This is a genomic window from Methylobacterium sp. NMS14P, assembly GCF_028583545.1.
GTDB lineage: Bacteria > Pseudomonadota > Alphaproteobacteria > Rhizobiales > Beijerinckiaceae > Methylobacterium.
Genome location: NZ_CP087106.1, coordinates 1797559 through 1855229, shown reverse-complemented (window position 1 = coordinate 1855229; position 57671 = coordinate 1797559). Strand labels below are relative to the sequence as shown.

At 73.1% G+C, this 57671-nt stretch carries 38 protein-coding genes (2 of these 38 only partly in view); 14 read left to right on the top strand and 24 right to left on the bottom strand.

Annotation, left to right across the window (positions count from 1 at the left end; genetic code table 11):
* From LOK46_RS08600 to glgB, 4 genes are all read left to right on the top strand, one after another.
* On the top strand, positions 1-4588 hold the 3' portion of the coding sequence (locus tag LOK46_RS08600) for a malto-oligosyltrehalose synthase (protein WP_273563383.1). 314 nt of this gene lie to the left of the window's left edge; only the last 4588 of its 4902 coding nucleotides appear in the window; its start codon lies off the left edge, out of view; the stop codon is at positions 4586-4588.
* 235 nt (positions 4589-4823) lie between these two features.
* Positions 4824-8204, top strand: a complete 3381-nt coding sequence (locus LOK46_RS08595; RefSeq protein WP_273563382.1) for a maltotransferase domain-containing protein — start codon at positions 4824-4826, stop codon at positions 8202-8204.
* 149 nt (positions 8205-8353) lie between these two features.
* Positions 8354-11632 (top strand): maltose alpha-D-glucosyltransferase, encoded by a 3279-nt coding sequence (treS, locus tag LOK46_RS08590; protein ID WP_273563381.1) that lies wholly within the window; start codon positions 8354-8356, stop codon positions 11630-11632.
* The gene (glgB, locus tag LOK46_RS08585) at positions 11629-13911 is read left to right on the top strand and encodes a 1,4-alpha-glucan branching protein GlgB (RefSeq protein ID WP_273563380.1); all 2283 of its coding nucleotides are present in this window, start codon (positions 11629-11631) and stop codon (positions 13909-13911) included. The genes treS and glgB overlap by 4 nt, the downstream gene beginning before the upstream one ends.
* Positions 13912-14180: 269 nt before the next feature.
* On the opposite strand, the gene glgA is transcribed toward glgB, so the two are convergent.
* Positions 14181-15719, bottom strand: coding sequence for a glycogen synthase GlgA (glgA, locus tag LOK46_RS08580; RefSeq protein ID WP_273563379.1), 1539 nt, complete (start codon positions 15717-15719; stop codon positions 14181-14183).
* 344 nt (positions 15720-16063) lie between these two features.
* Positions 16064-17650, bottom strand: a complete 1587-nt coding sequence (locus LOK46_RS08575; RefSeq protein WP_273563378.1) for an alpha-amylase family glycosyl hydrolase — start codon at positions 17648-17650, stop codon at positions 16064-16066.
* 436 nt (positions 17651-18086) lie between these two features.
* Between LOK46_RS08575 and LOK46_RS08570 the strand changes: the two genes are divergently transcribed.
* The gene (locus LOK46_RS08570; protein WP_443192881.1) at positions 18087-20612 is read left to right on the top strand and encodes a glycogen/starch/alpha-glucan phosphorylase; all 2526 of its coding nucleotides are present in this window, start codon (positions 18087-18089) and stop codon (positions 20610-20612) included.
* Between the two features lie 45 nt (positions 20613-20657).
* Here the strand turns inward: LOK46_RS08570 and LOK46_RS08565 are convergent, their stop codons facing one another.
* From LOK46_RS08565 to thrC, 7 genes are all read right to left on the bottom strand, one after another.
* Positions 20658-22355: a methyl-accepting chemotaxis protein gene (locus tag LOK46_RS08565; RefSeq protein WP_273563376.1), complete on the bottom strand. Its 1698-nt coding sequence runs from the start codon at positions 22353-22355 to the stop codon at positions 20658-20660.
* 294 nt (positions 22356-22649) lie between these two features.
* A complete protein-coding gene (locus tag LOK46_RS08560) occupies positions 22650-23714 on the bottom strand; it encodes an SGNH/GDSL hydrolase family protein (RefSeq protein WP_273563375.1) in 1065 nt (354 codons plus the stop codon).
* 88 nt (positions 23715-23802) lie between these two features.
* Positions 23803-24738, bottom strand: a complete 936-nt coding sequence (locus tag LOK46_RS08555; protein WP_273564566.1) for a ferredoxin--NAD(+) reductase — start codon at positions 24736-24738, stop codon at positions 23803-23805.
* Between the two features lie 29 nt (positions 24739-24767).
* Positions 24768-25160 (bottom strand): hypothetical protein, encoded by a 393-nt coding sequence (locus LOK46_RS08550; RefSeq protein ID WP_273563374.1) that lies wholly within the window; start codon positions 25158-25160, stop codon positions 24768-24770.
* A gap of 302 nt (positions 25161-25462) precedes the next feature.
* Positions 25463-28393 carry an EAL domain-containing protein gene (locus LOK46_RS08545; protein ID WP_273563373.1) on the bottom strand — a complete coding sequence of 977 codons (2931 nt, stop codon included), beginning with the start codon at positions 28391-28393 and terminating at the stop codon, positions 25463-25465.
* A gap of 244 nt (positions 28394-28637) precedes the next feature.
* Positions 28638-29933 carry a M16 family metallopeptidase gene (locus LOK46_RS08540; protein WP_273563372.1) on the bottom strand — a complete coding sequence of 432 codons (1296 nt, stop codon included), beginning with the start codon at positions 29931-29933 and terminating at the stop codon, positions 28638-28640.
* Between the two features lie 160 nt (positions 29934-30093).
* Positions 30094-31506, bottom strand: a complete 1413-nt coding sequence (gene thrC / locus LOK46_RS08535) for a threonine synthase (protein ID WP_273563371.1) — start codon at positions 31504-31506, stop codon at positions 30094-30096.
* A 264-nt stretch (positions 31507-31770) separates the two neighbouring features.
* Between thrC and LOK46_RS08530 the strand changes: the two genes are divergently transcribed.
* Complete coding sequence (locus LOK46_RS08530; protein WP_273563370.1) at positions 31771-32109, top strand: hypothetical protein; 339 nt, start codon at positions 31771-31773, stop codon at positions 32107-32109.
* 67 nt (positions 32110-32176) lie between these two features.
* Here LOK46_RS08530 and LOK46_RS08525 read toward each other — a convergent pair whose 3' ends face one another.
* Both LOK46_RS08525 and LOK46_RS08520 read right to left on the bottom strand, forming a co-directional pair.
* Positions 32177-32590, bottom strand: a complete 414-nt coding sequence (locus LOK46_RS08525) for a DUF4864 domain-containing protein (RefSeq protein ID WP_273563369.1) — start codon at positions 32588-32590, stop codon at positions 32177-32179.
* A gap of 40 nt (positions 32591-32630) precedes the next feature.
* Positions 32631-32783 carry a hypothetical protein gene (locus LOK46_RS08520; protein ID WP_273563368.1) on the bottom strand — a complete coding sequence of 51 codons (153 nt, stop codon included), beginning with the start codon at positions 32781-32783 and terminating at the stop codon, positions 32631-32633.
* Positions 32784-32977: 194 nt separating this feature from the next.
* On the opposite strand from LOK46_RS08520, the gene rutA reads away from it, so the two are divergent.
* The 4 genes from rutA to rutD all read left to right on the top strand — a co-directional run bounded on the left by rutA (position 32978) and on the right by rutD (position 36142).
* Positions 32978-34072 (top strand): pyrimidine utilization protein A, encoded by a 1095-nt coding sequence (gene rutA, locus LOK46_RS08515; RefSeq protein ID WP_273564565.1) that lies wholly within the window; start codon positions 32978-32980, stop codon positions 34070-34072.
* Between the two features lie 11 nt (positions 34073-34083).
* Positions 34084-34857 (top strand): pyrimidine utilization protein B, encoded by a 774-nt coding sequence (rutB, locus tag LOK46_RS08510; RefSeq protein WP_443192880.1) that lies wholly within the window; start codon positions 34084-34086, stop codon positions 34855-34857.
* A gap of 119 nt (positions 34858-34976) precedes the next feature.
* The gene (rutC, locus tag LOK46_RS08505; protein WP_273563366.1) at positions 34977-35363 is read left to right on the top strand and encodes a pyrimidine utilization protein C; all 387 of its coding nucleotides are present in this window, start codon (positions 34977-34979) and stop codon (positions 35361-35363) included.
* Positions 35360-36142: a pyrimidine utilization protein D gene (gene rutD / locus LOK46_RS08500; protein WP_273564564.1), complete on the top strand. Its 783-nt coding sequence runs from the start codon at positions 35360-35362 to the stop codon at positions 36140-36142. The genes rutC and rutD overlap by 4 nt, the downstream gene beginning before the upstream one ends.
* 7 nt (positions 36143-36149) lie before the next feature.
* Here the strand turns inward: rutD and LOK46_RS08495 are convergent, their stop codons facing one another.
* The 4 genes from LOK46_RS08495 to LOK46_RS08480 all read right to left on the bottom strand — a co-directional run bounded on the left by LOK46_RS08495 (position 36150) and on the right by LOK46_RS08480 (position 39787).
* Entirely contained in the window at positions 36150-37106 is a 957-nt protein-coding gene (locus tag LOK46_RS08495; RefSeq protein ID WP_273563365.1) for a hypothetical protein, read from the bottom strand.
* A gap of 76 nt (positions 37107-37182) precedes the next feature.
* Complete coding sequence (locus LOK46_RS08490) at positions 37183-38139, bottom strand: glycosyltransferase family 2 protein (RefSeq protein ID WP_273563364.1); 957 nt, start codon at positions 38137-38139, stop codon at positions 37183-37185.
* Positions 38136-39089, bottom strand: coding sequence for a glycosyltransferase family 2 protein (locus LOK46_RS08485; RefSeq protein ID WP_273563363.1), 954 nt, complete (start codon positions 39087-39089; stop codon positions 38136-38138). Before LOK46_RS08485 ends, LOK46_RS08490 begins: the two co-directional genes overlap by 4 nt.
* Positions 39090-39154: 65 nt before the next feature.
* A complete protein-coding gene (locus LOK46_RS08480) occupies positions 39155-39787 on the bottom strand; it encodes a PadR family transcriptional regulator (protein ID WP_273563362.1) in 633 nt (210 codons plus the stop codon).
* A gap of 307 nt (positions 39788-40094) precedes the next feature.
* Between LOK46_RS08480 and LOK46_RS08475 the strand changes: the two genes are divergently transcribed.
* Both LOK46_RS08475 and LOK46_RS08470 read left to right on the top strand, forming a co-directional pair.
* The gene (locus tag LOK46_RS08475) at positions 40095-44042 is read left to right on the top strand and encodes a glycosyltransferase (RefSeq protein WP_273563361.1); all 3948 of its coding nucleotides are present in this window, start codon (positions 40095-40097) and stop codon (positions 44040-44042) included.
* Positions 44039-44758 (top strand): CatB-related O-acetyltransferase, encoded by a 720-nt coding sequence (locus LOK46_RS08470; protein ID WP_273563360.1) that lies wholly within the window; start codon positions 44039-44041, stop codon positions 44756-44758. The genes LOK46_RS08475 and LOK46_RS08470 overlap by 4 nt, the downstream gene beginning before the upstream one ends.
* Positions 44759-44775: 17 nt before the next feature.
* On the opposite strand, the gene LOK46_RS08465 is transcribed toward LOK46_RS08470, so the two are convergent.
* The 7 genes from LOK46_RS08465 to uvrA all read right to left on the bottom strand — a co-directional run bounded on the left by LOK46_RS08465 (position 44776) and on the right by uvrA (position 54385).
* Positions 44776-45978, bottom strand: coding sequence for a Zn-dependent hydrolase (locus LOK46_RS08465; RefSeq protein ID WP_273563359.1), 1203 nt, complete (start codon positions 45976-45978; stop codon positions 44776-44778).
* 76 nt (positions 45979-46054) lie between these two features.
* Positions 46055-47494, bottom strand: coding sequence for a methylenetetrahydrofolate--tRNA-(uracil(54)-C(5))-methyltransferase (FADH(2)-oxidizing) TrmFO (trmFO, locus tag LOK46_RS08460; RefSeq protein WP_273563358.1), 1440 nt, complete (start codon positions 47492-47494; stop codon positions 46055-46057).
* Between the two features lie 89 nt (positions 47495-47583).
* Positions 47584-47730: a DUF1127 domain-containing protein gene (locus LOK46_RS08455; protein WP_020095497.1), complete on the bottom strand. Its 147-nt coding sequence runs from the start codon at positions 47728-47730 to the stop codon at positions 47584-47586.
* A gap of 285 nt (positions 47731-48015) precedes the next feature.
* Positions 48016-48276 (bottom strand): GCG_CRPN prefix-to-repeats domain-containing protein, encoded by a 261-nt coding sequence (locus tag LOK46_RS08450; protein WP_273563357.1) that lies wholly within the window; start codon positions 48274-48276, stop codon positions 48016-48018.
* Between the two features lie 166 nt (positions 48277-48442).
* Positions 48443-49417 (bottom strand): S1C family serine protease, encoded by a 975-nt coding sequence (locus tag LOK46_RS08445; protein ID WP_273563356.1) that lies wholly within the window; start codon positions 49415-49417, stop codon positions 48443-48445.
* A gap of 256 nt (positions 49418-49673) precedes the next feature.
* Entirely contained in the window at positions 49674-50654 is a 981-nt protein-coding gene (locus LOK46_RS08440) for a transporter (protein WP_273563355.1), read from the bottom strand.
* A 602-nt stretch (positions 50655-51256) separates the two neighbouring features.
* Positions 51257-54385, bottom strand: coding sequence for an excinuclease ABC subunit UvrA (uvrA, locus tag LOK46_RS08435; protein ID WP_273563354.1), 3129 nt, complete (start codon positions 54383-54385; stop codon positions 51257-51259).
* A 422-nt stretch (positions 54386-54807) separates the two neighbouring features.
* Between uvrA and LOK46_RS08430 the strand changes: the two genes are divergently transcribed.
* Positions 54808-55971, top strand: a complete 1164-nt coding sequence (locus tag LOK46_RS08430) for an MFS transporter (RefSeq protein ID WP_273563353.1) — start codon at positions 54808-54810, stop codon at positions 55969-55971.
* 3 nt (positions 55972-55974) lie between these two features.
* On the opposite strand, the gene LOK46_RS08425 is transcribed toward LOK46_RS08430, so the two are convergent.
* Both LOK46_RS08425 and LOK46_RS08420 read right to left on the bottom strand, forming a co-directional pair.
* Entirely contained in the window at positions 55975-56400 is a 426-nt protein-coding gene (locus LOK46_RS08425; RefSeq protein ID WP_273563352.1) for a cupin domain-containing protein, read from the bottom strand.
* Between the two features lie 10 nt (positions 56401-56410).
* Positions 56411-57430 (bottom strand): zinc-binding alcohol dehydrogenase family protein, encoded by a 1020-nt coding sequence (locus LOK46_RS08420; RefSeq protein ID WP_273563351.1) that lies wholly within the window; start codon positions 57428-57430, stop codon positions 56411-56413.
* A 110-nt stretch (positions 57431-57540) separates the two neighbouring features.
* Here LOK46_RS08420 and LOK46_RS08415 point away from each other — a divergent pair, with 110 nt between their 5' ends.
* A protein-coding gene (locus tag LOK46_RS08415) for a winged helix-turn-helix transcriptional regulator (protein WP_273563350.1) crosses the window boundary here: on the top strand, positions 57541-57671 show its 5' end (the start). Its footprint extends 229 nt past the window's final position; only the first 131 of its 360 coding nucleotides appear in the window; its start codon is at positions 57541-57543; the stop codon falls past the right edge of the window.

Genomic DNA, 57671 nt, shown 5'->3' with positions numbered 1-57671 from the left:
GGCGAACCCGCACGGGTCCGAGCCCGGCTTCGAGCTGCCGCCGCTGACGCCGGGCTACCACCGCCTGACCGTCCAGGCCGGGCAGACCCGCACCGAGGCCTGGGTGATCGCCGCGCCCCAGCGCTGCTGGCGCCCGCGCCCCTACACGGAGGAGGGGGCCTCCGACTGGGGCATGGCCGCCCAGCTCTACGGCCTGCGCTCGGCCACCAATATCGGCATCGGCACCTACGCGGATGCCGGCGAGGCCGCCCGCGAGGCGGCCCTGCGCGGGGCGGCGTTCCTGGGCTTGAGCCCGGTCCACGCCCTGTTCGGCTCCGACCGGACCAAGATCTCGCCCTACTCGCCCTCCTCGCGCCTGTTCCTGGAGACCCTGTTCATCGCCCCGCGCAGCCTGCCGGGGCTCGCCGGATCCCGGGCCGAGGCGCTGCTCGCCGAGCGGGAAGACGCGATCACGGCGCTGCGCGAGGCGGCCCTCGTCGACCACCAGGGCGTCCACGACGTGCTCGACCCGGTGCTCCGGGCGCTCTGGGCGGACTCGCCGGCCCGGGCCGGCACCGACGCGGGCTTCGAGCAGTTCCGCCAGGAGGGCGGCGAGGATCTCGAAGCGCACGCCCTGTTCGAGGCGCTGTCCGAGCATTTCCGGGGGCAGGGGGCCCACTGGCTGGGCGACTGGCCGGAGGCGTATCGCCGGGCCGGCACGGACGCGGTGCGGGCCTTCGCGGCGGAGAACGCCGAGCGCGTCGGCTACCACGCGTGGCTGCAGTACCTCGCCGACCGGCAGCTCGCCGAGGCCTCCGCGGCGGCGCTCGGGGCGGGCATGCGGGTCGGCCTCTACCGCGACCTCGCGGTCGGCGCCGACCGGGGCGGGTCCGAGATCTGGTCGCATCCCGAGCGCTTCGCCGACAGGGTGTCGATCGGCGCGCCGCCGGACCTGCTGGCCCCGAAGGGCCAGAACTGGGGCCTGCCGGCCTTCGACCCGCTGGCGATGGAGCGCGACGGGCTCGCGGCCTTCCGGGCCCTGGTCCAGGCCAACATGCGCCACGCCGGCGCGATCCGGATCGACCACGCCTTCCAGCTCGCCCGCCTGTTCCTGATCCCGCTCGGCGCCGGCGCCCAGGCCGGCGCCTACGTGGCCATGCCGTTCGAGCCGATGCTGGCGGTGCTGCGGCTGGAGAGCCACCGCAACAAGTGCCTCGTCATCGCGGAAGACCTCGGCACCGCGCCCGAGGGCTTCTCCGACGCGCTGATGCGGGCCGGGGTGCTCAGCTACCGGATCCTCGCCTTCGAGCGCGAGGCCGACGGACGGTTCAAGCCGCCCTCCGCCTACCCGCGCGACGCGCTCACCGCCATCACGACCCACGACCTGCCGACCTTCGTCGGCTGGTGGCGCGGGGTCGACACCGACACCCGCCAGTCGCTCGGCCTCTACGACCAGGAGCGGGCCGAGGCCGAGCGGGGCGAGCGGGTGGTGGAGCGCCGCCGCCTCGCCGAGGCGCTGGCGGCCGAGCAGCTGCTGCCCTCCGCCGAGCCCCCGGACGCCGCGCCCTTCGAGGCCGCCGCCCGCTACCTCGCCCGCGCGCCCTCGATGCTCACCGCCGTCCAGTACGAGGACGTGGTCTCGGAACTCGCCCAGGCCAACGTGCCGGGCTCGACCGAGGGCTACCCCAACTGGCGGCGCAAGCTCGACCGGGACCTCGTGGACATCGCCGCCCCCGGCGGGCCACTGGCGAAGCTCGCCGCGTCCCTCTCGGCCGAGGCGCGGGGCCCGCGCTCGGGCGCCGCGCGGCTCGCCGCGCCGCCGCCGCGCGCGACCTACCGGCTGCAGTTCCACAAGGACTTCACCTTCGCGGATGCGGGCCGGATCATCCCGTACCTGCACCGGCTCGGGATCAGCCACGTCTACGCCTCGCCGCTCCAGAAGGCGCGGCCCGGCTCGACCCACGGCTACGACATCGTCGACCACGGCGCGATCAACCCGGAGCTCGGCGGCGAGGCGGGCTTCATCGCGCTCTCCGAGACGCTCCACGCCCACGGGATGAAGCTGCTGCTCGACATCGTCCCGAACCACATGGGCGTCGGCGGCGCCGACAATCCGTGGTGGCTGTCGGTGCTCGAGTGGGGCTCCCTGTCGCCCTTCGCCGACGCCTTCGACATCGACTGGCAGCGGCTCGGGGCCGGGCGCAACCTCGTGATCCCGTTCCTCGGCGACCGCTACGGCGAGGCCCTGGAGAAGGGCACGCTGGAGCTGAAATTCGACCCCGAGAAGGGCGCCTTCAGCGTCTGGCACTACGAGCACCAGCTGCCGATCCGCCCCTTGAGCTACCCGACCATCCTCAACCGGGTGATCGCCGCGATCGGGGCGGTGGACGACGACACCACCGCGGAGCTGCTCGCCATCTCCGAGCGGCTGCGGGCCATGGCGATCGACACCGACGAGACCCGCAGGAAGAGCTTCCCCGAGGAGGCCGAGGGCCTGAAGCGCCGGCTCGCCGAGATCTACGGCGTGTCGCCGCTGATCCAGGAGGCGACCGCCAGCACGCTGGCGCTGCTCAACGGCTTCAAGGGCCGCCCGGACAGCTTCGGGCCGCTGCACCGGCTGCTGGAGGCCCAGGCCTACCGGCTGGCCCACTGGCGGGTGGCGTCGAGCGACATCAACTACCGCCGCTTCTTCGACGTGAACTCGCTCGCCGGCCTGCGGGTCGAGCTGTCGGACATCTTCCACCGCTCGCACGAGACCGTGTTCCGGCACGTCCGCGAGGGCCGGATCGACGGGCTGCGCATCGACCACATCGACGGCCTCGCCGACCCGCTGGGCTACGCGCGGGCGCTCCAGGCGGCCGTCGGCCCCGGCTTCTACGTGGTGGTCGAGAAGATCCTGGAGCCGGGCGAGCGGCTGCGGCCCTGGCCGGTGGCCGGGACCACGGGCTACGACGTGCTCAACCAGCTCGACGGCATTCTCGTCGACAAGGGTCGGCGCGGGAAGGTCGAGCGGCTCTACACCTGGGCCACGGGCTTCGACGAGCCCTACGGCTTCCAGCTCCGCGCCGCCAAGGCCGAGATCCTGGAGATCAGCTTCGCGAGCGAGCTGGAGGTGCTGACCACCGACCTGAAGGAGGTCGCCGACGCCGACCGGCGCACCCGCGACTTCACCGTCAACGCCCTGCGCCGGGCGCTGATCGAGATCATCGCACGCTTCCCGACCTACCGGAGCTACCTGCCGTCGGATCTGGAGGAGGGCGAGGTCGAGCCCGAGGATGTCCGCCTGATCGAGGGCGCCGTCGCCAAGGCCAAGCGCTGGTCGAGCCTGCCGGACCGCTCGGTCCACGACTTCGCCGCCGACGTCCTGCTCGGGCGGGTCGAGACGGCGGGGCCGGGCCGGCCGGACCCGCGGGTGGTCCTGCGCTTCCGCCGCCGGTTCCAGCAGCTCACCGGCCCGGTCATGGCCAAGAGCCTGGAGGACACGCTGTTCTACCGCTACGCGTGCCTGCTGGGCCTCAACGAGGTCGGCGGCGATCCGGGCGAGTACGGGATCGACGCGGAGCACTTCCACGACCTGCAGACCGCCCGCGCCCGCGACTGGCCGAGCGCCATGATCACCACCGCGACCCACGACACCAAGCGCGGGGAGGACGCCCGCACCCGGCTGCTCGCCCTCTCGGAGATCCCCGAGGAATGGGCCAAGGCCTGGGACCTGTGGCAGCGGAAAGCCGGCCCGCACCTCGCCCGGATCGACGGCGAGCCGGCCCCCGACGCCAACGACCAGTGGATGTTCTTCCAGGCGATCCTGGGCGCCTGGCCCCTGGAGCTGCTGGAGCGGGACGAGGCCGGGGCGATCGCGGATTTCCGCGACCGGCTGATCGCCTACGGCGAGAAGGCCATGCGCGAGGGCAAGCGCCGGTCGAGCTGGGTCAACGTCGACGAGGTCTACGAGGGCGCGGTCAAGCGGCTGTTCACGGCGCTGATCGCCCCGGGCTCGGAGTTCCTGGACGCGCTCCGGCCCTTCGCCCGGCGGCTCGCCCATCTCGGCATACTGGCGAGCCTCGGCCGGACGGTCCTGAAATGCACGCTGCCGGGCCTGCCCGACACCTACCAGGGCACGGAGATCTGGGACTTCTCCTTCGTCGATCCCGACAACCGCCGCCCGGTGGACTACCCGGCCCTGGAGCGGATGCTGGGGGAGGGCGGGGCGCCGGCGGAGCTGCTGGGCCACTGGCCGGACGGGCGGGTCAAGCAGGCGACGCTCACGCGGCTGCTCGCCGAGCGGGCCGAGCGCCCGGACTTCTACGCCATCGCCGCCTACGAGCCCGTCGCGGCCACCGGCGCCCGGGCCGACCACGTGATCGCCTACCGGCGGACCGATCCCGTCCAGGAGGGCGGCGACCTGTTCGTGGCGGTGCCGCGCCTCTTCGCGGGCCTGGTCGGCGAGGCGGGATGGTCGGGCGAGGCCTTCGCGGGCACCCGGGTCGACCTCGGCGCCGGCACCCGCTGGCGGGACCTCGCCTCGGGGCGGGTGGTCGAGGGGGAGGGGGCCGATCTCGGGACCCTCCTGCGCGACCTGCCCTACGCGGTGCTGCGGCGGGACTCGTGACTGCGCCGTCGTCGCGAGCGGCGAGGGGCGACCCAGGGCAGCGCGACCTGGATCAGCGTGGCGCTGCTGGGTCGCTTCGCTCCGCTCGCTATGCCGGCGGCGGTCCGGGCGCGTCTTCCGGTGCCCCCTCCGCAGCTCTGTCACGCGACTCTGCTGAGATACGTCGGACCGGATCGGGCGGCACAGCCCGGCGGTTCGGGCGTTACGACACTGGGAACGGGAGCCGAGAGGCAGCATGAACGCACCGACCAAAGCCGCTGCGACGTCCGGGGCCGAGGCCGTCCTGCCGGCCGCGCTGGCGCCCCGGGCCGAGGGGCCGCGGATCTACAACCTGTTCCCGCTCCTGGTCGGGCGCGTCGCGGACTGGACCGCCGAGCTGCCGCGGATCGCCGCGCTCGGCTTCGACTGGATCTACCTGAACCCGTTCCACCAGACCGGCGGCTCCCGGAGCCTCTACGCGGTGGCCGACCCGGACCGCCTCGACGAGCGGTTCCGCGATCCTGACGGCACGCCCGACGACGAGCAGATCCGCCGCTTCTGCACCGCCGCCGAGGCGCTCGGCCTGTCGGTGATGACCGACCTCGTGATCAACCACACCGCCGACAACGCGCGGCTCGCCACCGAGCGGCCCGACCTGTTCATGAAGGAGCCCGACGGCTCGATCATGCACCCGGCCGCCGTCGACCCGGACGACCCGTCGATCCGCACCGTCTGGGGCGACCTCGCCGAGCTCGACTACCACACCCCCGCCGCCCGGGACGAGCTGACCCGGATCTGGGGCGCCTACGTGGGGCATCTGCAGGGCCTCGGCGTGAAGGGCTTCCGGTGCGACGCCGCCTACAAGGTGCCGCCGGAGACCTGGCGCGCCCTGATCGGGCAGGCCAGGGAGCGCGACCCCGCCTGCCTGTTCGCCGCCGAGACCCTCGGCTGCACCTTCGAGGAGGCCCGGGCCACCGCGGGCGCCGGCTTCGACTACCTGTTCAACTCCTTCGCGTGGTGGGACCTGAAGAAGCCCTGGGCGCTCGAGCAGTACGAGCGCCTGCGGGTGCTGGCGCCCTCGATCGCCTTCCCGGAGAACCACGACATGAAGCGGCTCGCCGCCGAGATCGGCGGCGGCCCGGAGGCGGTGGCGCAGCATCTGCGCACCCGCTACGCGCTCGCGGCGTTCTTCTCGGCCGGCGTGCTGATGCCGATCGGCTACGAGTGGGGCTACCGCCGGGCGCTGCACGTGGTCGAGACCACGCCGCGCGACCGCGAGAACGACACCGGCATCGACATCTCCGCCTTCGTGCGGGCGATCAACGCCCTGCGGGCGGAGCTGCCGGCCGCCAATGTCGAGGGCGCGCAGATCCGGATCTCGTCGCCCGACAGCGACCTCGTGGCGCTGGCCCGCTTCGACACCGGCCACCCGGCCTCGGCGCGGCACGGGCTGATCGTGCTCTACAACCCGACCGAGAGGCCGGTGCCGGTGGAGGCCGGGTCGCTCATCGCCCGCACCGGCGGGATGCTCGGCGCCTTCGTCGACCGGACCCCGGAGGCCGAGCCGATCGCCTTCCATCCCGGCAGCGCCATCGACCTGATGCCGGGCGAGCTGCGCGTCCTCGCGGCCAGCGCCCAGCAGGTCGCCCGCCAGCCGGAGCGCGGCACCCCGGACGGGGAGGGCCGGGTGGTGATCGAGGCCGTGAGCCCCGAGCTCGACGGCGGCCGCTCGCCGGTGAAGCGGATCGTCGGCGAGTCCCTGCGGGTCGAGGCCGACATCTTCTCCGACGGCCACGAGATCATCGACGCCGCGATCCTGTCGCGGGTCGCCGGCACCGAGGCGTGGCGCGAGGACCCGATGGTCTTCGTCGACAACGACCGCTGGGCCGGGCACTTCCCCCTGGAGCGGAACGCCCGCTACGAGTTCACCCTGATCGCGTGGCGCGACGCGTTCTCGTCCTGGGTGCGCGACACCCTGAAGAAGCGCGCCGCCGGCGTCGACGTGCGCCTGGAGACGATCGAGGGCGTGGCGCTGGTCGGGACCGCCGCCTCCCTCGCCCGGACCCGCGGCGGCCGCGACGCCGACCGGCTCGCCGCGCTCGTGGCGGCGCTCGCCGCCGAGGAGACCGGCTCGGCCGCCCAGCTCGACCGGATCCTCGCCCCCGACGCGGCGGGCCTCGTGCGCCGGAACGCCGAGCGGGTGAACCTGACCCGCTATCCGGTGACCCTGCCGGTGATCGCCGACCGCCTCGCGGCCCGGTTCTCCGCCTGGTACGAGATCTTCCCGCGCTCCCAGTCGATGGACGTCAACCGCCACGGCACCTTCGACGACGTCATCCGGCGCCTGCCCGAGATCCGCGAACTCGGCTTCGACGTCCTCTACTTCACGCCGATCCACCCCGTGGGCCGGACCAATCGCAAGGGGAAGAACAACACCTTGAAGGCCGAACCCGGCGATGTCGGCTCGGTCTACGCGGTCGGCGCCGAGGAGGGCGGCCACGAGGCCGTGCATCCCGACCTCGGCACGCTCGCGGATTTCGAGCGGCTGGTCGCGGCGAGCCACGCCTACGGGATGGAGATCGCCCTCGACTTCGCGATCCAGTGCTCGCCCGACCATCCCTGGATCAAGAACCACCCGGAATGGTTCGAGTGGCGCCCCGACGGCACGCTGAAATTCGCCGAGAACCCGCCGAAGAAGTACGAGGACATCTCGAACGTCCACTTCTACGGCGGCGCCCTGCCCTCGCTCTGGATCGAGCTGCGCGACATCCTGCTCGGCTGGTGTGCGCGCGGCGTGCGCGTCTTCCGGGTCGACAACCCGCACACCAAGCCGATCCCGTTCTGGGAATGGGTGATCGGCGAGGTCAACGGCCGCTACCCGGACGCGATCTTCCTCGCCGAGGCCTTCACCCGGCCGAAGATGATGAAGAAGCTCGCCAAGGCCGGCTACCAGCAGAGCTACACCTACTTCACGTGGCGCAACACCAAGCAGGAACTCACCGACTACGCCCTCGAGCTGGCCGGCGAGATGGGCGAGTACTACCGCCCGAACTTCTTCGCCAATACGCCCGACATCAACCCGTACTTCCTCCAGACCAGCGGCCGCGCGGGCTTCGTCATCCGCGGCACGCTCGCCGCGACCCTGTCGTCGGTCTACGGCATCTACAACGGCTTCGAGCTGTGCGAGGCCGCGCCGTATCCCGGCAAGGAGGAGTACCTGAACTCCGAGAAATACGAGCTGAAGGCCTGGGACTACGACCGGCCGGGCAACATCCGCGAGCACATCGTCAAGCTCAACAAGATCCGGCGCGAGAACCCCGCCCTCTGGGATTTCCGCAACGTCGTCTTCACCGGGGCCTTCAACGATCAGATCATCGCCTACGCCAAGGCGACGCCGGAGCGCGACAACTGCGTCTTCACCATGGTCAACCTCGACCCGAAGAACCGCCAGGAATGCACCTACGAGGTGCCGCTCTGGCTGTTCGGCCTGCCCGACGACGGCGCCGTCGAGGTCGAGGACCTGCTGCAGGGCTACACGTTCGAGCTGCGCGGCAAGTCCCACCGCATCGCCCTCGATCCGGCCGAGCGATCCTGCGTGATCTGGCGCCTCCGGGCGCCGCGGCGGGTTGCGGGCTGAGGCCGCCCGTGGCACTCGGCCATGGCAGTTGAATGCGGCGGCGGGAATTCCCGTCGCCGACCCTCGCACCCGCGCGGCGGCCCGCCGCCCGCGCCCCGGCCGGGTCCCCCGCCGGTCCCGTCAGACTCGACCGATGAGGCAGCGACGCGATGATCGATCGCAGCGACCCGCAATGGTACCGTGACGCCATCATCTACCAGATCCACGTCAAGTCGTTCTTCGACTCGAACAACGACGGGATCGGGGATTTCGAGGGCCTGACCCAGCGCCTCGACTACGTGCGCGATCTCGGCGTGACGGCGATCTGGCTGATGCCGTTCTACCCCTCGCCGCTGCGCGACGACGGCTACGACATCGCCGATTACCGCGACATCAACCCGTCCTACGGGACCATGGAGGATTTCAAGGCCTTCGTGGAGGCGGCGCACGACCGGGGCCTGCGGGTCATCACCGAGCTCGTCATCAACCACACCAGCGACCAGCACCCCTGGTTCCAGGCCGCCCGCGAGGCCCCTCCCGGCTCGCCCGAGCGCGACTTCTACGTCTGGTCGGACACCGACGAGCCGTACCGGGACACGCGGATCATCTTCCTCGACACCGAGGCGTCCAACTGGACCTGGGACCCGGTCGCCAAGCAGTATTTCTGGCACCGGTTCTACAGCCACCAGCCGGATCTCAACTTCGACAACCCGAAGGTGCTGGAAGCGGTCATCGACGTGATGCGCTACTGGCTCGACATGGGCGTCGACGGCCTGCGGCTCGACGCGATCCCCTACCTGATCGAGCGCGACGGCACGAACTGCGAGAACCTCGCCGAGACCCACGACGTCATCAAGGCGATCCGCGCCGCGCTGGACGCGAGCTACCCCGACCGGATGCTGCTCGCCGAGGCCAACCAGTGGCCCGAGGAGACCGCGCAGTACTTCGGCGACGGCGACGAGTGCCACATGGCGTTCCACTTCCCGCTGATGCCGCGGATGTACATGGCGATCGCCCGGGAGGACCGGCACCCGATCACCGACATCATGCGCCAGACCCCGGAGATCCCCGAGGGCTGCCAGTGGGCGATCTTCCTGCGCAACCACGACGAGCTGACGCTCGAGATGGTCACGGCCGAGGAGCGTGACTACCTCTGGTCGTTCTACGCCGCCGAGCGGCGGGCCCGGATCAATCTCGGCATCCGCCGCCGCCTCGCGCCGCTCCTCGAGAACGACCGGCGCAAGATCGAGCTGATGAAGTCCCTCGTCCTGTCGATGCCCGGCACGCCGGTGCTCTACTACGGCGACGAGGTCGGCATGGGCGACAACATCTACCTCGGCGACCGCGACGGCGTGCGCACGCCGATGCAGTGGAGCCCGGACCGCAACGGCGGCTTCTCCCGGGCGAACCCCCAGAAGCTGTTCCTGCCGGCGATCCAGGACCCGATCTACGGCTTCGACGCCATCAACGTCGAGGCGCAGACCCAGGCCCAAACCAGCCTGCTGAACTGGACGCGGCGCATGATCGCGATCCGCAACAACAGCGTCGCGCTGGGGCGCGGCACGATCCAGTTCCTGTACCCGTCGAACCGGAAGGTGCTCGCCTGGATCCGCGAGCACGAGGACGAGCGGATCCTGTGCGTGGCGAACCTGTCGCGCGCGCCCCAGGCCGTGCAGCTCGACCTGTCGGAACTGCGCACCGCGGTGCCGATCGAGCTGACCGGCGGCACCGAGTTCCCGCCGATCGGCGACCTGCCCTACCTGCTGACCCTGCCGTCCTACGGCTTCTACTGGTTCAGCTTGAGTGCCGCCCGGTCGGGCGTGGTCGGCCCGCAGCAGGAGCCGCCGGAGCTGTTCACCCTGGTGCTCACCGGCGGGATCGAGACCCTGATGAGCGGGCGGGAGCGCGTCGCCTTCGAGCGCACCGTGGTGCCGCCGTTCCTGACGAGCCGGCGCTGGTTCGGCGCCAAGGGCTCGCGGATCAAGGCCACGAAGGTCGTCGACTGCGCCGCCCTGAAGGACGTCGACGGCAGCGCGCGCTTCCTGCTGCCGCGGCTGCAGGTGCAGCTCGCCAGCGGCGAGACCCAGGAGTACTTCGTGCCCGTGGGCGTCGAGGAGGGCCGCGAGGACGAGACCCTCATGCCCTTCGCGGTGGCGCGGGTGCGCCGGGGGCCGCGCACCGGCCTGCTCTACGGGGCGGCCGGCTCCAACGACTTCGCCGCCTGCCTGATCGACGACATGCGGCAGGCCCGCGAGATCCCCACGGAGACCGGGCGGCTCGTCTTCGCCGTCACCTCGGCCTTCGACCCGGACGTCACGGTCGACGTGGCCGACATCCGCCGGCTCTCGGGCGAGCAGAGCAACACCTCGATCGCCATCGGCTCGAAGATGATGCTCAAGCTGCTGCGCCGCCTGCAGCCGGGCCTGCACCCCGAGATCGAGGTCGGGCGCTTCCTCACCGAGAAGGCGGGCTTCTCCAACACCCCGGCGCTGCTCGGCACCCTGGAGCACGTGGCCGAGGACGGCACCCGCACGGCGCTGGCGGTGCTCCAGCGGTTCGTCATGAACCAGGGCGACGCCTGGACCCTGATGCTGGAGGGCCTGCGCCGGGACTTCGAGACCGTGGTGCTCACCCCGGAGAGCGAGGCCGCGACCCCCGAGGAGGCGTTCCAGGCCCACCGGCCCTGGGCCGACCTGCTCGGCCGGCGCACCGCCGAGCTGCACGCGGCGCTGGCCATCGAGACCGACGACCCGGCCTTCGCGGCCGAGCCGTTCACCGGGGACGACCTCGCCGTGCTGGCGCGCGACGCCCGCCACCAGGCCGAGCGCGCCTTCCGGGCGCTCAAGGGCCTCGCCGACCGGGGCCTCGACGCCGGCAAGCCGGCCTGCGCGGAGCTCGTCCGGCGCCGGGGCGCGGTCGAGGCGCTAATCGCGTCGCTCACCGAAGCGCCGGTCCGGGGCGCCCACAAGACCCGCATCCACGGCGACTACCACCTGGGCCAGGTGCTGGTCGCCGAGAACGACCTGATCATCGTCGACTTCGAGGGCGAGCCCTCGCGCCCGGCCGACGAGCGCCGGGCCAAGTCGATGCCCCTGCGGGACGTCGCCGGGCTGATGCGCTCCTTCGCGTACGGCGCCGAGACGGTGATCCGGGAGATCACCGCGCGGTTCGCCGACTCCGAGGAGCGGGCGCGGGACGCGGCGACCGCGTGGCGCGGCATGATCGAGGCGGCGTTCCTGGCCGGCTACGAGGCCGCGGTCGAGGGCTCCCGGGCGGCGGTGACCGATCCGGAGAGCCGGACCCGGCTGCTGCGCCTCTGCCTGCTGACCAAGGCCCTCTACGAGGTCGACTACGAGGCCAACAACCGGCCGGACTGGATCGAAATCCCCGCCCGTGGGGTTCTCACCATTCTGGACACGGACGGACACGAGCCCGGAGCATCTGAATGACGGCGATCGACGAGACCTTCGCACGACGGGCCGGCCCGGAGGCGGGACCGGCGCGGACCGCGGATGTCCCGGGCTCCGGCGCCGCGCAGCCGCCGAGCGTCCACCCGGACGCGATCGCCGCGCTGATGGCGGCCAACCACGGCGACCCCTTCGCGGTGCTCGGCCCCCACCGGGTCGGGCCCCAGGCCTGGGAGGTGCGCGCCGTGCTGCCCGAGGCGCGGGCCGCCACCCTGGTGATGGACGGCCGCACCGCGCCCTTCGAGAAGCGCCACCCGGACGGGTTCTGGGTCGCCCGGATCGAGGGTGAGCACCGGCCCCTCTACGAGATCGAGGTCGAGGCCTGGGACGGGACGAGGCGCCGCCGCTACGACCCCTACGGCTTCGGCTCCTCGATCGAGCAGTACGACGTGGCGGCGCTCCGCGAGGTCGGCACCAACCTCGTCTACCGGATGCTCGGCGCCCAGTCGGGGCAGCTCGACGGCATCGACGGCTTCCGCTTCGCCGTCTGGGCGCCCAACGCCCGCAAGGTCAGCGTCGTCGGCGACTTCAACGACTGGGACGGGCGCCGCCACCCGATGCGCCTCTGGCAGGACGGCGGCATCTGGGAGCTGTTCGTGCCGGGCCTGAAGGCCGGCGTGCGCTACAAGTTCGAGATCCGCGGCCCCGACGGCGCCCTGGTGCCGCTCAAGGCCGACCCGGTCGCGTTCGCGGCCCAGCACCCGCCGGAGACCGCCTCGGTCACCCACGGGTCGAGCGACTTCGACTGGCGCGATTCCGGCTGGATGAGCACCCGCGGCGCCAAGGACCCGCGCCACGCGGCGATCTCGGTCTACGAGGTCCATCTCGGCTCCTGGGCGCGGGTGCCCGAGGAGGGGAACCGCTACCTGACCTACCGGGAACTCGCCGAGCGGCTGATCCCGTACGTGAAGGATCTGGGCTTCACCCATATCGAGATGCTGCCGATCACCGAGTTCCCGTTCGACGGGTCCTGGGGCTACCAGCCGGTCTCGCTGTTCGCGCCGACGAGCCGCTTCGGCACGCCCGAGGAGTTCGCGGCCTTCGTGGACGCGGCCCACGAGGCCGGGATCGGCGTGCTGCTCGACTGGGTGCCGGGCCACTTCCCGCTGGACGCCCACGGGCTCGGCCTGTTCGACGGCACGCACCTCTACGAGCACGCCGACCCGCGCCAGGGCTTCCACCAGGACTGGGGCACCTACATCTACAATTTCGGGCGGACCGAGGTCGCGACCTTCCTGGCCGCCAACGCCCGGTTCTGGCTGGAGCACTACCACCTCGACGGCCTGCGCGTGGATGCCGTCGCGTCGATGCTCTACCTCGACTACTCGCGCCGCCAGGGCGAATGGATCCCGAACCGCTACGGCGGCAACGAGAACCTCGACGCCATCGACTTCCTGCGCAAGACCAACGAGGCGACCTACAGCCACGCGCCGGGGACGATCACGGTCGCGGAGGAGTCGACCTCCTGGCCGGGCGTCTCGCACCCGACCTACACGGGCGGCCTGGGCTTCGGCTTCAAGTGGAACATGGGCTGGATGCACGACACCCTGCATTTCATGCAGGAGGATCCGATCCACCGCCGCTACCACCACCACAACCTGACCTTCGGGCTGCTCTACGCCTTCTCGGAGAATTTCATCCTGCCGCTGTCCCACGACGAGGTCGTGCACGGGAAGGGCTCGCTGCTCGGCAAGATGCCGGGCGACCGCTGGCAGAAATTCGCGAATCTCCGGGCCTATTACGGCTTCATGTGGGGGCATCCCGGCAAGAAGCTGCTGTTCATGGGCGGCGAGTTCGGCCAGGAGCGGGAGTGGAACCACGACAACAGCCTGGACTGGCACCTGCTGGACGATCCCCTGCACAAGGGCGTCCAGAGCGTGATCCGCGACCTGAACCGGCTCTACGTCTCGACGCCGGCCCTCTACAGCCGCGACGTCGAGCATACCGGCTTCCAGTGGCTGGTGGCGGACGACCAGGACAACAGCGTGATCGCCTGGGCCCGCAAGGGCGCGAAGCCCGGCGAGGTCGCCATCGTGGTGTCGAACTTCACGCCGGTGCCGCGGGAGGGCTACCGGATCGGCGTGCCGCAGGCGGGTTTCTACCGCGAGGCGTTCAACTCGGATGCCGGGGTCTACGGCGGGTCCAACCTGGGCAACCAGGGTGGGCGCCACACCGACGATCAGGCGAGCCATGGTCAGAGGCAGAGCCTGTCGCTGACCCTGCCGCCGCTGGCGACGATGATCTTCCTGCTGGAGGGGTGAGGAGACTTTCGCCTCCGCCCAGGCGTCACCGCGTCGTCCCGGGGCCGCGCAGCGGAGCCCGGGATCCAGGCCCGCCGGCGGTCAAGGTCCGCACCGACGGTGGTCCGGGTCGCCCGCCTCCGGCGTACCCGTCCGGGTCCGGCTGCGACGCCCCGGGACGACGGGCGCGGTGAAGCGGCGCGAGGGGAAGCGCCCGCGCCGTTGGCAGCGATGATCTGACCCGAACGGGCCTACCCGCCCCGCAGAGGGGGGGGGCCCGCGAGAAATCCCTACGCGGCCCGCCAGCGCAGCCCGACGCTGTTGCCGATCGCCCGGCCGTAGAGCCCGGCGTAGTTGTCGGCGGCCTGGTCCCAGCCGAAGCGGGCCGCCATGGCCCGCCGCCGCATGGCGTTCAGCCGCTTCTTCTGGCCGAAGGCCTCCAGGGCCCGCCGCACCGCCGCGCCGAAGGACGCCGCCGAGGCGTCCGCGAAGGTGAAGCCGGTCACGCCGTCCTCGACCGTGTCGGCGAGGCCGCCGGTCCGCCGCGCGATCGGCAGGGAGCCGAAGCGCTGCGCGTACATCTGGGCGAGGCCGCAGGGCTCGAAGCGCGAGGGCATCAGCAGGAAGTCGCTGCCGGCGAACATCCGCCGGGCCTGCGCCTCCTCGAAGCCGACATGGACGCCGACCGCGTCGGGATGGCGCTTGGCGAGCCCCTGCAGCGCCTGCTCGAACCGGCCCTCGCCCTGGCCGATCACCACCAGCTGGCCGCCCCCGGCCACGATGGTCTCGGCCGCCTGCAGGCTCAGGTCGATGCCCTTCTGGTGCACGAGGCGCGACACGATGGCGAAGAGCGGCCCGCGGGAGACCGCGAGGCCGAACTGCTGGCGCACCGCCTCGGTGTTGGCGCGCTTGCCCTTCCAGTCGTCGATCTCGAACCGCGTGGCGAGGTGCGGGTCGGTGGTCGGATCCCAGCTCTCGTCGATGCCGTTGAGGATGCCGGCGAGCCGGCCCTGGCCGGCGCGGGTGCGCAGCAGCCCGTCGAGGCCGCAGCCCAGCTCCGGCGTCTGGATCTCCCGCGCGTAGGTCTCGCTCACCGTGGTGACCTGCGAGGCGTAGAAGATGCCGGCCTTGAGGAAGGAGAGCTGCCCGTAGAACTCGGCGCCGTCGACCTGGAAGGCGGAGTCCGGCACGCCGAGCCGGGGCAGGGCGTCCCGGGGGAACAGGCCCTGGTAGGCGAGGTTGTGGATCGTCAGCACGCTCGGGACCCGCCGGCCGCGCCACGCGAGATAGGCCGGGGCCAGGGCCGCCTGCCAGTCGTTGAGGTGCAGGAGGTCGGCCGCCCAGTCGGGATCGGCGCCGGTGGCGAGGTCCGCCGCCGCGAGGCTGAGGCGGGCGAAGCGCAGGTCGTTGTCGCCGAAATCGCCGTGCTGGTCGCCGTAGGGCGTGCCGTCTCGCTCGTAGAGGTCGGGGCTGAGCAGGACGTAGATGCGCAGGCCGTCGGCGGCCTCGACCAGGCCGAGGTCGCAGGCCGGGATGCCGGCGAACCCCTCGAGGCGGGCGACGACCGGGATCTCCGGGAAGGCGGCGCGGACCTGCCGGTAGCCCGGGATCAGGACGCGGATGTCGTAGTGCGGGACCAGGGCCCGGGGCAGGGCGGCCGAGACCTCGCCGAGGCCGCCGGTCTTCACGAAATCCGCCATCTCGGGCGTCGCGTAGAGGATGCGGCGGCGCAGCGAGGCCGGCCGGGCCGGAACCGGTACGGGACCGACGCCGTTCTCCTCGCCGGACGACCACTCGGCGAAGGAACCACCACGGCGCGCATCGAGCATCAGCATTGATCCTGGCCGGGCGGGATGCCCCGGTCTGGCAGTCGATCGGGCAGGCACGGCTGTCACGATCTCAACCACGGCCAATGCTCCTTCGCCGCGACGGTTCCGTTGCGACGCACAAAATAGGCCACCGTGGTGATTAAGCGTCACTTACCTATGTGGCATCGCAGCGAGAAATCGCGCCGGCACGGCAAATTTCCGCCGCTGGATAATGGTCTCCGGCCCAGGACAGCGGCGCCCGGCACGCCGGACGGGGTCCGGCCGAAGGGGCCCGCCCAACGGGCGGCGCGCGCCGGACAGGTGATTCGGCCCCCGGCCTGACGGGCGCCGGGGCCGGGCTCCGCTCACTCCGCGCGGCGCAGGATCACCCCCTCGGCGGGCGCCAGCGCCAGGGTGAGGCCGGCCTGCTCGCCCCCGCGCCCCGGACGGGTCGAGAGCAGCACGGTCCAGGCCCCCTCGGGCAGCGGCAGGTCCCGCGACGCCGCGCCGAAATTCAGCAGCACGCGCAGGACGGCCCCGTCGGCGAAGCGCTCGTAGGCGAACACCTCGGCGATCCCCAGCGGCACCGCCCGGTAGCCGCCCACGGCGAGCGCCGCGTGGTCGCGGCGCAGGGCGAGCAGCCGCCGGTGCAGGGTGAGCATCGAGCCCGGATCCGAGCGCTGGCTCTCGACGTTGCAGGCCGCCCAATCCGCCGCCAGCGGCAGCCAGGGCTCGGCCGTGGAGAAGCCGGCCTGGGGCGTGTCGTCCCACTGCATCGGCGTGCGCTCCGGGTCGCGGCCGTGCCCGGGCTCGTTGTGCTCCCAGGGATCCCGGGCGCGGTCCGGGGGAATCGGCACGTGGCCGAGCCCGATCTCGTCGCCGTAGTAGAGGGTCGGCGTGCCCCGCAGGGTCAGCAGCAGCATCGCGGCGATGCGGGCCTGATCGGCCCCGACGCGGGCGGCGATGCGCGGCTGGTCGTGGTTGCCCAGCACCCAGTTCGGCCAGCCGCCCTCGGGCAGGGCCGCCTCGTACTGCGCCACGAGGTCGGCCACCGCGTCGGCCCGCCACGGGGTCTGGATCAGCTGGAAATTGAACGGCAGGTCGGCCCCGGTGAGGTCCGGGCCGTAATAGGCGACCAGCCGCTCCACCGGCAGGTAGATCTCTCCGATCAGCACCCGCTCGCCGTACGGGCGCAGCACATCCCGCATCCCGGCGATCACGTCGAAGATCTCGGGCCGGTCGGCGGAGTAGACCTGGGTGAAGCGGTTGATCTCGGGCGAGCCCGGCGCGTAGTCGGGATTGGCCGGGTTGTCGCGGAAACCCGCATCCTTCATCAGGTGCCAGATCACGTCGACCCGGAACCCGTCGACCCCGCGCTCCAGCCAGAAGCGGAGCACGTCGTGCATGGCCGCCCGCACGGCGGGGTTGCGCCAGTTCAGGTCCGGCTGCTCGGCCAGGAAGGCGTGGTAGTAGTACTGGCCGGTGGCCGCATCCAGCGTCCAGGCCGGGCCGCCGAAATTCGACAGCCAGTTGTTGGGCGGGCCGCCGCCGGGCGCCGGGTCGCGCCAGATGTACCAGTCCCGCTTCGGGCTCGCGCGCGACGACCGGCTCTCGGAGAACCAGGGATGCGCGATCGAGGAGTGGTTCGGCACGAAGTCGAGGATCACCTTCAGCCGGCGCCGGTGGGCCTCCGCCACGAGGGCGTCGAAATCGGCCAGCGTCCCGAACAGCGGGTCGATCCCGCAGTAATCCGCCACGTCGTAGCCGAAATCCGCCATGGGCGAGGGGTAGACCGGCGAGATCCACACGGCGTCGACCCCCAGCCATGCGAGGTAGTCCAGCCGCGCCGTGATGCCCGGCAGGTCGCCGACCCCGTCGCCGTTCGTGTCCTGAAAGGAGCGCGGGTAGACCTGATAGACGGTCCCGCGCTTCCACCAGACGGTGTCGGTCATGCTGCGCCCCTCGCATCGGCGGCCCACGCTTAACCGCTGACCCGCGCGCTGGCGACCGCCGGTGGGCGCGCGGCGCGCGCGCCGGGCGCGCGCCGGCAACGGAGCGCCGGTTCGGGACCGCGCCCGGAATCCCGTCGGGACCCTGTCCGGCGAATGGCTGCGCCCCGCATCCCTCGGGCGCATGCCCCTCGTGCAGGGCCACCGCGCGGAACTGTGACTGGAATGTCACGCCGCCGCGCCATATCTCCTCCGCCGTGCCCGTGCGCTCCGCCGGAGCGGCGCTGCCACGACTTCGCCGGAAGCCGACCGCATCGTCGGACGCTTCGGGGCACGGATCGTCCGTCCGTTCATGCGGCGGCAATCCATCAAAAGAGATAATCCGCCCACGACACCCCCGGCGCTAGAATCCGGGGAGACGACTTTGGGGGACCCGCACGTGTTGAACGATGTTCTGACCCGGCCTGTGCCACAAGATGTCGCGCGCGACGAGCGCGCCGCCGAGGCGCCCGCCTCGGCCCCCTGGACCGCCCCGGTGCTGTCCGGCAGCGGCGACGCGGTGGTGGACCTGCGCGAGGCGATCCGCGCCAAGCTGACCTTCGCGCTGGGCCGCACGCCCGAGACCGCCCGCCCGCGCGACTGGTTCGCCGCGACCGCGCTGGCCCTGCGCGAGCGGGTCGTGGCCGCCGGGCTGGCCTCGGAGCGCAGCGTGCCGAACAAGCGCGTCTACTACCTGTCGCTGGAATTCCTGATCGGCCGGCTGATGTCGGACGCCCTGAACAATCTCGGCCTCACCGAGACGACCCGCAGCGCGCTGCGGGAACTCGGGATCGACCTCGACGCCGTGCAGGATGCCGAGCCCGACGCGGCTCTGGGCAACGGCGGCCTCGGGCGGCTCGCCGCCTGCTTCATGGAGAGCATGGCCAGCATCGGCATCCCGGCCATGGGCTACGGGATCCGCTACGACCACGGCCTGTTCCGCCAGTCCTTCGAGGACGGCTGGCAGCGCGAGGCGCCGGAGACCTGGCTGGCCGAGGGCAACCCCTGGGAATTCGCCCGGCCCGAGGCGACCTACGCGATCGGCTTCGGCGGCACCGTCACGCTGTCCTCGCCGGAGGAGGGGGTGATCCGGCGCCACTGGCAGCCGGCCGAGACCGTGCGGGCGGTGGCCCACGACGTGCCGGTGGTCGGCTGGCGCGGCCGCCACGTCAACGGCCTGCGCCTGTGGAAGGCCGAGGCCGGCGAGCCCGTCGACCTCGCCCGCTTCAACGGCGGCGACCATGTCGGCGCGGTCGCGGCGCGGATGCGCGCCGAGGCGATCTCGCGGGTGCTCTACCCGAGCGATTCCTCGGCCGAGGGCCAGGAGCTGCGCCTGCGCCAGGAATACTTCTTCACCGCGGCCTCGATCCAGGACCTCGTCGCCCGCCACGTGGCCGAGCGCGGCGACGTCCGGTCCCTGCCCGACCACGCCGCGATCCAGCTCAACGACACGCACCCGGCGATCGCGGTGCCGGAGCTGATGCGCGTCCTGCTCGACGTCTACGGCCTCTCCTGGGAGGATGCGTGGCACGTCACCACCCACACCCTGCACTACACGAACCACACCCTCCTGCCCGAGGCCCTGGAGACCTGGCCGGTGGAGCTGATGGAGCGGCTGCTGCCGCGCCACATGCAGATCATCTACCTGATCAACTGGATGCACCTGGAGGAGCAGGCCAAGCACGGCCGTCAGGACGCCGCCTACCTGGCCTCGATCTCGCTGATCGACGAGTCGCACGGGCGGCGGGTGCGGATGGGGCACCTCGCCTTCCACGGCGCCCGGCGGGTCAACGGCGTCTCGGCCCTGCACACCGACCTGATGCGCTCCACGGTCTTCTCCGACCTGCACGCGCTGGATCCGGACAAGATCGTCAACAAGACCAACGGCATCACCTTCCGCCGCTGGTTCCACAACGCCAATCCCGGCCTCACCCGGCTCGCCGTGGAGACGGTGGGCGCCGGCGTGCTCGACAATCCCGAGCTGCTCCGGGGCCTGGAGGCCCACGCGGAGGATCCGGCCTTCGTGGCGCGCTACGCGGCCGTGCGCCGGGAGCGCAAGGAGGCCCTGGCGGCGCTGATCGCCGAGCGCACCGGCATCGACGTCGATCCGGCCGCGCTGTTCGACATCCAGGTCAAGCGCATCCACGAGTACAAGCGCCAGCTCCTCAACGTGGTCGAGACCGTGGCGCTCTACCAGGCGATCAAGGCCGAGCCGCACCGGGACTGGACGCCCCGGGTGAAGATCTTCGCCGGCAAGGCGGCGCCGAGCTACGTCCAGGCCAAGCTGATCATCAAGCTCGCCTGCGACGTCGCCAAGGCGGTGAACGACGATCCCGAGGTCGCGGACCGGCTGAAGGTGGTGTTCCTGCCGAACTACTCGGTGAGCCTCGCCGAGTCGATCATCCCGGCCGCCGACCTGTCGGAGCAGATCTCCACCGCCGGCATGGAGGCCTCGGGCACCGGCAACATGAAGTTCGCCCTCAACGGCGCGCTCACGGTGGGCACCCTCGACGGCGCCAACATCGAGATCCGCGACCATGTCGGGGCGGACAACATCTTCATCTTCGGCCTGGAGGCCGACGGGGTCCGCGCCCGGCAGGCCGAGCCGGACTACGCGGCCCGGGCGATCCAGGCCTCGCCGCGGCTGGCGGCGGCGCTCGACATGATCGCCTCAGGGCGGTTCTCGCCGGAGGAGCCGGGCCGGTTCCGGCCGCTCACCGACGACCTGCGCCGGCGCGACCAGTACCTGCTCACCGCCGACTTCGACGATTACTGGCGGGTGCAGCGGTCGATCGACGCCGCGTGGCGCGATCCCCGCGGCTGGTGGGCCAAGGCGATCCGCAACACCGCCCGCATGGCGTGGTTCTCCTCCGACCGGGCGATGCGCGAGTACGCCGAGGAGATCTGGCGGGTCCGCCTGGGCTGAGCCGCCACCGGCCCGCTCCCGCGCGGGAGCGGGCCGCGCCCGCCCTCAGGCTGCGCGCACGTTGGCCAGGAACCGCCCGACCTCCGCCGAGAGCCCCTCGGACTGGCGGGACAGGGCGGTGGCGGCCGTGAGCACGTGGTCGGCCGCGACCCCCGTCCGCTCGGAGGCCTCGGCCACGCCGGCGATGGTGCCGGTCACCTCCGCGGCGCCCCGCGTCGCCTGGGCGATGGTGCGCACGATCTCCTGGGTCGCGGCGCCCTGCTCCTCCACGGCCGCGGCGATCGCGATCGCCACCCCGTTGATCTCGCGGATCCGGTTGATGATCGCGCCGATGGCGCCGACCGCGGATCCGGTCACGCCCTGGATCCGGCCGATCTGCGCGGCGATCCCGTCGGTCGCCCGCGCGGTCTTCTCGGCCAGGGCCTTCACCTCGCCCGCCACGACCGCGAAGCCGCGGCCGGCCTCGCCGGCCCGCGCCGCCTCGATGGTGGCGTTGAGGGCCAGCAGGTTGGTCTGTTCGGCGATGGACGCGATCAGCCGCACCACGTCGCCGATCTCGGAGGCCGCCTGCCGCAGCTCGGCCACGAGCCCGGCGGTCTGGTCGGCCTCGCCGACCGCCTGCTGGGCGAGTTCGGACGAGCCACCCGCCTGACGGCCGATCGCCTGGATGGCGCTGCCGAGCCGCTCGGTCGCGGCCGCCACCGCGCCGATGTTGACCGCCGCCGCCTCGGCCGCCAGCGCCACCGCGCCCGACTGGCTGGCCGTCTCCTGGGCGGTCGCGGTCATCTGGTGGGCGGTGCCCTCGAGTTCGCCCGCGGCGGTCGAGACCCGGTCCACGATCCTGGCCACCGCCGCCTCGAAGGTCTGGGCGAGGCCCATCGTGGCCTCCTTGCGGGCTGCGGCCGCGGCGGCGTCGGCGCGCCGCCGGCCCTCGGCTTCCGCCTCGGCGTTGCGGATGATCAAGCTCCGGATCGCCTCGACCGCCCGGCCGACCGCTCCGATCTCGTCGCCGCGCCGCGCCTCCGCGATCGTGGCCGCGCCGTCGCCCTGCGCCACGCGCCGCAGCGCGGCGACGAGGCGGTGGAGCGGCCGCGTGACACCGACCACGACGATGGCCGCGGAGAGTCCGAGGGCGACGAGCAGGCCCGCCACCGTGGCACCGATCAGGACCGTCCGGGCCTGCTCGGCCCCCTGCTGCGTGGCGATCTTCGCCTCGCCGAGCCGGGCCGCCGCCTCCGCCTCGTACGCCTGGGCCGCCCGGTCGAATTGCGCCCGGACCTCGCGGCTGGCAACCACGCCGACCTGGATCGCCGCCGGCCGGTCATTCCGGAGCGCGAGGTAGTTGGAGCGGTCGAGCAGGTCGAAATAGTCCCGGGCGACCGCGCCGATCTGGCGCTGCAGCGCCGCGATCTCTGCGCGCCGCGAGCCCTGTTCCAGCGTCTCGATGCCGTCGGCCACGGCCTTGACGGAGGCGTCGTAGCGCTTGCGGAAGAGGGGGATGTCGCCTTTCGGCTCGCCGATGATGAGGTTGCGATTCATGAGCGCCGCGTCGACGAATTTTTCGCGGACGCGCGAGAAAAGCTCGAGCCTCGCGAAATAGTAATCCACCAAAAATCTATTTCTTTCCTCGATTGATCTGAGTTCTTTGAGCGAGTACGTGGCAGAAGCGGCGCACACGATCACCATGAACAAGAGCGGCGCGGACATTTTTAAATGCAGGTTTGCATCACGCAGGATCCGCATTCCGTTCGATCTCCGCCGGCGTCACCGGCACAGCTTATCACACGCCACGAACAGGAATCCACGATCGATCACATCACCCTTCGCGCGCACTGGTGCTCAGAGTGATATGGAGACTTACCATATAAATACAGATACCGAGATATCGAGAGAAATACAGGCACGTTATTCGAACGCTCATGCCTGCATGACTATGCCCGAACGGGCGCCGAGGGCGCCCCGATCCGGGCCGTCGCCGACGGGGGACGGTCTCCGACGACGGGCCCGCTCGCGTCCGGATCCCGAACGGGGCTGGGGTCAGGCGCCTCGGACGAGGCCGACGCGCAGCCCGACGCGGCGCAGGCCGCGCCGCAGCCGGTGAAGCAGGCGGGCGGCGCGCTGGGCGGGACCCAGTCTGCGCCGGCAGACGACGTGCGACACGCGCCCGATCCGCGGGCCCGGGTCCGGGGCGCCCTTGCGCAGGGCGATGTCCGGGCGCTCCGCCGACTGCGCGAACGTCAGCGCGCGCGCCGCCGGGAGGGTCACGCTGCGGAACATCGAGCGCGTGTAGTAGGAGAACGCGTCGTAGGCGACGAGGGCCCGCCCGCGCCCCGTCGCCGGGTCCTCGACCGTCAGCGTGCCGGCCCGCGGCCCGTAGGTCACGAGGAGCCCGATCACGTCGCGGGGGCGCCCGAGGGGAACGGCGACGCGCGTGCCCTCCGGGATCTCCAGGAAGTCCAGCGGGATGCCGTTGCGGCGCAGGGCGAACCCGCAGGTCAGGCCGGGCAGGGCGCGCAGCGGCAGGGCCTCGAACCGGCCCGGCAGGGTCCGGAACCGCTCGATATAGGCCCGGCCCGGCGGCGGCGCGCGCAGGAAGCTGTAGACCAGGGTGCCGTAGAGGTCGGCCCCCGCCGGCGTGACGTGGGTCGCGTCCTTCAGCAGGTAGGTGATGTCGCCCGCGCCCGCGGCCGCCACCGGGGCGGCGATGTCGAGATAGGGGATCCCGTAGAGGGCGCGGTACTCCGCCAGCAGGCCGGCGACGGGCTCGGCCGCGTAGTCGACGCCGCCCTGGTGGAGGTTGAGGAAGGCGGCGGGCAGGTCCCGCCGGGCGGTCGCCGCGAGGATGTCGTCGAGATAGGCCCGCATCGTCGCGCCGTCGAAGTAGCGGACATTGCCGGTGAACAGCTCGAGGAGGACGCGGTCGCAGGGGATCGCGTCCAGGATCTCGTCGATCAGGGCGGCGATGGAGGGCAGGGAATGGCCGCCCCAGCCGCTGCGGAGGAACGTGACCGGGCGCCCCTCGGCCTCGGCCAGGGCGTTGGCCCGCTCGACGTAGCCCGGCAGCTCCGTGACGCTGTAGCCGAGGCAGAGGACGCGGACCATCGGGGCTCGGATCGGGCTCAGGATCGGCCCCGTGCGGCCGGCCCGGCGCCGGTAGCAGCCGGGCGCCGCCGCGTCGAGGCGACGGCGGTCAGTCGATCACGATCGGGTAGCAGCGGGCGCCCACCGAGGCGGCGAGCACCTGCACGGCGCCGACCGTCGACACGTCGCCCGCCACGTGGACCACGTCGGTGGCGCGCAGGCTCGGCAGGTGGGCGCTGAGCGGGCCGGAGCGGACGTCCGGCGGCCGCTGGCGGCCGCGATCGGCGCAGAGCACGATCCGGCCGACGCCGGTGCGGCGCAGCCAGTCCAAGCTCTCGCGCATGTAGAGGTCCAGGGCGTCGCGGGCGCCGACGGCGAGGGCCATCTCGCGGGCGGGCTCGACGTAGCGGGCCGCCCGGGCGATCGCCCAGATCGCGCCGAAGCCGGCGCCGGCCGCCACCAGCACGAGCCGGCCGCCCCCGGGGCGGTACTGCCCCCGGCCGACGGGGCCCTTGAGCCGCACCGGCTGATCGAGGCGGAGCCCGTCGAGGGGATCGCCCTCGGGGTCGCGGGCGACGTGGAACACCGCGTCGTTGATCTCGGTCGTGCCGTCGACCCGCAGGGTCGGGGACAGCGTCCGCGTCGGCAGCCCCGCGAAGGTCACCAGCGCCTGGTGGCCGGGCTCGCCGGTCGGGCGCCGGGTCAGGGTCGCGACGATCTCGAGGATGCCGGGACTGAGCCGGCGGATCTCCGTGACCGTCCCCTTGCGGACGGCGACGGGCGGCGGCGGCACCTCTTCCTGGCCCTGGATCGGGGCGCCGGGGAGGGCCGGCCTCAGGGCCTCGGCCCGGGCCCGCCGGGCGGGAGGCCGGCGGCCGGACGGCGCGGCGCTGCCCTGAGCGATCCCCTGGCCGGCGAGCAGGTTGCCGGACTGCACCTGCAGCGGCGCGATCATGCCCTCGGCCAGCGCCGCCTCCAGCGGCGTGTCGCCGGTCGAGACGCGCACCGACCGACCGTTGACGACGAGCGAGCAGCGCGCCCCCATGGCTGTCCCCCGCATGCCCTGGTGACGGATCAGCGGGCGCGGATCAGGAGCGAGTCGACCAGGGCCGCCCAGCGCTCGCGGGTCGCGCGGACGTCGTCGGTCGGGGCCGAGTCGGTGAGGAGCTGGCGCTGCGCCCGCAGCGACTCGACCTCCTGCCGCTGGGCCCGGAGCACCGCCTTCATCACCTGCAACTCGGTCTCGAGGCGGGCGATCTCGTCGGCCTCGTCCCGCGCCTCCGCGTCGTCGGCGAACGTGTCGGCATACGTGTCGGCATACGCGTAGGCGAACGCGTCGACGGGGCGCGGGTCGCGGAGGGGCATCCGGGTCCGGACCTGCTGCTCCAGCCGGACCGGCCGGGCCATCAGGCGGCGCACGAGGTCCGAGCCGCCTGCCTGCTGGTAACGCCGTGCCGCCTCGGCCATCCGACCTATCCCCATCGCGGGCGCTGAAGGGCCCGCCTATCAACAGGAGCTTGATCGGACATGGTTAAGGCAGACTTAAACCGATCCGCGACATTCGCCGGACCGGCCCCGGGGCGGCCCTCGGACCATCCTCAGACGCCTCTGGCGCGCCGCCCACGCGGGCGGCCGCCGTCCCGGCGATCGGCCGCGCCGTCGCGAAGCGGTCCCGCACGCGCCTGATCTAGTCCGGACTCGTCGCGTCGCCTGCCGCCGCGCGGATCGTTGGCCGGCCGTGTGCCGGGCGAGCCGGTCCGGACCGACTCTCAGGCCGCTTCCGGCGCGGCGCCGACGATCTGGCGGGCCTGCAGCATGGTCATCGGCTCGCCGAAGGCCGGGCCGAGGGCGTACTCGCAGCCGAGCCCGGCGAGGGCCTGGGCATCGGCCTCGGACTCGCAGCCCTCCGCCACGATGGCGAGGTTCAATTCGCTCGCCATGCGCACGATCGAGCGCAGGATCGCGGTCTGGCCGGTGCCGATCTGGCGCACGAAGGTCGCGTCGACCTTGATCGTGTCGAACGGGAAGCGCTGCAGGTAGGAGAGGGCCGAGTAGCCGGTGCCGAAATCCGACAGGCACAGGCCCGCCCCGAGGTCGTGGATCCGCGCCAGCATCTGAGCGGCGTATTCCGGGTTCTCCATCACGAGGCTCTCGCTGAATTCCAGCTTGAGCGAGCCGGGCAGGGCCCCGGAGCGGGCCAGCACGGTCTTCACGTCGTGCAGCAGGTCGTGGCGCAGGAGCTGGCGCGAGGACAGGTTGCAGGCCGCGAAGATCGGCGGCTCGACCTCCAGGGAGCGCTGCCACGCCGCGAGCTCCAGGGCCGTGCGCTCCAGGGCGAAGATGCCGAGATTGACGACGAAGCCGCTCTCCTCGGCGAGCGGCAGGAAGGTCGAGGCGGGGATGCGCCCGAGCTTCGGGTGGTCCCAGCGCAGCACGGTCTCGAAGCCCGCCACGGTGCGGTCCTCGAGCCGGACCACCGGCAGGAACAGCACCTTCATCTCGTTGCGCTCGATCGCCTTGCGCAGGTCGCTCTCCAGCATCAGCCGGTCCGAGCGGTCGGTGCGCATGTGGGCGCGGAACACCTCGATCCGGTCGCCGCCGTTGCGCTTCGCCTGGATCATGGCGATCTCGGCGCTCTTGAACACCTCGTCGCGCTTCAGGTTGGCGCCGGCCTCGTAGAGGGCGAGGCCGATCGAGACGGTCAGGAATATCTCCCGGTCCGCGTAGGTGATCGGCGTGGCGATCGCCCGGCGGATCATCTCGGCGAAGGCCAGGATCCGGTCGGGGTCGCGCTCGGAGAGGAGGATCACCGCGAACTCGTCGCCGGCGACCCGGGCCAGCGTGTCCTGCGGCCGCAGCAGGCGGCCGAGGCGGCGCGACAGGGTCAGCAGGATCGAGTCGCCCGCCGACAGGCCGATCGCGTCGTTGATGCCCTTGAACCGGTCGACATCGAGGACGATCACGGTGGGCTTGAGGCGCTGGTCCTGGCCGGCGAAGGCGAGGGCCGCGTCCAGGCGGTCGCCGAACAGCTCGCGGTTCGGCAGGCCGGTCAGGCTGTCGTGCACGGCGTCGTGGAGCAGGCGCTCCTCGGCGGTCTTGATCTCGGTGACGTCCGCGATGGTGCCGACCACCCGGATCACCTCGCCGTCGGCGCCGATCACCGGCCGCGCCTTCAGCCGGTACCAGAAGAACGTGCCGGCCTCCGAGCGCAGGCGGAAATCGTGGACGATGCGCCCGCGCCGCTCCTCGATCACCGTGTCGAGGGCCGCCGAGTAGCGCTCCACGTCGAAGGGGTGGAGCGCGCCGAGCCAGTTGGTGGCCGGCCCCTCCAGGGTGCCACGGGCGAGGCCGAGCTGGCCCTCGATCTCCGGGCCGACGAAGACCCGGTCGGCCGGCACGTCCCAGTCGAAGACCACGTCGCCGGCGCCGGTCAGCGCCAGGGCGCGCCGCTCCGTGTCGGACACGAGGGCGTGGCTGAGGCCGCCCCCCGCGAAGGCGTGCTGGAGCACCGTGAAGCCGATCAGCATCACGATCAGCACGAGGCCGCCGATCAGGGCGGGCTGCACGAGGTCGCTGCCGATCTGGCCGGTGACCGCGAAGCCCGCCGCCGTGACCCAGACCACCAGCAGCAGCCAGGTCGGCACCAGCAAGATGGCGCGGTCGTAGCCGTTATGGGCGGCGAGGTAGACGATCAGCAGCAGGCCGATCCCCGCCACCGCGGCGATCGAGATCCGCGCCACGCCCGCCGCCACCGGCGGGTCGAACACCGCGAGCCCGACGAGGCCCGCCAGGAAGGCGAGCCAGAAGAACGCCACGTGGCTGTAGCGCACGTGCCAGCGGGCGAGGTTGAGATAGGCGAACAGGAAGACCAGCAGCGTCGCCCCGAGCACCGCCTCCGCGGAGGCCCGGTAGACCCGCTCGGCGAGCTCGGTGACCGGGAAGACCCGCTGCAGGAAGCCGAAATCGATGCAGGCGTAGGCCAGCACCGACCACGCGAGCGCGGCGGCGGCCGGGAAGATGATCGCGCCCTTGACCACGAACACGATGGTCAGGAACAGGGCGAGCAGGCCGCTGATCCCGATGATGATGCCCTTGTAGAGGGTCAGGCCGGCGGTCTTGCGGCGGTAGGCGTCCTGGTCCCAGAGGCGGAGCTGGGGGACGTTGGAGCCGCGCAGCTCGGCCACGTAGGTGACGGTGGCGCCGGGATCCAGCGTGATGGTGAACTGGTCGGCCTCCGGGTTCTCGTCCCGCTCGGGCCGGATGCCCTGGCTCGCCGTGATGGCGGCGATGCGCGAGCCGCCGAGATCGGGCCAGATCACCCCGGAATCGACCAGCCGGAAATGCGGGGCGACCAGGATGCGGTCGATCTGCTCGTCGGTGTCGTTGGTGAGCGCGAACACGATCCAGTCGGGCCGGGCGCCGGCGTCGCGCGCCTTCACGACGATGCGCCGGACGATGCCGTCCTTGCCAGGCGCCGTGGAGATCTGGATCAGGTCGCCGTCGGAGCGGTAGCGCTCGATCGCGGTGGTCAGGTCGATCACCGGCGCGTCGAGGGTGACGCGGACCGCCTCCACGGCCTGGGCGGGCGCGCTCGCGGCGAGCGTGAGCGCGAGGGCACCGACGAGACCGCCGACCAGGGTCAGGAGGAGGGCGAGGATGCGCAAGGGTGTCTTGACTTCCGGCCGTGCGAGCTTCGGCATCGGCCGCCCGGGCGGCCTCGATCGATAGGCGCGGGCCTGACCTGGGGCAAGGTCGCCCCGGGGCCGGTCCACCGCCCGCGGATCGCGCCCCTTTGCGGCCAAATCAAGTTGGGCGCGGCGGGGGCGGGCGTTCCGGGGCCCTGTCCGTCATCGCGCGCAGCGATGCGACCCGGGGATACGCGCCGGTTGGCGATCGCGCGCGGCCCCGGGTCGCTTCGCTGCGCTCGCAGAGACGGCGTCGGTCTCAGGCCGCCTTCAGCGCCGCCGCGATCCTGTCGAGGGCGGGCAGCTTGCGGATCGGGCCGATCGCCGCCAGCGTCGGCGTGCCCTGCAGCATCGCGGCCGCCGCGGCCCGGACATCCGCCACCGTGACGGCGTCGACCTTGTCGATCACCTCCCCGGCGGGAATCACCCGGCCCCAGGCCAGGATCTGGCGGGCGTTGCGCTCGATGCGCCCGCCGGGCGTCTCCAGGGCCGAGAGCAGCGACACCTTCAGCTGCGCCTTGGCGCGGGCGATCTCGGTGGCGTCGAGGTCGCGGGCCGCGCGGGCGGTGGCCGCCAGGGTCACGTCGACGAGCTCGGGCAGGTCCGCCCCGGCGGTGCCGGCGCCGATGCCGAACAGGCCGCAATCCGAGAACGGCCAGTGGAAGGCCTGGATCTCGTAGGCGAGGCCGCGGGTCTCGCGCACCTCCTGCCAGAGCCGCGAGGTCAGGCCGCCGCCCAGCACCTGCGCGAACATGTGGAGCGCGTAGTAGCGGTCGTCCCGGAAGGAGAGGCCCGGCAGGCCGATCACCACGTTGGCCTGCTCGAGCTTGCGCGGCATGCGCCGCTCGCCGCCGCCGTAGACGCCCGGCACCGAAGCGGGGGCGGTCTTGGCCGGCAGGGCCCCGAAATGGCGCTCGGCCGCCGCCACGATCGCCTCGTGGGTCACGGCCCCGGCCCCGGCCACGACGATGCGGTCCGGCGTGTACTCCCGGTCGAGATAGGCGCGGATCCCGGCCTCGTCGAAGCTCCGGATCGTCTCGGGCCGCCCGAGGATCGGCCGGCCGACCGGCTGGTCCGGGAAGGCGGCCTCCGTGAACGCGTCGTAGACCACGTCGTCGGGGGTGTCCTCGACGGCGGCGTATTCCTGCAGGATGACGCCCTTCTCCCGGGCGAGCTCGCCCGCGTCGAACACCGAGTCGGTGAGGATGTCGCCGATCACGTCGAGGGCGAGGCCGGCATCCTCGCCGAGCACCCGGGCGGTGTAGCTGGTGCCCTCCGTGGAGGTGGCGGCGTTGATCTCGCCGCCGACATTCTCGATCTCTTCCGCGATCTTCTGCGCCGACCGGGTGCGGGTGCCCTTGAAGGCCATGTGCTCGATGAGGTGGGACAGGCCCGCCTCGTCGGCCCGCTCGTTGCGCGAGCCCGCCCCGACCCAGACGCCCAGGCTGGCGGTGGCGACCCCGGGCATCGGCTCGGTCACCACCGTGACGCCGTTCGGAAGCCGCGTGGTGCGCAGGGACGGCGAGGCGGCGTGCGTTGAGAAATGCTGGTTCATCGACGGCTCGTCGCGGAGGGGGCCGGATGCGGCGCGGGTCCCCTCTCCCGTGCGGGAGAGGGACAGGGTGAGGGGTGCGACCGCTCCGGACAAGTCTCGACCCTCACCCCGACCCCCTCCCGCACGGGAGAGGGGGCGCGTCGCGCGACGCGCGCCGGGCTCACGCACCCCTCGTGATACGGGCGCGCTCGCGGATGAGCTTTTCCAGAGCGGCCTGGTCGTTCTCCACCCGGGTCAGGCGCTCGGGCCGGTCCATCAGGTCGGCGAGGTGCGGGGGCAGGGGCGGGCGCAGGCCGCCGGTGGCCCGGGCGACCGCGTCCGGGAACTTTGCCGGATGCGCGGTGCCGAGAGCGACGACCGGGGTCGCCGGGTCCCGCTCCAGGAGCCGCCGCCCGGCCCGGACGCCGATGGCGCTGTGGGGATCGAGCACCACGCCGGTGGCGGCCTGGGTCAGGGCGATCTCCGCCATGACGTCGGGCTCCGGCACCGCCACGGCGTCGAACTCGGACCGGACCGTGGCCAGCACCTGGGGGCTCAGCGAGAAGCCGCCGGACTGCTTCAGCCCGGCCATCAGCCGCGACAGGGACGCGGCGTCGCGCCCCAGCGCCTCGAACAGCAGCCGCTCGAAGTTCGACGAGATCTGGATGTCCATGGAGGGCGAGGTGGTGGGGACCACGCCGCGCAGCTCGTAGGCGCCGTGCTCCAGGGTCCGCACCAGGATGTCGTTGGCGTTGGTGCCGATCATCAGCCGCCCGACCGGCAGGCCCATCTGCTTGGCGACCCAGCCGGCGAGCACGTCGCCGAAATTGCCGGTCGGCACCGCGAACGAGACCGGGCGGTGGGGCGCGCCGAGCGCCACCGCGCTGGTGAAGTAGTAGACCGCCTGCGCGGCGACCCGCGCCCAGTTGATCGAGTTGACCCCCGACAGCCGCACCGCGTCGGCGAAATCGGCGTGCTGGAACAGGGCTTTGACGAGGTTCTGGCAATCGTCGAACGTGCCGTCGACGGCCAGCGCGTGGACGTTCTGCGCCGGCACCGAGGTCATCTGCCGCCGCTGCACCTCCGAGACCCGCCCGTGCGGGTAGAGGATGAACACGTCGACCCGGTCGAGGCCGCCGAAGGCCTCCACGGCGGCCGATCCGGTGTCGCCCGAGGTCGCGCCCACGATGGTGGCGCGGGCGCCGCGCTCGGCCAGGACGTGGTCCATCAGCCGCCCGAGCAGCTGCATCGCCACGTCCTTGAAGGCGAGCGTCGGCCCGTGGAAGAGCTCCAGCAGGAACAGGTTGTCGTCGAGCTGGGTCAGCGGGCAGACCGCCGGGTGGCGGAACGTCGCGTAGGCGGCGTCGATCATCCGGTCGAGGTCCGGCCCGGCGATGTCGCCGTCGATCAGCGGGCGCAGCACCCGCTTGGCGGCGTCCGCGTAGGGCCGGCCCGCCAGGGCGGCGATCTCCGGATGGCCGATCTGCGGCCAGGTCTGCGGCACGTAGAGCCCGCCGTCGCGGGCGAGGCCCGCCAGGAGCGCGTCCGAGAACGAGAGCGGCGCGGCCTCGCCGCGAGTCGAGACGTGGAGCACAGGGTCCTCCGAGGGAAGGCGCCCCCTCTACACGATGCGGGCGGACCTGTCGAAAGCCCGGGGCGCGCGCCGCCGTTCCAGCGGGCGGTTCGGCGCGCGAGCGCGCGTCGAGAGACGGATTTCGGGCCGGTCCGCGCCGGGGCCGGCGGTTTAACCGGGGCTGAACGGGCCGGTTCAGGGCCGGTTGCCCGGCCGCGTCCTAGAGCCGGACCGCCCCGCGGGCCCCGAGCCGCCGGGGCGGATCCCGTCTCGGAGAGAGCCGACATGACCCGAATCATCGCCCTCGCGGGTGTCGCGGCGCTGCTGTCCGGCACCGCCGCCCTCGCGCAGACCCCGCCGCCGCCCGGCGGCCCGAGGCCCGGCCCCGAGGCCGGCGCGCCACCCCCGCCTCCACCACCCGTCGACCCGCGGCGCGCGCGCGGCCCCGACGGTCCCCCGCCGCCCCCGCCGCCCCCGCCGCCCCCGCCGTCGCGGGCCGCCCACATCGTGCTGGAGCGCGGCGACGCGCGGGTCGACGTGAAGTGCGCCGACGACGACGCGACCAAGGCCTGCGCCGACGTCACCCTGCAGATGCTCGACCGGCTCGCGACGTTCCGGCCCTGAGCCCGGCCTCCCGCGCCCGCCGCACCGGCCGCGGGCGCCCCGGGCGCGCACCCTCTGGCGCGCACCCTCAGGCGCGCGTGCCGGGCGCCTTGGTCAGGCGGCAGCCGGTGATGCGCCACTGCCCGTCCGCGTCGCGGGCGAGGCTGTACTCGGCCGTCCAGTCGACGCCGTACTCGTCCTGGATCGCCACCGACTGGACCACGCCGGCCTCGTCCGTGTCGCGCGCCTCACCGAACACGAAGCTGCGGTGGCGGTAGACCGGACGGTACTGGTTCCGGACCATGCCGATGAACAGGTCGGCATTCGGGAACAGGTCCCGGATCCCCGGCGCGGCCTGCTCGTAGGCGGTCTGCGCGTCGTCGCGGCCCAGCGCCTGCTCCTGCTTGGCGATGACCGCCCGGGCCGCCGCGCGCCCCGCCTCGTCGGCCGCCGCCGGTCCCGCGAGGCCGAGGACGAGGAGCAGGACGGGCCACGCGCGCATCGCTGTCACTCCGGCAGGATCGGACCGAGATCCGTCATCGTCACGGGAAGATGGTCTCCGCCACGCCCACGACAATGTCGGCGGCGGTGCCGACGACGATCGCCGCGCCGTCACCGGTCACCGCGCCGCGCGGAAGCGCGTGCCGGCGGAACGGCGCGGCCGGCCGGGAAGCGCGCACAGGTTGAGCAGGCATCGCGTCCCGGTTGTGCAAGTCGCTGGAAAGATGGGCATTTTCGCGCCGGATCGGCGCCGCGGGTTTGACCCTTCGCCGCGGGTTTGCGAGCCTCCGCGCGCCGACTCGGTTCCGGGGGAGCCGACCGGGCGGAGCGCGGGACAATGATGCGAAGCCATGCGGAGGACAGCGCCGACGCCCGTCCGGCGCCGGCCATGAGCGTCGGGGTGTTCATCCCGATCGGCAACAACGGCTGGCTGCTGTCGGAGAACGCCCCGCAGTACCGCCCGAGCTTCGCGCTCAACAAGGCGATCACCCTGAAGGCGGAGGGCTACGGGCTCGACTTCGCCCTGTCGATGATCAAGCTCCGCGGCTTCGGCGGCAAGACCGAGTTCTGGGACCACAATCTCGAATCCTTCACCCTGATGGCGGGGCTCGCCGCCGCGACCACCCGGATCCGGCTGTTCGCCACCGCGGCGACCCTGTGCCTGCCGCCCGCCATCGTGGCCCGCATGGCCGCGACCATCGACTCGATCTCCGACGGGCGCTTCGGCCTGAACCTCGTCACCGGCTGGCAGAAGCCGGAATACGACCAGATGGGCCTGTGGCCGGGGGACGACTACTTTGCCAAGCGCTACGACTACCTGGCCGAGTACGCCCAGATCCTGCGCGACCTGTGGGAGACGGGCGCCAGCGACCGCAAGGGCACGTATTTCCAGATGACCGACTGCCGGCTGAGCCCCCGGCCGCAGGCGCCGGTGAAGATCATCTGCGCCGGCCAGAGCGGCGCCGGACTGGCCTTCACGGCCCAGTACGCCGACTACAATTTCTGCCTGGGCAAGGGGGTCAACACGCCGACCGCCTTCGCGCCCGTGGTGGAGAAGCTCGCCGAGGCCAGCGCGCGGACCGGGCGGCGGGTGACCGCCTTCGCGCTGTTCATGATCATCGCCGACGAGACCGACGACGCCGCCACGGCGACCTGGGCGCACTACAGGGCGGGCGCGGATGCCGAGGCGATCGCGTGGCTCGGCGTCCAGGGCGCAGCCGACACCAAGTCCGGCAGCGACACCAACGTGCGCCAGCTCGCCGACCCGGCCTCGGCGGTGAACCTCAACATGGGCACCCTGGTGGGCAGCTACGCCAGCGTGGCCGCGATGCTCGACGCCGTCATGACCATCGACGGGGTCGAGGGCGTGCTGCTGGTCTTCGACGACTTCCTCAGGGGCCTCGACGCCTTCGGGACCCGGATCCAGCCCCTGATGCGGTCGCGCCGGCACGTGACGGCGGCGGCACTGCCCGAGGTCGCCTGATGGACCGCCCGATGGATCGCCCCGCCGGCTACCGCGACGCCCAGGGCCGGCACGGCGACGTCGTCCTGCCGGCCCGCCCGGAGCCGATCGCCCTCGATCCTGCGACCACGTTCCTCATCGTGGTGGACGTCCAGAACGCCTACGCGAGCTCGGGCGGCTACCTCGACCGGGCCGGCTTCGACGTGTCGGGCACCGGCCCGGTGATCGCCCGGATCGCCCGGGCGGTGGCGGCGGCGCGCGCCGCCGGCATCCCGGTCCTGTGGTTCCAGAACGGCTGGGACCCGGCCTATGTCGAGGCCGGCGGCCCGGGCTCGCCCAACTGGCACAAATCCAACGCGCTCAAGACGATGCGGCGGAATCCTGAAGCGAACGCGCAGCTCCTCGCCAAGGGATCCTGGGACTACGCGCTGGTGGACGCCCTGACGCCGGAGCCCGGCGACATCGTCATGGGCAAGCCGCGCTACAGCGGCTTCTACAACACGCCCCTCGACAGCACCCTGCGGGCCCGGGGCGTGACCACGCTGGTCTTCACCGGCATCGCCACCAACGTCTGCGTGGAATCGACCCTGCGGGACGGGTTCCACCGGGAGTATTTCGGGATCGTGCTGGCCGACGCCACGCACCAGGCCGGGCCGGAGAGCCTGCACCGCGCGGCGCTCGCCAACATCGAGACCTTCTTCGGCTGGGTCTCGGACGTCGCCGCCTTCGAGGCCGCCCTCGGGGCGCCTTCACACGCCGCGATTGATACATCCGGTGATACATCCGGCGTCGATCTGGCCGGATAAGTGCATCGCGCCCCCGGCCGGTGACCGGCAGGGTGCGCGAGGACCGCCGCGACGCGGCCGCCCGCGCGGCCTGCCCGGCCCGGCCCGGCCGACAGGTCGCGCGCGGGAGGCGCAGGGGAATGCCCAAGCAGGTCGTGATACCGCCGGGGACCGGCAAGCCGCTGGCCCCCTACGTGCCGGGCACGCTGGCCGACGGAATCCTCTACGTCTCGGGCACGCTGCCGCTCGATGCGGAGGCCAACGTGGTCCATGTCGGCGACGCGGCGGCCCAGACGCGCCACGTGCTGGAGACCGTCCGGGGCGTGGTCGAGGCCGCGGGCGGCACGATGGACGACGTCACCTTCAACCACGTCTTCCTGGCGGACTGGGCCGACTACGCCGCGATCAACGCCGTCTACGCGGAGTATTTCCCGGGCGAGAAGCCCGCGCGCTACTGCATCCAGTGCGGCCTCGTGAAGCCCGAGGCCCGCGTGGAGATCGCCTCGATCGCCCATATCGGCCGCTGATGGGCCCGCTCCACCACGCGGTGGCCGGCCCGGCGGGCGGGCGGCCGGTGCTGCTCTCGCCGGGGCTCGGCGGCGCGGCGGGCTACTTCGCGCCGCAGATGGCGGCCCTGACCGGGCGGTTCCGGGTCGTCACCTACGACCATCGCGGCACCGGGCGCTCGCCCGGCCGGCTCGCGCCGGACCACGACGTCCCCGCCATGGCGCGGGACGCGCTCGGGGTGCTGGACGCGACCGGGATCGACCGGGCCGACGTGGTCGGCCACGCGCTCGGCGGCCTGATCGCCCTCCAGATGGCGCTGGACGCCCCCGAGCGGGTCGGTCGCCTCGCGGTGATCAACGGCTGGGACGCGATGGACCCGGCCACGCGCCGCTGCTTCGCGGCCCGCCGGGCGATCCTGGCCGGGGGCGGGCCGGAGGCCTACGTGCGGGCCCAGGCGATCTTCCTGTACCCGGCCCCCTGGCTCTCCGCGGAGGCCGAGCGGGTCGAAGCCGACGAGGCGCAGGCCCTGGCGCATTTCCCCGGCGCCGAGACCGTGCTGACCCGCATCGCCGCCCTGGAGCGCTTCACCATCGCGGACCATCTCGGGTCGATCGGCCACGAGACCCTGGTCATGGCCGCCCGGGACGACGTGCTGGTGCCCTACACCCGGTCCGAGCGGCTGGCGGCAGCGCTGCCCAAGGCCCGGCTCGCCCTCGCCCCGGAGGGCGGCCACGCCCACAGCGTCACCCGGCCCGAGGCCTTCAACCGGGCGCTCCTGGACTTCCTGGACCGGGACTGAGCGCCCGCTACGCCCGCAGCGCGATCATCGGCAGCACCACCGCGTCGAGCGCGGCGGCCAGCACCGGGAGCAGGGCCGGCCAGCGCAGGGCCGCCGCGGTGCCGATCCGCCCCCGGGCGAAGGCCAGGATCAGCATCGGCGCCAGCAGCAGCAGGTCCCGGGCCTGCATCCCCCCGAGGCCGCCCGCCGGGGCGAGGGCCTGCGCCAGCACCGCCAGCCAGAGGCCGAGGAGCGCGCAGCCCGAGAGCCACAGCCGCTCCGCGGGCGGGGGCAGGGGGCCGCGCCGCAGCGCGACGGGCGGCACCAGCAGCGCGGCGGCCCAGATCCCGTAGAGGAACCCGGGCAGCGGGACGGGCAGGGACACGAATCCGTCCCCCGCCGCGCCGGGGGGCGGAAGCCCGGGGCTCGCGGCCGGCAGCAGGGCCGGCAGCAGGGCCGGCAGGAACGCCGGCAGGAGAGCCGGCAGCAGGGCGAACGCGGCGAGCGGCAGCCGCTCCCGCCAGGCGCGGACGCGTCGCCCCGGGGGCGGGAACGGCACCAGCAGCATCCCCACGAGGGGGGCGCAGGCCGGCCGCGCCAGCACCACCAGGGCGATCGCCAGCGCCGCGCCGGCGCGGCGCGCCGAACCGTGCCGGCCCGTCATCGGCCGGGGGCTGAGCAGCGCGGCCGCGAGCGCCGCCAGCGCCAGGACGGGCCCGTCCGGTCCTGAGGCGGCCGCGAGCGAGGCCGGGAAGCACAGCAGCGCGAACAGCGCGGCCCGGCCCCGGGTCGCCAGAGCCAGGGCGGCGAGCCCCAGGCTCAGGAACGCCGCGATGTCGGCGAGCCGGCCGCCCGCGGCGAGGGCGGAGGTGGACGGGGTCTCGCCGGTGAGACCGATCCAGGCCAGCGCGAGGCAGGCCGGGAGGCCGAGGCCCAGGAAGGCAAGGGCCCAGAACCGGCCGTCGCCGGTGACAGGCAGCTTCACGGCCGCGTCCGGGTCGATCGGGCGACCGGCCCCTGCGCGGCGGGCGCGCGGACAGGGCGCGGCATCGCCGGCCCACTCACCCGGCGGGCCGCGCGCGCGCGGCTCCCAGGAGGTCCGGCACGAGCCCCGGCAGCGCCGCGGCCAGGAGGCCCGCCGCCCGCAGGACCTCCGCGGCCTCCCGGGGGGAGCGGCGGGCGACGGCCAGGGCGAGCCGCAGGGGCACCTGCGCGCCGAAGCTCGCCGCCGTCAGGGCGAGGGCCGTCGCGGCGCCGTGGTGCTTGCCGGCGTAGAGGATCTGGCTGCGCAGGAAGTAGAACAGCCGCCGCGCCCGCACCTGCCGGGTCGTGCCCTGGCCGACGTGGCGGGCGACCGCCCCGGCCACGTGCCGCACCGCGAAGCCCGCCGCCCGGGCCCGGGCGCAGAGGTCGGCATCCTCCCAGTAGACGAAGAAGCGCGGGTCGAACCCGCCGAGGCTCCGGAACAGGTCGCGGCGGATCATCAGGAAGGCGCCCATCACCTGGTCGACCGCGCGGTCCTCCGCGTGGTCCCACTCCAGCAGGAAGTGCGGCCGCACGAGGCCGAGGCGGTCGAGCGCCAGGGCGCGGCCGAGGAGGCCCAGCGCCGAGGGGGCCCGGGCGCAGGAACGCGCGGTCCGCCCGTCCGGGTCGACGAGCCGCGCGCCGACGATCCCGGTCCGCGGGTCGGCCGCCAGGGCGGCCAGGGCCACGCCGAGCGCGTCGGGCGCGACCTGCGTGTCCGGGTTCAGGAACAGGATCGCGGGGGCGTCGCCGGCGGCGGCGCCCTGGTCGCAGGCCCGGCCGAAGCCGAGATTCGCGGCGTTCTGGATCAGCCGGAGCGGGCGGGGCAGGGCGGGCAGGGTCTCGGTGGAGCCGTCCGTCGAGGCGTTGTCCACCACGGTGACCTGCACGGCCGCGGCGTCCCGCGCGGCCGCGAGGCTCGCGAGGCAGGCGCGCAGCAGCGCGCCGCCGTTCCAGTTGACGATCACCACGTCGAGGGCAGGGCGGTCGGTCACGGCAGGTCCCGGGGCAGATCGCCCGGCAGGTCTCGCGACGCGTCTCCGGGCGCGTCTCCGGGCAGGTCCCGGGGCGGCCCGAGGCGCCCCAGGGCGCCGTCGCGGGCGGCCGCGAGGAGCCTGAGCAGCACGGCGGGCCGCCAGCCCGAATCCGCCCAGTACAGCCCGGCCTGGAGCGGCAGGTAGGCGGCCTGGGCGAGTTTCCAGCGCAGCGGCACGTGCGGCAGCCGCCACGCGTAGACCGCGTTGCGCAGGTAGGTCGCCATGCGGAACAGGGGCTGGCGCGGCATCGTGATCCCGAAGGCCCGGATCGTCCCGCCGCCGACGCGGTGCGGGATCGCGACGGCGCGGGCCTGGTAGCAGCCGTAGCCGAGGCTCCAGGCACGGAAGCACCATTCGAGCTCGACCCCGTCGATGAAGAAGTCGCCGCGGAACGGCCCGACCCGCGCGAAGGCGTCGAGGTCGACGAGCGAGCCCGAGGTCGCCAGGAACTGCACCGGGGCGAGGCCGTCGCGTGCCGGCGCGCCGGGACGGGGCGGGTAGGCGGGCGCCTTGTGGCCCGGTGCCGGCGCCGGGACCGGGCCCACCACCGCCGCCGGGATCCCGGCCTCCCGCAGCCGGTCCCGCGCCGCCAGCAGCGCGGCGGCGAGATCCGCGGGCGGCTCGGCATCCTGGTCAAGGAGGAGGAGGGTCCCGGACCCCGCGGCGCGGGCGGACGCGGCGATCCGGTTGAGCGCCTCGGCGATGCCGAGATTCGTGCCCGCCGACAGCAGGGTCACGCCGGCCCGGGCGAGCTGGTCGGCCGTCCCGGCCGGGAGGCCGCCATTGTCGAAGGCGATCACCGCGGCGTAGCCGGCCGAGGCCAGGGCCCGGACGCGCGCCACCTGGTCCGGCCGCGGCCGGAACAGGGTGACCCCGAGGACGAGGCGGCCGAGCCGCGGGTCGGGCACCGGCCGCGTCCCGTTAAGGGGCCCGGCAGAGGCCCCGGTGACGGGCGCGAGACGGTCGCGGTCCGTCACGCCCGCTCCACCGCGGCGGTCGCCGCCTCCAGCGCCGCCGTGATGGCGGCGGCCTGCTCGGCGCTGAGCGGACCGCGGGCGAGCCGCATCTGAAGGGCGAGCTTCAGCCCCTCCTTGGCGCGCACGACCGAGGGCGGGGGACCGTCGCCCCGGGCGGCCTCGGCCTCCGCCATCCGGGCGAGGATCGCCTCGAGGGTCGGGCGGTTGCCGTCCAGGAAGGCCTGCCCCTCGGGCGTGATCGCGTGCAGCCGCTTGGTGCCCTCCCCGGGGGTCACCGTGACGTGGCCGAGTTCCTCCAGGAGGGTCAGCGTCGGGTAGACGGTCCCGGGGCTCGGGCTGTAGGCGCCGCCGACCCGCTCCTCGATCGCCTTGATGATCTCGTAGCCGTGGCGCGGCTTCTCGGCGATCAGGTGGAGGATGACGAGGCGCAAGTCGCCGTGGGCGAAGAAGCGCGCGAGGTCGCCGCGGCCGCCGCGGCCGAACATCCGGCGCTCGCCGGGCCCGCGACCCGGGTGGCCGTGGGGCCCGTGCCGCCCGCGGGGCTCGCCACCCATCGGGCCGCGATGGGCGCGGACGCGGAAGGCCTCGAAGGGATCGGCGTGGAGGAAGTCCGAGAGACGGCGATGCATGGATTCGACTCGATTTCGATATGACTAATTTTCAGATATATCGAAACACGGTCATCCGCAAGGTCGGGCCCGCGCGCGGGCGGCGACGGCACCCCACGGTTTACGGACTCGGCCGGTTCCGTTAGTGCGACCTGTGTCCGACCGGACGATCGCTCCCGCGCCGCCTCGCGCCTCCGACGCTGCCCGCCAGCTGCCGCCCATGACCCGATCAGAGCCCCGCGCCCCGACCGCGCCCGCCCGGCGGGCGGCCGACGGATCCCGCGCCCCGTGACGGCCCGCGGCGAACGCCCCTCCGCAGAGTCCTGAGATGCGCCGCGGCTCCGACGGGACCGGCCGGATCTCGGCCCTGACACGGATGCGACGCCGCCTCGGCCGGCTGCGCGACCCGCTGGCCACGCCGGCGGCGCTGCACCGCCACTGGGCGGGCGCGGCGACCGGCGCGGATCTCGAGGCGCGCCTGGTCGCCGTCCTGGCGCCGCACGTCGACGCGGCGTTCTACGCGAGCTGGTACGGCATCGAGGCCGACCCGGTGCGCGACTACCTCGTCAGCGGCTGGCGGGAGGGCCGCGACCCGCGCCCCGACTTCGACTCCGCCGCCTACCGCGCCCGCCACCCCCACCTCGCCAGCGCCGGCATCAACCCGCTCCTGCATGCCCTGGCGCGCCGCCGCGCCGGGCGTGGCGGGGCCGGCGGGGAGGGGGAGGCGGGCGCCCTGCCGAAGCCCGACACGGCCGAGGCCCACCGCCTCGCCCGCCGCCTCGTCGACGGCGCCTTCTACCTGGCCGGCAACCCCGACCTCGCCGCCGCCGGCGTCGACCCGGTCGACCACTACATGGCCTCGGGCTGGCGCGAGGGCCGCGAGCCGGCGCCGCAGTTCGACACCCTGGCCTACTGCCTCGGCCGCGGGATCACCTTCGCCACCCAGAACCCGCTGGTCCACTACGTCCTCCACGGCGGCCCCGCCCGGCCCGGCCCGGACGCGGCGATGGCCCTGCGGGTCGAGACCCTCGCCCCCTACTTCGACGCCGCCCACTACCGGCAGCGCCTGCCCGAGCCGCAGGCCGAGGCCCTGGCCGACGCCCCGGACGCGGCGCTGCTGCGCCACTACGTGGCGGAGGGCTGGCGGGCGCGGATCGGCCCGCGGCCGGACTTCGACCCGGCCGGCTACGTGCAGGCGCGGGCCGGCAGCCGGGCGGTCAGCGACGACCCGTTCTTCCGCTACGTCGCCGAGACCCGGCTGACGGGGGGCGAGCCGTTCGCCGAGCCGCACCGGCTGAACCTGCCGGCGGTGGACGCGGCGTGGTACCGGGCGACCTACCCGGACGTGGGCGGGCGCGAGCCGTTCCTGCACTTCGCCGAGGCGGGCTGGCGGGAGCTGCGCGATCCCGGCCCGGGGCGCTCGACGCTGGCGGCGCTGCTGCGGGTCTGCGGGCTGCGGCCGGCGCGGGCGCCGGTCGAGGACACGGGCTGGCTCGGGGCGATCGGGCGAGAGCCCCTCGAGCGGGACGCGCTCCTGGACCTGCAGGCGCGTCTGGTGGCGGGGCATTTCGACCACGGCTTCTACCGGGCGCGCTACGGCCTGTCCGAGGCAGAGGACGCGGTGCGCGACTACTGCGACACCGGCTGGCGCAAGGGCCGCAACCCCAGGCCCGACTTCGACGGGCAGGCCTACGCCGACGCGCATCCCGGGACGCGCGAGACGGGCCTCGCGCCCCTCGTGCACCTCCTCGCCACGGCGCTGATGCACGGCACCGACATCGCGGCCGGTGCCTTTCACCCCCGCCACGGCACGCCGGATTCGCGGGAGGCGGCGCTGGCCGACGAGGCCCGGGAGATCGAGCCCTTCTTCGACGCCGCCTTCTACGCCAAGCGCAATCCCGACGCCGCCGGCGCCCCCGGCGGGCCGCTCGCCCACTTCGTCGCCTACGGCCAGCACGAGGGGCGCGACCCGAGCGCGACCTTCTCCATCGCGTTCTACCGGGAGACCTACGGGCATCTGCTGGGCGCGGGGGAGTCGCCGTTCCTGCACTACGTGCGCGCGGGCCGGGCCGCCGGGCTGATGGGCTGCCCCGAGGATCTCGGCACCTACCCGCCCATGGAGGCCCCCACGGCCGACGCGTGGGACCATCTGCCCCGCGCCCTGCCCATCGCGCAGGCCCGCGTCGTCGTCATCGTCCCGGTCTACAAGGGCCGCGGCGAGACCCTGCGCGCCCTCCACGCCTGCCTGTCGGCGCCCCAGGCCACCCCCTTCACCCTGCTCGCCGTCAACGACCGCTCCCCCGACCCGCAGCTCACCGCGGAGCTGGCCGCCCTCGCCGGCCGCGGCCTGTTCCACCTCGTCGAGAACGAGCAGAACCTCGGCTTCGTCCGCTCGGTCAACCGCGCCCTCGGCCTGCGCCAGGGCCGCGCCGTTGTCCTGCTCAACTCCGACGCCCAGGTCTTCGGCGACTGGCTCGACCGCCTCGTCGCCCACGCCGAACACAACGCCGAGCCTCGGGCCGGGTCCGGCATGGAGGCAGGAGCAGAGGCAGGGATGGGCGCGGGGCTGCCCGTGGGCAGCGTCACGCCCTTGTCCAACAACGCCACGATCTGCTCCTACCCGCGCTTCAACGCCAACAACACCATGCCGCTGGAGATCGCCCGGCCCGACCTCGACCGCCTCGCCGCGCGGGTCAATCGCGGCCGCGCCGTGCCGGTGCCCACCGGCGTCGGCTTCTGCATGTACATGACCGCGCAGGCCCTCGACGCCGTCGGCGACCTCGACGCCGAGGCCTTCGGCAAGGGCTACGGCGAGGAGAACGACTGGTGCCTGCGCGCTACCAAGGCCGGCTTCGTCAACCTGCTCGCGGAGGACGTGTTCGTCCACCATGCCGGCCAGATCTCGTTCGGGCTCGACGCGGGCGACGAGTACGACCAGGGCCAGGCGGCGCTGCTCGCCAAGCACCCCGACTACCCGGCCCGGGTCGGGCAGTTCGTCCAGGCCGACCCGGGCCGGCGCGGGCGGGCGCGGCTCGACCGGGCGCGGCTGGCCCGGCACTTCGCCGGGCGGGCGCTGCTGTACGTGACCCACAGCTGGGGCGGGGGCATCCAGCGGCACATCGACGACATGGTCGCGCAGGCCCGGGCCGAGGGCCTGAGCGTGGTGCTGCTGCAGATCGACCGGACCCGCAACCTCGAGGTCCACGTCGCCTACCGCGGCCCCGAGTTCCTGTACCTGCCCAACCTCGACAGCCTGTACCTGCCGCGCGACGCGGCCGAGCTGGCGGACTTCGTCGGGCAGCTGGCGCCGGTTCTGATCCACGTGCACTCGCTGGCGGGGCTGCGCTGGGGCGCGGCGCGGGCGCTGATGGAGGTGGTGGCGGGCGCGGGGCGGCCCTACGCGTGGACGCTGCACGACTACTCGCCGGTGTGCCACCGCAACCACCTGGTGCAGCCAGACGGGCGCTACTGCGGCCTGGCGCCGGTGGCGGAGTGCCGGTCGTGCCTGGCGGTGGACGCGGACGGGTTCGAGGAGCCGGATCCGGGCGAGCGGCGGGCGGCGTTCGGGGCGTTCCTGGCGGGCGCGGCGCGGGTATTCGCGCCGTCCTGCGACACGGCGGGCCGGATCCGGACGGTGTACCCGGACCTCGCCGTGACGGTGCGGCCGCACGTCGAGCCGGAGCGGTCGGTGCGCTCGACCGCCCTGCAGCGGCCCGGCCGCGTCCGCCGCGTCGCCGTGCTCGGCGCGATCAGCGCCACGAAGGGCGGCCTGTTCCTGCAGGCGCTCGCCACCGACGCGCAGGACCGCGACCTGCCGCTGCACTTCGCGATCGTGGGCTACTCGGACCCGGCCCTGGCGATCGGCCTGGAGCGCGTCGGAGTCGCCCAGACCGGGCGCTATTCCGGCGACCACGAGGCCCTGGACCTGGTCTGGCGCCTCTCGGCCGACCTCGTGCTGCTGCCGGCGATCTGGCCCGAGACCTACTCGTACGCGCTAACCCTGGCGCTGCGCACCGGCCTGCCGGTGGCGGCCTTCGACCTCGGCGCGCCGGCCGAGCGGCTGCGCGCCTACCCGAACGGGTACCTGCTCCCCGGAGCCCTCGTCACCGATCCGGCCGCCTTCAACGACCGCCTGCTCGCCATCGACGTCTCGGCCGCCGGCCGGCTCACCGTGCCGATCGGGGCGGCCGAATACGGCGACCTGAGGCGCGACTATTACGGCCTGGACCCGGCGCCGGCCGGAGCCGGACACCCCATCGACGAGGACGCCGCATGATCTCCGTCAACGAGGACATGAAGCAGGAGATGCTGCGGCGCGGCATCTCGGTGCTGCACCCGGCCCCGTTCGGCCTGCCGGAGGACTGCACCTTCGAGCCGCCGTGCAGCATCAAGTGGATGGGCGTCGATTACTGCCTCACCATGGGGGCGTTCTCCTACGCGGTGAGCGGCTACTATTTCGGAGCCGACATCGCCCGCTACTGCTCGATCGGCGAGAGCGTCCAGGTCGGGCGCGGCAGCCACCCGGTCCAGTGCGGCTCGACCTCGCCGCTGTTCTACACGCACCACTCGGCCGTGTTCGACCGCCTCGACCCGCGGGCGGAGGATTACGAGATCTCCGGCCCGTACCTCTGGCCCAAGCGCGTGCGCATCGGCAACGACGTCTATATCGGCCACGGCGCCTTCCTGATGCCCGACATCACGATCGGCGACGGGGCGGTGATCGGCGCCATGGCGGTGGTGACCAAGGACGTGCCGCCCTACGCCATCGTGGCCGGGAGCCCCGCCCGGATCGTGAAGATGCGCTTCCCGGACGCGCTGATCGAGCGCTACCTGAAGGTCCAATGGTGGCGCTACGCCTTCTGGGACCTGCGCCAGTGCTCGATCACCGATCCGGAGACGTTCATCGACGCCGTCGAGGAGCGGATCGCCGGGGGCATGCAGGAATACCGGCCGGAGCTGATCCCGATCCGGTCGCTGCTGCCGGGCGCCTGAGGCCCGGGGCGGCACGCTCAGCCCGCCAGCACCCGCGCCGCCGCGTCGCCGAGCGCCCGCACGCCGAGGGCGAGGTCGGCGTCGGCGGTATCCTCCGCCCAGTGATGGCTGATGCCGCCGATCGAGGGCACGAACAGCATCGCGGCCGGCAGGATCCGGGCGACGTTCTGGGCGTCGTGCCCGGCGCCCGACGGCATCACCTGCCACGAGCCGGGGCAGACGCTCTCGGCCGCCTCCGAGAGGGCGCGCATCAGGGCCGGGTCGCAGGGGGCGGGGATCGCCTTCGCCAGGGTCGTCAGCGTGGCCGGGCAGCGCTCGCGCCGGTTCGATTCCCGCACCAGCGCCTCCAGGCAGGCCTCCATCCGCTCCAGCACCGGCATCGCCACGTCGCGGAACTGGAAATACACCTCGGCCCGGCCCGGGATGATGCTGAAGCCGCCGGGATCCAGGGTGATCCGCCCCGTCGTCCAGGTGCTGCGCGGGCCGCAGACCTTCAGGAATTCCCGGTCGATCGTCGCCAGCAGCCGCACCGCCGCGAGGCCCGCGTCCCGGCGCTCCGCCATGGTGGTGCCGCCCGCGTGGTCCTGGTTGCCGGCGAAATCGATCCGGAACTGCCAGATCGCCACGATGCCGCTCACCACGCCGAGGTGCAGGCCGGCGGATTCGAGCTGCGTCCCCTGCTCGATGTGCATCTCCAGGAAGCCGCGGTAGCGGTCCGGGTCGAGCCGCGTCCGGGGCAGGCCGGCGAGGCCGGCGCTCGCGAGCGCCGCGCGGAGCGGCGTGCCGTCGGTGCGGTTGCGCGCCTCGTCGATCTCGGCCTCGGTCAGGTCGCCGATCGCCGAGCGGCTGCCCAGGAAGCCGCCGGAGAAGTGCCCCTCCTCATCGGCGAAGGCGACGACGTCGACGGGCAGCCCGGCGCGGGCCAGCGCCACCCCGGCCACGACGCCCAGCGCCCCGTCGAGCCAGCCGGCCTCGTTCTGCGTCTCGATGTGGCTGCCGACCAGCAGGTGCGGGCCGGGGCCGCGGTGGCGCCCCAGCACGTTGCCGATCCCGTCGATGGACGCCTCCAGGCCGCAGGCCTCGAGCCGGGCCATCAGCCAGCGCCGGGATTCCATGTCTTCCGCCGAGAAGGTCGGCCGGTGGACGCCGGTGCGGAACCGGCCGATCTCGCGCAGTTCGTACAGGTCGGCCAGGAAGGCTCGGGTGTCGATCGCGGTCATGGTGCGCCCAGGCGATGAGGCCGAGTGACGAGGCCGAGTGACGAGGCCTCCGGCGGTGCAACCCCCGTGCGGCCAGCTATTCCGCCGCCGCAGGTCTCGACGCACCACCCTGCGCGCCGCCCCGCGCGCCCTCCAGCCACAGAGCGAGGTCGGCCCGGGCCCGGTCGGTGAGCGCGCGCTTCTTCAGCGCCGCCTTCTCGGGCCCGCGCAGGCGCCGGCCGGTCTCGTTGCGGGGGGCCCGCTCGAGCGGCGGGAACAGGCCGAAATTGACGTTCATCGGCTGGAACGAGCGCGGGGCGTTGGCCTCGCCGTCCGCCCTCAGGTGGCCGCCGGTGATGTGGGCGATGAGCGCGCCGAGGGCCGTGCTCTGGGGCAGGGGGGCGAGGGGGTCGCCGGCCGCCTCCGCGACGGCGAAGCGGCCGGCCATCAGCCCGACCGCGGCGCTCTCCACGTAGCCCTCGCAGCCGGTGATCTGACCGGCGAAGCGCAGGGCGGGCCGGGCCCTCAGCCGGAGGGTGGCGTCGAGGAGGCGCGGGCTGTCGAGATAGGTGTTGCGGTGCAGGCCCCCGAGGCGGGCGAACTCGGCCCGCTCCAGGCCGGGGATCGTGCGGAAGATCCGCACCTGCTCGGCGTAGGTCAGCTTCGTCTGGAAGCCGACCATGTTGTACAGGGTGCCCAGCGCGTTGTCCTGGCGCAGCTGCACGATCGCGCAGGGCTTGACCAGCGGGTCGCGGGGGTTGGTGAGCCCCACGGGCTTCATCGGCCCGTGGCGCAGGGTCTCGGGGCCGCGCTCGGCCATGACCTCGACGGGCAGGCAGCCGTCGAAGTAGGGCGTGCCCTCCCACTGCTTGAAGCCGATCTTCTCGCCCGCCACGAGGGCGGCCACGAAGGCGTCGTACTGCTCGCGGCTCATCGGGCAGTTGAGGTAGTCCGCGCCCGTGCCGCCGGGTCCCGGCTTGTCGTAGCGGGACTGGAACCACGCCACGTCCATGTCGATCGAGTCGCGGTGGACGATCGGCGCGATCGCGTCGAAGAAGGCCAGCGACTCGGCGCCGGTGAGCCCGCGGATGCCCTCGGCCAGCGCCGGAGCCGTGAGCGGGCCGGTGGCGACGATGCAGGGGCCCCACTCCTCCGGCGGCAGGCCCTCGACCTCGCCGCGGACGAGGGTGACGTTGGGGTGCTGCTCCAGGGCCCGGGTCACCGCGGCGGAGAAGCCCTCGCGGTCGACCGCCAGCGCCCCGCCCGCCGGCACCTGGTTGGCGTCGGCCGCCCGCATGATCAGCGAGCTCAAGGAGCGCATCTCCTGGTGCAGCAGCCCGACGGCGTTGCCCTCGGGGTCGTCGGACCGGAAGGAGTTCGAGCAGACGAGCTCGGCCAGCCCGTCCGTCCGGTGGGCCTCGGTGCCGCGCACCGGGCGCATCTCGTGGATCACGGCGCGGTGCCCGGCTTCGGCCACCTGCCAGGCGGCCTCGGATCCGGCGAGGCCGCCGCCGACGATGTGGATGGTCTGTGTCATGTCTGAGAATAGCGAAGGACCGCCGTCCGGATCAACGGGCGGCGGTCCTTCGGGACTTCGTCTCGGGTGCTGTGACGCGGGCGCTGGGATCAGACGCGGGCGACGCCGCGGATCTCGCTGCGGTTGATGCCGAGATCGGCAAGATCGCGGTCCGACAGGCGGGACAGCTGGGTGACGGTGTCGCGGTACCGGAGATAGGCGCGGACGCGGCTCAGGACGCTACGGGCGGCGGACATGGTGTGCTGTGACCTCTGCTCGGGCAGACGATGGCGCCTCATTGCGCATCGCTGCCTCTTGTTGGTGCAACGCACATATAATCCCGCCGCAGCGCAGCAGGAGGCGCAAGGTCAAGCATCAGACCTGCGGGAATTGCATAACCGGCTTAAGAAACCGGCAAGGTTTCCGAATGGTCATTCTTTGTGCGCATGCGGGCCGCCGAGGGGGGTCCCGCACGCGCGAAGGGCGCCCCGCCGGTCGGCGGGACGCCCTCCCTGTCGTCTCTGGAGCGCCCGGACCGGGGCTCAGTAGAACGGGCGCGGCCCGTAGAACCCGTAGGGCCGGTAGAACGGCCGCGGCCGGTAGTAGCCGCCGTAGTAGATCGGGCGCCGCCAGTAGCCGTAGGGCCGGGGGCCCCAGTTCGGCCGGCAGATGCCCCAGGGATTGGGGTGGAAGCCGGGGCCGCAGCCCCCGGCCGCCTCGGCGGACCCCGCGAGCCCGAGGCCGCCGGCGACCGCGGCGGCCATCACGAGCGCCTTCGCGCGCGGTGCGCTCAGAATCGTCATGACTGGATCTCCTCAACGCTTCCGGCGGATCGGGAGCCGGTCGTTCGAGATTCGGTCCCGCCACCTGAACCGTCGCTGAGCCGTAGGTTGTGTCCGGTACAGGCCCGCGACAGCGCCGCGGCAACGCCGCTCGGAGCGCGAAGGTTGCACGCTCCGGGTCGCAAACTCAGTGCAGCGAGGGCGTGCGCAGGAACCGCTCCCGATCCCCGGAGACGAGGGCGAGCTTCACGCCGCGCCCCTCCCGGCGGATCGTGAGGGGGACCCGCACCCCGGCCTCGCCGAGGGCCCAGACGCTGCGGAACAGGGCGGCGAGATCGGCCACCGGCTCGCCGGCCACCGCCTCGATCACGTCGCCGGCCTGGAGGCCGCCGGTCTCGGCCGGGCCGTTATCGGCGAGGCCCATGACGACGATGCCCTCCTCGCTCTCTGTGGCGTAGAGGCCGAGCCAGGGGCGCGGCGGCCGGTCGGCGCGCCCGCGCGTGGCGAGGTCCTCGAGGATCGGCGTCAGCAGGTCGATGGGCACGACCATGTTGATCGGCCGCGCCGCGCCGGCGCCGCCCTGCTGCAACTGCAGCGAGCCGATGCCGAGCAGGTCGCCCTGGGGGCCGATCAGCGCGGTGCCGCCCCAGTGCGGGTGCGCGGGTGCGGTGAACAGGGCCTCGTCGAGGACGTACTCCCAGTAGCCGGCGAATTCCTGCCGGGCCACGACCTCGACGGCGACGCAGCGCTGGCGCCCGCCCGCCCCCGCCAGCACGGCCCGGTCACCGGTCTTCAGCCCGGCCGAGCGGCCGAGCGGGAGGGCCGGCACGCCGAGATCGCCGAGCGCCTGGACCAGGCCGAAGCCGGTGGCGGCGTCGAAGCCGAGGACGTGGCCGGGCACCGAGCGGCCGTCCCGGGTGGTGAGCCAGACGCTCTCGGCCTCGGTGACGAGGTAGCCGATGGTGAGCACCAGCCCGTCCTCGCGGATCACCACGCCGTTGCCGGCGCGCTCGGTGCCGAGCGTCTCGGCCGTGAACGCGCTCTCCGGGATCCGCGCCGACAGGGCCAGGACCGCGGAGAGCGCCCGGTCGAGGTCGTAGCCGTAATCCGCGGGCCTGGGCTGGGCCTGCGCGGGGATCTTCCACTCGCCCTGCGTCGCCATGACTTTCCTTCGGCTCGTCCGCCTGCGCTCCGGTCGGCCCCGGAGCCGCGCCATCGGCACACCATAGGATGTCCGCGCCGCCCGCGTCACCCGCGGCCGGTTGCGACCCATGGCACGGGCCCGCGCGCGGCGGGGCCGGCGCAACAAAAAAACCGCCCGGCGGAGCCGGGCGGCGCGCCGTCCCGGAGGACGGCCTGTCGGAGATCCGGGCGCCCCCGCCGCGCGGCGGCGGGGGGCCCGGCGTCTCGGGAGGGTCTCAGTACTTGCGGACCAGGGCCGCCGGGACCGGCGAGGCGGCCGGGGCCGGCGAGTACAGCGGCACGATGAACCGGATCCAGCCGTCGGTGGAGTAGTTGCTGCGGGTCTGGCCGAACGCGGTGGTGAGCTGCGCGCCGGTCACGACGTCGCGGGCGACGTAGGCCTGGACGGTGAAGATCTTGAAGTCGTAGCCGATGAGGCCGCCGATGGCGAAGCGGCCGCGGTTGCCGGCCGCCGCGCTGGCCTGGCTGATGTCGAAGTTGTAGGTGCCGTAGGCGATCGGACCGATCTCGAAGTTGCCGAACTTCTTGGTCGCCGTGAGGTCGAAGTTCAGCGAGTCCGACAGGCGGATCGGGCCGATGGCGGCGCCGACCTGGCCGGGGAAGCGGCCGGGCGAGTCGTAGATGTTGGCGGTCAGGTTGGCGGTCAGGTTCCAGCCGTCACCCGTGTAGCTGCCGGCGACGCCGAAGCGGTAGGTGTTGGAGGAGAGCTGCGGCAGGACCGGGGTGGCCGTCGTGCCGTTCGCGGTGATGATCGAGCCGCGGTCGCCGTTCAGGTCGTTCAGGTAGGCGCCGCCGAGCAAGCTGACGCCGAAGTTGTTGCCGAGGTCGAAGGCCCAGATGCCGCCGACGAAGGTGCCGACGTTGATCGAGATGTCCTTGTTGCGCACGCCCGCCGGGTTGCGGGTGAAGGCGAACACGGTCGGGGGCGCCACGAGCAGCTCGACGCGGCCGCCGAACGGCACGAACGGGGTCGACCAGACCAGGACCGGGATGTTGACGGCCGTGTCGGGATCGTTCCGGCCATCGGTGCGGCGGTAGGTGAACGTGTTGATGGCGTAGAGGCCTTCCGGCAGGGGCGCGCCGACCGCGAGGCCGACCTGCTCGCCGGGAACCGTGGTGGTCTGCGCCTGCGCGATCGTCGAGGTCATGCCGACCGTGAGCGCGACCGTGCCGGCCGCGAGCCAGTTCTTCATCATTTTCTCATTCCTTCCCAAGGTCACACGGCGTCCGTCCCGCATTCGGCACTTCCCTGCCGGTCTGCTCGCCTATCGCGGCTGCCGGCTTCGGACCTGCCGAGCGCCCCCACGGAGCCTGCCCGTCTCAACGTCTGCGACTATTCTACAGAGACCCTCGGAAAGACAGTGGAATGCTCGCCGAAACGGCACAACCGGCCGAACCGTTGCGCAAAAGCCGCATTTTTGCGGCGATGCAACACTGTCCACAGACCCTGCTCGGACGGGGGGTCCGGCAAAATATCGTTGAACGGTCAAGCTGTTGTCGGGCCGGGCGGCGGGAGAATCCGGCAAGGCCGGGACGACGATCGGGCAGGCCGCCGGTCCGGACGCGGCGGCCGGGAGCCGGCGCCGCACCCGCCGGCAACCGGTTCGGACCGGCGCCCCGCGGCTCGAATCACCGCCCGCCCGGGCGGGTTCCGGCCGGCACCCGGCAGAAACTGCCGCGCCGGGATCGGGTGAACCGCCGCGTCGGACCCGCGCTGCGACGGATCCGCGGAATCGCGCGGCCCGGTCGGCGGCGCGGGCCGCCCGGGGACGGCCGCCGAGCGGGACGGTCCGCGGCGCTACTCCGCGGCGCGACCGCGGCTCGCCGGTGAGGCGGGGCGCCGCTCCAGCACCTCGCGCAGGAACCGGCCGGTGTGGCTCGCGGTCGCGCGCGCGATCGCCTCGGGCGTGCCCTGCGCCACCACCCGGCCGCCGCCGTCGCCGCCCTCGGGGCCCATGTCGATCACCCAGTCGGCGGTCTTGATCACTTCGAGGTTGTGCTCGATCACCACCACGGTGTTGCCCTGGTCGACCAGCTCGTGGAGCACCTCCATGAGCTTGGCGACGTCGTGGAAGTGCAGGCCGGTGGTCGGCTCGTCGAGGATGTAGAGGGTGCGGCCGGTGGCGCGCTTCGACAGCTCCTTGGACAGCTTCACCCGCTGCGCCTCGCCCCCCGACAGGGTAGTGGCCTGCTGGCCGACATGGACGTAGTGCAGGCCGACTCGCTTCAGGGTCTCGAGCTTGTCGCGGATCGCCGGCACCGCCTTGAACAGCTCGGCCGCCTCCTCGACGGTGGAGTCGAGCACGTCGGCGATCGACTTGCCCCGGTACTTCACCTCCAGGGTCTCGCGGTCGTAGCGCTTGCCCTTGCAGACGTCGCAGGTGACGTAGACGTCCGGCAGGAAGTGCATCTCGATCTTGATGACGCCGTCGCCCGAGCAGGCCTCGCAGCGCCCGCCCCTGACGTTGAACGAGAAGCGGCCGGGCTGGTAGCCGCGCGCCTTGGCCTCCGGCAGGCCCGCGAACCAGTCGCGGATCGGCGTGAAGGCGCCGATATAGGTGGCGGGGTTCGAGCGCGGCGTGCGCCCGATCGGCGACTGGTCGATGTCGATGACCTTGTCGAGGTGCTCCAGCCCCTCCAGCCGCCCGTAGGGGGCCGGGTGCTCCAGGGCGCCGTTCAGCTTCTTGGCGATGGCCTTGTAGAGGGTGTCGATCACCAGGGTGGACTTGCCGCCCCCCGAGACGCCGGTGATGCACGTGAAGGTGCCGAGCGGGATCTCGACGTCGACGTCCTTGAGGTTGTTGCCCCGCGCGCCGAACAGCCCGAGCTTGCCCTTCCGGCCCTTGCGGCGGGCGGTCGGGGTGCGCACCGACATCGCGCCGGTGAGATACTTGGCGGTGAGCGAGGCGGGATTGGCCAGGACCTCGGCCGGGGTGCCTTGCGCGATGATCTCGCCGCCGTGGATGCCGGCGCCCGGGCCGACATCGACCACGTAATCGGCCTGCAGGATCGCGTCCTCGTCGTGCTCGACCACGATCACCGAGTTGCCGAGGTCGCGCAGGCGCTTGAGCGTGCCGAGCAGCCGCTCGTTGTCGCGCTGGTGCAGGCCGATCGAGGGCTCGTCGAGCACGTAGAGCACGCCGGTCAGCCCGGAGCCGATCTGCGAGGCCAGCCGGATGCGCTGGCTCTCGCCGCCCGAGAGCGAGCCCGAGCCGCGGGCGAGCGTCAGGTACTCGAGGCCGACATCCACCAGGAAGCTCAGCCGGTCGCGGATCTCTTTCAGGATCCGGACCGCGATCTCGTTCTGCTTCGCCGTGAGCTTGTCCGGCAGCTCGGAGAACCAGCGATGGGCCTCCGAGACGGACAGGGCCGTCACGTCGGCGATGTCCGCCATGGCGACCTTCACGGCCAGCGCCTCGGGCTTCAGCCGCTTGCCGCCGCAGGCGGCGCAGGGCGTCTCGCTCATGAAGCGCCCGATCTCCTCCCGCACCGCGTCCGAGTCGCTCTCCTTGTAGCGGCGCTCCAGGTTCGGGATCACGCCCTCGAACGGCTTGTTGACCGTGTACTTGCGCAACCCGTCATCGTAGGCGAAGCGGATCGACTGCTTGCCCGAGCCGTAGAGCACGATGGCGCGGGCCGTCTCCGACAGGCTCTGCCAGGGGACGCCCGTCTTGAAGCCGAAATGCTCGGCCAGCGCCTCCAGGGTCTGGCCGTAATAGGGCGAGGTCGACTTCGCCCAGGGGCCGACCGCGCCGCGCTTCAGGCTCAAGCCAGGGTCGGAGATGACCAGTTCGGGGTCGATCCGCATCTCGTGGCCGATGCCGCTGCAGGTCGGGCAGGCGCCGAACGGGTTGTTGAACGAGAACAGCCGCGGCTCGATCTCCGCGATGGTGAAGCCCGAGACCGGGCAGGCGAAGCGCGACGAGAAGGTGACGGTCCGGGGCGTCTCGCCCTCGGGGGCGTCGGCGAACACGATCTCGGCGACGCCGTCGGCGAGCTCCAGCGCGGTCTCGAAGGACTCGGCGAGCCGCGAGCCGATATCGGCGCGGACCACGATCCGGTCGACCACCACGTCGATGTCGTGCTTGAACTTCTTGTCGAGCTTGGGCACGTCGTCGATGGCGTAGTATTCGCCGTTCACGCGCAGCCGCTGAAAACCCTTCTTCTGGTACTCGGCGATTTCCTTGCGGTACTCGCCTTTCCGCCCGCGGACCACGGGCGCCAGCAGGTAGAGCCGGGTCTTCTCCGGCAGCTCCAGCACCCGGTCGACCATCTGCTGGACGGTCTGGCTCTCGATCGGCAGGCCGGTGGCCGGCGAGTAGGGGATGCCGACCCGCGCCCAGAGCAGGCGCATGTAGTCGTAGATCTCGGTCACCGTCCCCACGGTGGAGCGGGGGTTCTTGGACGTGGTCTTCTGCTCGATGGAGATCGCCGGCGACAGCCCGTCGATCTGGTCGACGTCGGGCTTCGACATCATCTCCAGGAACTGGCGGGCGTAGGCCGAGAGCGACTCGACGTAGCGGCGCTGCCCCTCGGCGTAGATCGTGTCGAAGGCCAGCGACGACTTGCCCGAGCCCGACAGCCCGGTGAAGACCACGAGCTTGTCCCGGGGGATGGTCAGGTCGACGTTCTTGAGATTGTGCTCCCGGGCGCCGCGGATCGCGATGACCCGCCGGTCCTCGACGGGGGCCGGCGCGGCGTCGAACAGCGCCTCGAGCTTGGCGTCGATGGCGGCCTCGGCCGCCGCCCCGGACCGGGCGGGTTTCTCGGACTTGGCGCGGGCCGGCCTGAGCTGAGGTGCCTTGGCGAGGCCGGCCTTCGGTGCCTTGGAGACCGTCGGGGCGGCGGCTTTCGGGGAAGCCTTCGCGGCGTCTCGGGCGGCGCCGGCGCGGCTTGCGGCACGACTTCCAGCTTGGGCTTTGGCCATGAGGGCGGCGGTCTCTCGAGGCGTCGACGCAGTCGGATCGGATCCGGATCGGATTCGCGCGCGGGCCAGCCGCCGCTCCGGCTCATGTCGAGCCCGAGGGGGCCCACGGCAAGATGCGGCCGGCGGGACGCAGGCCCGTCATGCGCCGCCCTTGCTAGAACGAAACGCGTACGGCGGCAACCGCTCCGTGCACGGGCCGCCACTCCTGCGCGCGCGGCGAAGCGATCCGGCGGGGCCCAAATGGCCGGTCGAGCGCGTCGAGCGGGCGCCTGCGCAAGCGCGCCCGTCACCGGTGCGTGACCGACGCGTGACCGGGCTGCGCGCGTCGGCCGCGGTGTTGCACCGCGGGAGCCGAGGCCCCACGTCGCCGGGATCCATTTCCCGAATCGCCTCCATCGCAGGTGCCGATGCCAGCGCTCGACATGACCGATCCCGTCGTCCGCGGCGGGGCCGGAGACCGGAACGCGGCCCGCGGGCAGCGCGTGTCCACGCGGCTCCTGTTCCTGATCGTGGGCATCGCCAACGCCACCTGGGCGCCCCTGGTGCCGCTGGTGAAGGACCGCGCCGGCCTCGACGCGGCGGGGCTCGGCCTGCTGCTCCTCACCTTCGGCGTCGGCTCGATCCTGGCGATGCCGAGCGCCGGGGCGGCGGCCGCGCGGCTCGGCTTCCGGCCGGTCCTGCTCGCCGGCACGCTGGCGCTCGGCCTCGCCCTCCCGGTGCTGGCCGTGGCCTCGGGGCTCGTGCCCCTCACCCTGGGGCTCCTGCTGTTCGGGGCCGGGATGGGGGCGGTGGACTGCGTCATGAACCTGCAGGCGGTCGCGGTGGAGCGCCGGAGCGGGCACCCGATGATGTCGGGCTTCCACGGCCTCTACAGCCTCGGCTGCATCCTGGGGGCGCTGATCGCCAGCGGCCTGCTGGCGGCGGGCCTCGGCGCGGGCTGGAGCGTGCTGCTCCTGGTCGCCGGCATCGCGGCCCTGTTCGCCGCCGCCTGGCCCGGCATCCTGCCGACGGACAGGGGAGGGGCGCGCGGCCCCGCCTTCGCGCTGCCCCGCGGCCCGGTGCTGGTGCTCGGCCTGCTCTGCTTCGTGGTGTTCCTCACCGAGGGCTCGGCGCTCGACTGGAGCGCGGTCTTCCTGATCCAGCAGCGGGGGCTCGACCCGGCCTGGGCGGCGCTCGGCTACGCGGCCTTCTCGGTGACGATGACGGCCGGCCGGCTCGCGGGCGACCGGGTCGTGGCCCGGCTCGGGCGCCGGAGCGTGGTCGTCCTCGGCGGCCTGCTGGCGGCCGTCGGCCTCGCGCTCTCGGTCCTCGTCCCGGCCTGGGAGGCGGCGCTCGCCGGCTACGCCCTGGTCGGGGCGGGCTGCGCCAACATCGTCCCGGTCCTGTTCACGGCGGCCGGCCGCCAGAGGGCGATGCCCGAGAGCGTGGCGGTGCCGGCGGTGACGACGCTGGGCTATGCCGGGGTGCTGGCGGGCCCGGCCCTGATCGGCTTCGCCGCGCAGGCGCTCGGCCTCCCCGCGGCGCTCCTGATCGTGGCGGTCCTGCTCGTCGGCGTGGCGGCGGCCGGGCGCTCCCTGCGGGTGTGAGGCTCACGCCCGGGCGTTGCGCGCCAGGAAGGTGGCGGGGCTGCCGTCCTCCGGGTTCACGAAGACGATGTCGGTGGGCGCCCGCCGGGGCGTGTCGATCGACAGGAACACCACCGGGTCCCCGGGCTCGAGCTCCGGCATCGCGTGGACCGTGCCCTTCTCGAAGAACAGGAGCTGGCCGGGGCCGAACGCGGCCACGGAGGCGGGATCGCCCATCCAGAAGGTGCCCCGGCCCGACAGGCAGTAGAGGTACTCGTCGCAGGTGGCGTGATAGTGCGGCGGGGTCGGCCGGTAGACCCGGAACACCCGGGCGCTCGCGGCCTCCCGGTCGGTCAGGTAGGTGTCGACCAGGAGGGTCTGCGCCCGCTCGGGCAGCGCCGCCGCCAGCGCCGCCACGTCGAAGATCCCGGTCCCCGCCGCTTCCGCCATCGCGTCCTCCTCAGTCCGAAAAGCCTTCGAGCACGATCTTGCCCCTGGCGCGCCCGCTCTCGATCAGCGCGTGGGCGCGCCGCAGGTTCGCGGCGTCGATCCGCCCGTAATGCTCGCCCAGGGTGGTGCGCAGGCGACCCGCATCAACGAGGCGGGCGACCTCGTCGAGGAGCGCGCCCTGGGCGGCGATGTCGGCGGTGGCGAACATCGAGCGGGTGAACATGAACTCCCAGTGCAGCGACAGGCTCTTGCGCTTGAGGAGCCCGACATCGAGGCGCTCCGGATCGTCGATCAGGGCGAGGCGGCCCTGCGGGGCGACGAGGTCGACGATCGCGGCGAGGTGCGCGTCGGTGTTGGTCGTGGAGAAGACGAGGCCCGGCGCGCCGAGCCCCAGGGCCGCCACCTCGGCCGCCAGGGGCCTGGAATGGTCGACCACGTGGTGGGCGCCGAGGTCCCGGCACCAGGCCGCCGTCTCGGGCCGCGACGCGGTGGCGATCACGGTGAGGTCGGTGAGTTCCCGGGCGAGCTGGATCGCCACCGAGCCGACGCCCCCCGCGCCGCCGACGATCAGGATCGCCGGGGCGGCGCCCGGAACCGGCTTTCCCGCGTCGAGGCGGTCGAACAGGGTCTCCCAGGCGGTGATCGCGGTGAGCGGCAGGGCGGCGGCCTGCGCCCAGCCGAGACCTCGCGGCTTACGCCCGACGATGCGGGCATCGACGCAGTGGAACCGGGCGTTCGTCCCCGGCCGGGTGAGGTCGCCCGCGTAGAACACCGCGTCGCCCGCGGCGAAGCCCTGGACCTCCGCGCCGGCGGCCACGACGGTGCCGGCCGCGTCCCAGCCGAGCACCTTGGCGCCGCCTTCCTCCGGCTCGGCCCGCCGCCGGACCTTGGTGTCGACCGGGTTCACCGAGACCGCCTCGACCTTCACCAGCAGGTCGCGCGGGCCGGGCTCCGGCTGGGGCAGGTCGAGGTCGACCAGGGCTTCGGGATCGGTGATCGGCAGGGACTTGCGGTAGCCGACGGCGCGCATGGTGATCTCCTCGGGCTGTCGCCGCAGGAGATGCCGGCCGCCTTCACGGACCGCAAGTACGCACATAAAACGCCGATAGTGCCAGAAACGATACCGTCGGAGACATCGCCATGCCGCGCACCCGCCATCACGCCGGCGCCTGCAGCCCCGGCTGCGCCGTCGAGGCGACCCTCCGGTTCATCGACGGCAAGTGGAAGGGCGTGGTCCTCTATCACCTGCTGGAGGGGACCCTGCGCTTCAA

Coding starts and splice junctions, on each gene's coding strand:
- LOK46_RS08595 (WP_273563382.1), top strand. CDS start 4,824: ATGAACGCACCGACCAAAGCCGCTGCGACGTCCGGGGCCGAGGCCGTC.
- treS (WP_273563381.1), top strand. CDS start 8,354: ATGATCGATCGCAGCGACCCGCAATGGTACCGTGACGCCATCATCTAC.
- glgB (WP_273563380.1), top strand. CDS start 11,629: ATGACGGCGATCGACGAGACCTTCGCACGACGGGCCGGCCCGGAGGCG.
- glgA (WP_273563379.1), bottom strand. CDS start 15,719: ATGCTCGATGCGCGCCGTGGTGGTTCCTTCGCCGAGTGGTCGTCCGGC.
- LOK46_RS08575 (WP_273563378.1), bottom strand. CDS start 17,650: ATGACCGACACCGTCTGGTGGAAGCGCGGGACCGTCTATCAGGTCTAC.
- LOK46_RS08565 (WP_273563376.1), bottom strand. CDS start 22,355: ATGCGGATCCTGCGTGATGCAAACCTGCATTTAAAAATGTCCGCGCCG.
- LOK46_RS08560 (WP_273563375.1), bottom strand. CDS start 23,714: ATGGTCCGCGTCCTCTGCCTCGGCTACAGCGTCACGGAGCTGCCGGGC.
- LOK46_RS08555 (WP_273564566.1), bottom strand. CDS start 24,738: ATGGGGGCGCGCTGCTCGCTCGTCGTCAACGGTCGGTCGGTGCGCGTC.
- LOK46_RS08550 (WP_273563374.1), bottom strand. CDS start 25,160: ATGGCCGAGGCGGCACGGCGTTACCAGCAGGCAGGCGGCTCGGACCTC.
- LOK46_RS08545 (WP_273563373.1), bottom strand. CDS start 28,393: ATGCCGAAGCTCGCACGGCCGGAAGTCAAGACACCCTTGCGCATCCTC.
- LOK46_RS08540 (WP_273563372.1), bottom strand. CDS start 29,933: ATGAACCAGCATTTCTCAACGCACGCCGCCTCGCCGTCCCTGCGCACC.
- LOK46_RS08530 (WP_273563370.1), top strand. CDS start 31,771: ATGACCCGAATCATCGCCCTCGCGGGTGTCGCGGCGCTGCTGTCCGGC.
- LOK46_RS08525 (WP_273563369.1), bottom strand. CDS start 32,590: ATGCGCGCGTGGCCCGTCCTGCTCCTCGTCCTCGGCCTCGCGGGACCG.
- LOK46_RS08520 (WP_273563368.1), bottom strand. CDS start 32,783: ATGCCTGCTCAACCTGTGCGCGCTTCCCGGCCGGCCGCGCCGTTCCGC.
- rutA (WP_273564565.1), top strand. CDS start 32,978: ATGAGCGTCGGGGTGTTCATCCCGATCGGCAACAACGGCTGGCTGCTG.
- rutB (WP_443192880.1), top strand. CDS start 34,084: ATGGATCGCCCCGCCGGCTACCGCGACGCCCAGGGCCGGCACGGCGAC.
- rutC (WP_273563366.1), top strand. CDS start 34,977: ATGCCCAAGCAGGTCGTGATACCGCCGGGGACCGGCAAGCCGCTGGCC.
- LOK46_RS08480 (WP_273563362.1), bottom strand. CDS start 39,787: ATGCATCGCCGTCTCTCGGACTTCCTCCACGCCGATCCCTTCGAGGCC.
- LOK46_RS08475 (WP_273563361.1), top strand. CDS start 40,095: ATGCGCCGCGGCTCCGACGGGACCGGCCGGATCTCGGCCCTGACACGG.
- LOK46_RS08470 (WP_273563360.1), top strand. CDS start 44,039: ATGATCTCCGTCAACGAGGACATGAAGCAGGAGATGCTGCGGCGCGGC.
- LOK46_RS08465 (WP_273563359.1), bottom strand. CDS start 45,978: ATGACCGCGATCGACACCCGAGCCTTCCTGGCCGACCTGTACGAACTG.
- trmFO (WP_273563358.1), bottom strand. CDS start 47,494: ATGACACAGACCATCCACATCGTCGGCGGCGGCCTCGCCGGATCCGAG.
- LOK46_RS08455 (WP_020095497.1), bottom strand. CDS start 47,730: ATGTCCGCCGCCCGTAGCGTCCTGAGCCGCGTCCGCGCCTATCTCCGG.
- LOK46_RS08450 (WP_273563357.1), bottom strand. CDS start 48,276: ATGACGATTCTGAGCGCACCGCGCGCGAAGGCGCTCGTGATGGCCGCC.
- LOK46_RS08445 (WP_273563356.1), bottom strand. CDS start 49,417: ATGGCGACGCAGGGCGAGTGGAAGATCCCCGCGCAGGCCCAGCCCAGG.
- LOK46_RS08440 (WP_273563355.1), bottom strand. CDS start 50,654: ATGATGAAGAACTGGCTCGCGGCCGGCACGGTCGCGCTCACGGTCGGC.
- uvrA (WP_273563354.1), bottom strand. CDS start 54,385: ATGGCCAAAGCCCAAGCTGGAAGTCGTGCCGCAAGCCGCGCCGGCGCC.
- LOK46_RS08430 (WP_273563353.1), top strand. CDS start 54,808: ATGACCGATCCCGTCGTCCGCGGCGGGGCCGGAGACCGGAACGCGGCC.
- LOK46_RS08425 (WP_273563352.1), bottom strand. CDS start 56,400: ATGGCGGAAGCGGCGGGGACCGGGATCTTCGACGTGGCGGCGCTGGCG.
- LOK46_RS08420 (WP_273563351.1), bottom strand. CDS start 57,430: ATGCGCGCCGTCGGCTACCGCAAGTCCCTGCCGATCACCGATCCCGAA.